This is a genomic window from Silvimonas iriomotensis (assembly GCF_014645535.1).
Lineage (GTDB): Bacteria > Pseudomonadota > Gammaproteobacteria > Burkholderiales > Chitinibacteraceae > Silvimonas > Silvimonas iriomotensis.
Genome location: NZ_BMLX01000002.1, coordinates 633,885 through 691,555, shown reverse-complemented (window position 1 = coordinate 691,555; position 57,671 = coordinate 633,885). Strand labels below are relative to the sequence as shown.

Sequence of the window (57,671 nt, the reverse complement as noted above, 5' to 3'; positions counted from 1 at the left end):
CCGCAGCGCTGCGCCGCGTTTCCCGCAATAGATCGCAGGCCAGCGCCATGCGGGCTTCGGTCAGAAACTGCCACACCGTCATGCCGGAGCGCGCCCGAAAGTGCCGGGCAAAGGTAGCGCGCGACATCATGGCCAGTTCGCCCAGCTTTTCAATCGTCCATGCCTGCCCCGGGTTTTTCAGCAAGGCCTGCGCAGCGGCGCTCAGCCTGGCATCTGCGATCAGCGCCAGTACGCTGGCTTGCTGCGGATGCTGCTCGCCATGATTGCGCAGCGCCATGGCAAACAGGGCCTGGCTCAAGGCAGTAACGACCGCGAGTGCGCCAGCGCGCGCGCCGACGGCTTCCTGGCGCATCAGATCAACCAGGCTTTTAAGCATGCCCGGCATGTCTGCGGCATCGGTGACGTGCTGGCCGGTCAGCGAGACATGCAAGGGGTCGGGCAGGGTGCGAAACAGCAGTTCGTTGGGGCCCCGGGCATAGTCGAAATGGCCGCAGAGCAGATCGACTTCCGGCGCGCCCTCGCCGGTACGGCGCAGCGGCAGCAAATGATCGTATTCCATATAAATCGGCACAGGTGTGGCTACATCTTCTGCCGCCAGGCTGCGCACGCGGTGCGCTTTTCGCAGCAAGATAAAGTCACCCGCACGGGCGATGAGTGATTCACCCGTTGCGGTGTCGATCCGGCAGGCGCCGGACAGCACCACATGAAACGGCGCAATGCCCGCGGTGGCCTCGCTGTGCGGCAGATCGTAGTGGCCGCCGAGCAGGCATCTGACATCCAGACCTGCTTGCGGCCTTGCCAGCTGAATCAGGCGGGTGAGCATATCCATGAGCCGAATCCGCTATATGTTGATACTCAACAGTATTCACAGTCTGAATGCACCAGGCAATACTGCCAACCATGCACAGACCCGTTGCACGCCGCAACGCAGCCCGATGAGGAGGCACCATGTCCAGCCCGATCCAGAACGATCCTGACCTGACCGAAATCACCAGCCGCCATGATTTTGACGCCACCGTAACCCGGCTGACCCAGGCCATTGAGGCGGCCGGCATGACCGTATTTGCCCGGCTGGATCATGCCGCAGGCGCCGAGGCCGTGGGGCTGAGCATGCCACCCACTGTGGTCCTGGTTTACGGCAATCCCAGGGCCGGTACGCCGCTGATGCTGCAGTCGCCCCGCTTTGCGCTGGATTTGCCGCTCAGGGTGCTGATCAGGCAGGCGGGCAACCAGGTTCTGGTGGCTTATCACCCTGTTCAATCATCCGCCCGCGCTGCGGGGATTGCCGATAACGCCCTGAGCGCGCTGCAAAAGGCGCAGGCACTGCTAGAAATAACCGTGACCGGCTAAGGAGACGAGAATGAAAACAGCAGTCCCCCCTGCAACAACGTTGTCTGCTGCGCAGACCGTAGAAACCGCGCGTCTTGCTTATTTGCCGGTGGCCCTGTTTGGCTCGGTCATGGGGCTGACCGGGTTGACGGTGGCCTGGCGCGGTGCGCACGCGCTGTTTGGCGCGCCGTTGTGGCTGTCCAGCGTGCCCGGCTTGCTGGCGCTGCTGGCGTTTGTGGTGATGGCGGGCGCGTACCTGATCAAGGCCGTCACCGGGTTTGAGCATGTGCGGGCTGAATTTCAACACCCCATCGCCGGCAATCTGTTCGGTACGCCCCTGATCAGCCTGATGCTGATTGCCATCTTGCTGGTCGACCTGGACCGTGACCTGGCGCGTGTGGTCTGGTCCGTGGGCGCAGCGGGCATGATGGTGTTTGCCTGGGCCATGGTGTCGCGCTGGATCAGCGTGCGGCAAAAGCCGGCGCATGCCACACCGGCCTGGATTGTGCCGGTGGTGGGGTTGATTGACCTGCCGCTGGCGTTGCCGGCGCTGGGCTGGGCGGATGAATTGCACGGCTTGATGGTGTTCGCCCTGGCCGTGGGGCTGTTTTTTGCGATTCCGCTGTTCACCATGATCATGTCGCGGCTGTTGTTTGAAGAACCGTTGCCGGACGCATTGCAACCGTCGCTGCTGATCCTGGTCGCGCCGTTTTCAGTGGGTTTTTCTGCCTATATCGCCACCACGGGCACGGTGGATGGTTTTGCCACGGCGCTGTATATGCTGGCCTTGTTTGTGCTGGCCGTGTTGCTGGGCCGGCTCAGAAACCTGGCCGCGTGCTGTCCGTTCCGGGTGTCGTGGTGGGCGGTCAGCTTCCCGCTGGCTGCCTCGACTAACGCCGCGCTGAAGTACGCCGCCTTCGTTCATCATCCGGTGGCCAATGCGATTGCGCTGATCTTGCTGGCGCTGTCCACCGTGGTGATTGTGGCGCTGGCCCTCAGAACCGTGTGGGGCATTGCCCGTGGTGAATTGCGCGCCCTGAGCAGCTAAGCCAGCGGCGTGCCGCAGCAGCAAAAAGCCCTGGTAACAGGGCTTTTTTGTGGTCCGCTTCAGACTTTGCGGTAATCAAAGGGCGCGAACACGCCTTGTATCCAGTCGGCAAAGGCCAGCAATTTGGCGCTGCGGTGACGATTGACCGGGTACAGCAAATGCAGCGGATGATGTGGGCGCGTCCAGTCTGGCAACACCTGGCGCAACTGGCCATCCCGCAACCAGGGCGCTGCGGCAAAGCGAAACGTCTGGCCAATGCCGACGCCGGCCAGCAAGGTGCTCAGGTGCGCGGTACTTTCATTAACGGCGACGGCGGGCTCGGCCGACACCAGAATGCGTTCACCATCCTTGTGAAATTCCAGCGGAAAAGCGCGGCCGGAGAGCGATGAAAAATAGCCGGCAATGGCGTGCCCGGGCAGCACGGCCGGGTCTGCGCCGCCGGCTTGGCGCGGTTGCAGATCGTTGGGGTGCGCTGGTTCACCCCGCGCGTTCAGATAAACCGGGCTGGCCACCGTGACCCAGTCCAGATCGGCCAGATGCCGCGCCACCATGGAGGTATCGGCCAGCTCGCCACCCCGGATCACGCAATCCACCCCTTCACCAATCAGGTTGACCGGGCGATCGCTCACGCCCAGGTCCACCTGCAGTTCCGGGTATCGCGCCCGCAAATCCGGCAGGGCAGGGATGACGATGCGGTTGGCCAGGACCGAGCCCACATCCACGCGGATACGCCCGCGCAATTGCGCGCGCGAGTTGGACACCGCCTCGTCCATTTCTTCCAGTTCGGCAATCAGCCGCGCTGCGCGCTCGTAATACGCGGCGCCTTCAGGCGTGACGCTGACCTGGCGCGTAGTCCGGTGCAACAAGCGCACGCGCAGTTGTTTTTCCAGATCCTGGATCAGTTTGGTGGCGGTGGCCCGGGGCAGGTTCATGGCATCTGCGGCTTTGGCAAAACCGCCGGCGTCCACAATCCGCACGAACACACGCAGGGCGAGCAGGTTATCCATGACGGGCTTTTCCAGGCTTGGGGTGATTATTCATGTATGGAAATTATTAAATGATTTTTTGCCAGTTTATCCATGTGAGCGAATTGAATAAAGTGGCTTCACCTCTTCACCACACCTGAAACAAGGAGCACATCATGGCTAATCGTCTTGCAAACAAAGTTGCTGTCATCACTGGCGGTACCACCGGGATTGGTCTTGGCGCGGCCAAGGCATTCGCCGCAGAAGGCGCCACGGTTTACATCACCGGCCGCCGCAAGGCCGAACTGGATGCCGCCGTGGCCGCCATTGGCGCCAACGCCTACGGCGTACTTGCAGACTCTACCCGGCTGGAGGATCTGGACGCACTGTATGCCCAGGTGCAGGCGCGCCATGGCCGGCTGGATGTGCTGTACGCCAATGCCGGTGGTGGCGACATGCTGCCGCTGGGCGAACTGACCGAGAAACATGTGGACGATATCTTTGCCCGCAATGTCAAAGGCGTGATCTTCACCGTACAGAAAGCCCTGCCGTTGCTGGACAAGGCCGCTACCGGGGCATCGGTGATCCTGGCCGGGTCCACGACCTCGGTCCTGGGTACGGCAGCGTTCAGTATCTACAGTGCTTCCAAAGCGGCCGTGCGCAATCTGGCACGCAGCTGGATTCTTGATCTGAAAGGGCGCGCCATCCGCATCAACACGCTTTCTCCCGGCCCGATCCAGACCCCGGGGCTGGTCGAACTGGTGGGCAATGATCCGGCCCAGCAACAAGGCTTGCTGGATTACCTTGCCACGCAAGTGCCGCAAGGACGCGTCGGCCAGCCGGCAGAAATTGGCAGCGCGGCCGTGTTCCTTGCCTCTGATGAATCGTCTTATGTAAATGGCGTCGAGCTGTTTGTCGATGGCGGCATGGCGCAGGTGTAAACCGCATCCAGCCCCTGGCCTGAATGAAAACGCCCCCAATGCAGCACGCAGCGGGGGCGTTTTTCATGCCGGGGGCGAGGCGATCAGCCGCGCCAGCTGCCATCGCCTTGCCGTTTACAGATCACGCGTTCGCGGAATGATCACCGCCTGGCCGTGCAGGTGGCCCTGGGTATCGAACAATTGCCACAAGGTGGCTTCTTCAATCATGAAACGCTGGCCCGAGCGGGTAATGCGCACGCCGTTGTAACCTGCCTCATAGCCCTGGCGTTGTACCCGTTCCAGAAACTGCTGCCGCGCCTCGCGGTTGGGGGCTTCGGCAGACAGCCGGGAAGGCAGCCGGGTCAGTTCGTCCCAGCTATAGCCAAAGCGCCATTGCGCGGCCTTGTTGCCATAAATGAAGACCGGATCTGGCTCGGTGTTGTGCGCCAGCACGGCAAATGGTGCGGTTTCGTACAACCAGCGGGCTGCGTCGGCGGGCGGAACGGTGGGCGGCACCAGGGGCTGGCCCAGCAGCCGGGCGTAGCTGTCGGCCAGCAGCTGGTAAAAGGCCGGATCGCGATAGAGCGGGAGCATCTGGGGCAGGGCGGCGGTCAGTGACTGGAGGCATCGACGATACCGCATTGGCAGCGCAAAAGGAAAACACCGGCCGGCCTGTGCATTGACGGCGATGAGGCGGCGGCGTGATTGCTGCGGGCGGTGTGCGTTTGAGGCCTGACCGCTGAATGAAAAAACCGGCAGCCAGAAGCTGCCGGTTTTTTGTGCTACATCACGCCAGGGCCGGTTTACTTCTTCGACTTGGGCGCTGCGGCTTTTTTGGTCGCGGTCTTGGCCGGGGCCTTGGCCGCTGCGGCAGCGGCCGGTTTCTTGCCACCCTTGGCTGCCATATATTGCTCGTAGTAGTGCGTGCCCAGTTTGTGAACGGCCGCGCCGATACGGGAGTAGTCCACTTCGTTCAGGTTGGCCAGCGAGACACGGCCAGACGGGTGCGTGGTACCAAAACCGCGGCCCGGCAGCAGCACCACGCCGGTTTCTTCGGCCAGGCGCAGCAAGAACTCGTTGGGCTTGAACTGCTTGAGCATGGCGTCGACAAACTCTTTGCCATACAACTGGCCGGCGATGGTTTCCCAGTCCAGCAAGTGGTAGTAGTCGATCGAATCCGGATCATGCGGCACCGGCAGACCCATCTCTTTGTACAGCGCAATCTTGCGACGGCGAACGATGCGCTTCATGGCCTTCTTGTAGGCTTCCGGCTCATCCATCAGCGCAAACAAAGAGAACAGCGCCATTTGCGCCTGCACCGGGGTAGACAGACCCGCGGTGTGGTTCAGCGCCACGGTGCGGCTATCGGCCACAAGGCGGTCAATGAACTTGAGTTTGCGCGGCTCGGTGGTGATGGAGCCGTAGCGCTCGTCCAGTTCCTTGAGTTTGGCAGCCGGCAGTTTGGCAATCAGTTTGTCGAAGACGTTGTCTTCATGCGTGGCCACCACGCCCATACGCCAGCCCGTTGCGCCAAAGTACTTGGAGAACGAGTACACCAGGATGGTGTTCTGCGGGCACATGGCAAACAAAGAGACAAAATCGTCGGCAAAGGTGCCGTAGACGTCATCGGTCAGCAGGATCAGTTCCGGGCGCTTTTTGACGATCTCGGCAATGTATTCCAGCGTTTCATTGCTGATGCGCACGGACGGCGGGTTGCTGGGGTTCACCAGGAAGAACGCCTTGACCTTCGGGTCCAGCAGTTTATCCAGTTCTTTTTTGGTGAACTGCCAGTTGTTTTCCGGCGGCGCATCCACGGTCACGACATGCAGTTTGTAGTCGTTCAGTTCCGGGATTTCGATATACGGCGTGAAGATCGGCATGCCCAGCGCAATGGTGTCGCCCGGGTTCAACAGGCCGTTTTCACGCAGGCTGTTGAAGAGGTACGTCATGGCCGCCGTGCCGCCTTCGACGGCGTACATGTCAAAGCGGCCCAGGAACGGGTAAGTACCGACCATTTCGCGGTGGATGTAGTGCGCCACCACTTCTTCGGTCAGCTTGAGCATGCGGTCCGGCACCGGGTAGTTACAACCCAGAATGGCCTCACACATTTCATAAATGAAATCACCGGCATCCAGGCCCAGCTGGTCGCGCACATAAGAGACGGACGACTTCAAGAAGTCGATGCCTTCAGTGTTAGCGTGGGTCTGGGTGAAAATCTCGAAACGCGCTTCAATGCCGTCGCGGTGCGGAAAGCCGCCCACGCCTTCGGGCATGTAGATGAACGAGCGCTCGGCTTCAGTCATGGCAAACAGGCCGAACTGGAAGAAGCCGTGGCGCGGCACGGTCGCAAGGAAGTTGGGGTTGCCACGACCTGCGTTGAGCATGGACCGTTCACGATTGCTGGACGCCGACTTCATCAGTACGTCTTTGAGTTCAAACGGACTCAAAGTAGCCAGTTCTTCGAAATTGAGGGTACTCATCGAAACTGCTCCTGTTGCATCGTTTACAAAGGAACGGGCCGGCACACCCGGCCCGGTTGATCAGACCAGGGCCACAATCAGCGGACCCAACAACGTCAGAAACACATTGGCCAGCGCATAGGTAATGGCAAAGGGCACCGTCGGGACGGAGTTCTCTGCCTTGGTCAGGATTTCACCAAACGCCGGGTTGGCACTGCGCGAGCCAGACAGCGCACCGGCAAAGACGGCCACGTTGTCATAGCGCAAGACGTAGCGGCCAAACAGCATGGTCAGGATCATGGGCAGCATGGTTACCACCACGCCGATCAGGAAAATGGACAAACCCTGAGCGCGCACGGTTTCAACCGCCTGCAGGCCGGACGACAAACCGACCACCACCACAAAACCGGCCAGCCCAAGGTCTTTAAGCAGTTGTACGGCGCCGCTGGGGATCAGCCCGAAGCTTTGCTTTTTGGCGCGATACCAGCCAAACAACAGACCTGACAACAGCGCACCGCCGCCGCTGCCCAGCGTGAGCGGAATCGAACCGAGCTTGACCACCAGCAGGCCGATCAGCAGACCGACCACCAGGCCGGCGCCCATGTACACAAAGTCGGTCTTGTCGCTGGGGATCACCATATAGCCGATCTGGCCGGCCACGCGGTTCACATCACGTTCTGCGCCGTAGATCTGCACGCTGTCGCCGCGCTCGATGCGGGTGTCCGGCGAGAGTGCCTGCGGCTTGCCCATGCGGGAGATACCAGTCAGATACACGCCATGGCGCACCACGGGCGAGGTCTGCTCGATGATCTCTTTGACGGTTTTGCCAATCATTTGCTGGCTGGTCACCACCAGTTCGCGGGCCTGCACCACCAGATCCATGCCTTCTTCGCCATGGATTTCCGTGCCCAGGCTCGGGGCTTGTTCCAGCACCGCAGTGCGGCGGCCGACCACAAGGACGATATCGCCCTGTTGCAGCAGCGTGTCGCCGCCGATGTCGATCACCTTGCCGTCACGCTTGAGTTTTTCCAGGGTAATGGGCGGTTGCGAGGCTTGTTCGATCTCGCTGACCTGGCGGCCAGCGGCCGCGCCAATGCGGTACAAACGGCCCACCAGTGCCGGTGCCGCAGCCAGTTGGCCCGGGCCCAGAACGTGGACGCCGGCCTGTTGCGAGGCTTCTGCCGCAATGGCGTCTTCGCGGATGCTGCGGCCCATCAGCTTGGGCAGCATGTTCACGCAGACAATGATCGCGCCGAACGAGCCGAACACGTAGGTCACGGCGTAACCGATCGCCACGTTGGCCTGCAGGCGTTTGACTTCATCGGCGCCCAGGCCCAGCTTGGTGATGGCGTCGCCCGCCGTCCCGATAATGGCCGACTGCGTCAGCCCGCCCGCTGCAATCCCGGCCGCAAGCCCCTTGTCGAGCGAGAAGATCTTGGCGCACACCACCACCGTGATCAGGCCGGTAATCGAGAGCACCGCCGCCAGAATGATTTCCCGGATGGACTGTTTGCCCAGCGAAGAGAAAAAACTCGGGCCGCTTTCATAACCCACCGCGTAGATGAACAGCGCAAACAACACGGCCTTGACGCCTGGGTCTACCGACACGCCCACCTGGCTGACGATCACCGCCACCAGCAAGGACCCCGCCACACCGCCTAACTGGAACTTGCCAAAGTGTATCTGGCCGATCCGGTAACCCACTGCCAGGGAGAAGAACAGCGCGATCTCCGGCGAATGCTTGAAAATATCATGCAACCAGTCCACTTCAATCTCCCTTGCTGGAAATAAACAGACAACGCGGAAAAAACTAGTGCGCGATCACCACGCCCGACAGGAACACGATCAGTGGTCCCATCAGTGGCAACAACGCGTTGGAAATGGCATAGGTGATGGTGTAACCCAGCAGCGGGGTGGTGTTGCCGGCGACGTTGACCACGGCGCTCAGCGCCGGCGTGCTGCATTGCTGGCCGGCAATGGCACCCAGCAGCACCGGGGCTTCCAGCTTGAGGACATAACGGCCAACCAGCAGCGAGACCAGCGCCGGCACCAGCGCAATCAGCACCCCGGTCAGCGGCAAGGCCACGCCGTATTTATGGATCAGCGACAGCGCTTGCGGCCCGGACGACAAACCCACGCAAGCAATGAACACGGCCAGCCCCAGGTCTTTCATCAAGGCAATGGCAGAAGCGGGGATATGCCCGAGTTGCGGATTGCGCGCCTGATACCAGCCAAACACGAGGCCAGTCAGCAACGCACCGCCGCCCGTGCCCAGAGAAAACGCCACGCCAGAGATGCGCACGCTCACGATGCCAATCAGAATGCCCAGCACAATCCCCAGGCCGGCAAAGGTGAAATCGGTCCGGTCGGATTGATCCACCGTAGCACCAAGGCGCGGCGCCAGGCGTTGCAGGTTCTCGTGTGAGCCATACAGCCGCAGCACGTCGCCATACTGCAACTGCACTTCAAACAGCGGCGGGATGGGTTGCCCGCCACGGGTGATCGCCATCAGGTGCACGCCTTCGCCCACCCCGGATTTGCGTCCCATCTCGGTCAGTTGCGCCAGGGTATGGCCTTCCAGATCACGCCGGTTGAACACCACTTCGCGGGTCTCGATGGCGAAGTCCAGCGCGGCGACGTCGGCGTGTTCCGGCCCGATCACGCTGGCGGCTTCCAGCACGGCGGCGCGGCGGCCAGTGAGCAGCACCAGATCATCGCGGCTCAGCACCAGCTCTTGCGTCAGCGGCGCCACTTGCCCCGCCCGCAATACGCGCCCGACTTCAATCCCCTGGAAGCGGTTCTCCAGATCATCAACCGTCATGCCCGCCGCGCCGACCACCTGAAACACCCGGCCGACCATGTCCGGCGCCGCCTGGTTGCCCGTCGCATCCTGGACTGAACCGCCCATGCGTTCCCACAGGCGCTTCGCTTCGTCCTCGACATTCATGCGCAGTAGCAGCGGAAAAATCTGGCTGGTCATCACCACAATGGTGATCAGCCCGAAGACATAGGTCACCGAATAAGCGGTGACCACATTGGCTTGCAGTTGTTTGATCTGGGCAGCTGGCAGCGCCAGCTTGCCCACGGCATCAGAGGCCGTGCCGACCACGGCAGATTCCGTCGCAGCACCCGCCATCAGGCCCGATGCGGTGCCTTGATCCAGCTTGAGCAAATGCGTGGCGCCCAGTACCAGTGCCAGCACCACGACGATTTCGATCGCGGAAAACAGCCCCAGCCGCAGGCCTTTGGCGTTGAGGTTGGCAAAAAACTGCGGGCCACCGGCAAAACCCAGCGCAAAGATGAACAGGGCGAAAAACAGGTTCTTGATACCGGCATCCGGCTGTACGCCAATCTGGCCGATCACAAGCGCAGCCAGCAGCGTGCCGCACACGCCGCCCAACTGGATCGACATGAAGCGGACAGAGCCGACAGCGTGCCCGATAGCCAATGCCAGAAACAGCGCAATGGACGGGTTTTCCTGGATGATTTTGACGAAGTAATCAAGCATAGTCGTATTTTTTTGTCAGACACCACCTGATCACGCTAGACCATAAGTTTTACCTTTGCTGAAAAGCTCTCATTTATAAAAACCATGCTGGCAAAACCGTTTTTTAGAAAACTTTCATATTCCGAAATATTGATATTCGCCGCCGTTGCCCAGGCAGAAAATCCTTCCAGGCCGCGCAGAATCAGGGGTGGATGAACGGCGCACCTGCTTTGCATGCTGGCGGCATAAAGGCGGGGTGACGGGGATGATTGGTAAGGAAAACCCGGTTAACAGGTGTGGTGAACCCCGGTGTGGCTACCTGGCTGACAGGTACTGACTGTACAAAATCCTGTAATGCGCTCGTGCCAAATACGCGAAACAGCAGAGAACGGGCAACACTGGCCTGAAAGCGGCGGCGAGGGTGGTCATGGTGTGGGCCGGCTGGCCGCCAGCAAGGCTGGACACCATTGCGGCATGCCAACCTTGCTATGCCTTTCAGGCAAAAACCCGGCGCGCGTCACTGCAACAGGCGAAAGCCGTGGTGACGCAGGGGCGTCAGATCGAACGTGTTGCCGCTTCGCCCAGCGCGGGTTTGCCCGATGCATCCGTGGGCGCGGCGGCGTCCGGCACAGCCACGCCATCAAGTTTGCGGGCAAACACCGTGAGCACCAGTGCCCCTGCCGTGACGGCAGCCGCAACCCAGGGCAAGACATCCAGCGAATGCCCGTGCGACAACGTCAGACCACCCAGCCAGGCGCCCATGGCATTGCCCACGTTGAATGCCCCGATATTCAGCGTCGAGGCCAGGTTCGGGGCATGGCTGGCTAAAAAGTGCGTCGCAGACAGGGATGAGACCCGTGCGGGCGCGTGTCCGGCTGCATCAGGCGCGGCGGGTCGCTGAAGTCCGGCAATTTTGAGCAAAGAACAGCACCTATATTCAAGACCCCATACCCCCGGAACATTTTATGATCGATCCATGTTCATGACTTGCCGGCAACACAAACCAGAGCAAGCCAGAATGCCGGCCGGGGAGGGCCTTGCCGGGTCGGGGAAATCTCACTGAGACGCAATCCATGCAATCTGATCTTGAATATGGCCGCAACTATGTAGAGCAATTCAAGGCAGACTCGGTGTCGCAACTGGTCACCCGGGGGCCGCAAAGCTCGCGCTTGCTGGTGTCGCGCTTGCGCCGGGAAACGGGCGGGCACGGTCTGACGGCCCCTCCACCGGGCGACGCTGTGTTTTCCGTCGTGCTGCAACTGCGCGAACAGAAACAAAGAGAACTGTATCTGGATGGGCGCTGCGTGCATCGCGGCGCTTATGCCGAGCGCACCACCAGCGTGGTCAATCATCTTGAGCTTCCGCGTGCCAACCTGATCAGTCCCTTCGATTGCCTGATCTTCACCGTGCCGCAAAGTGCGCTGGACGAACTGGCCGACGAAGCCCGCGTGGGGCGGATTGACCATCTCTACTGTCCGCCTTGCGGTGTGCTGGATGAAAAAGTGTGGCATCTGGGCAATTCACTCTTGCCCGCGCTGGAACGCCCGCATGAGGTCAGCTCAATGTACGCCGAGTACGTGATGCTGGCGGCCTATAGCTATTTTGCACAAACCTTTGGTGGCCAACGTCTGGACAAAATGTCGCGGGACACGGTCGCGCCCTGGCTCAAACGCGCCATGGAAGCCATGGCCGCGCAGCTGGATACTGATGTCTCGCTCAAGATGCTGGCCGAGGCCAACGGGGTGTCGCTGCGTTATTTTGTCCGGGCGTTCAAGGCCAGTACCGGCGAAGCGCCGCACCGCTGGATGCTGCGTCATCGCGTCGAGCGGGCCAAGGATCTGTTGATCGGCACCCAGGCCACGCTGGCCGAGGTGGCAATCAGCTGCGGCTTTGCCGATCAAAGTCATTTCACGCGCGTATTCAGGACCTTCGTCGGGGTCAGCCCGGCGGTCTGGCGGCGCACGGTGCGCCACTGAATCAGGCCCTGGCGTGGGTCTGGTCGTTATGCGGCAAACCGCTCGCGCAGCCAGGTGACCACGCCGCCAATGATGGGCATCTTGCTCCACAGCTCTTCGGCCGGGTCCCAGTAGTCGCGGTGATCCATGACTTTGCCATGGTCATCAAACAACAAGCGTGACGCGCCCTGCACCACGTAGCGCGTGCCCTTGATCCAGAACTCGAAATCCCAGCTGATGAACGCGCGGTCGTCGTTGTTCAGCACTTCCCGGATCACAAAACGGGGGCGTTCGGTGTGGTCGAACATATGGGTAAAGATGTTCTCGATGGCGGCGATGCCGGCCACATCGTTGAACGGGTCCTTGAAACGGGCGTCCAGCGTGTAGAACTCGCGGCACCGCGGCAGCGAGTCACGGCTGAGGGTGGCGTACCAGTCCAGTACGTCTTGCAGCGCCACCTGGGTAACAGGGTTCATGATCGCTCCATCATCCGGTCAAGTGCCGCAAAGCGCCAACGCCGCGGCAAATGGCTGAACCAGCGCAGCGGCAGGGTAAAGCGGCGCGGAAAGCTGATTTCGAACTGGCCCTGCGCCAGTCCGTGCGTGATTGCGGTAGCGGCTTCGTCGGCGGTCACCATCGCGGGCATGCTGAACTGATTGCGGGCAGTCAAAGGCGTTTTCACAAAGCCCGGGTTGATCAAGGTGACGCCCAGACCACGCGGATGCAGATCGCAGTAAAGGATCTCTGCCAGATTGATCAGCGCCGCCTTGGTCGGGCCGTAGACCGTGGCGTTGGGCAAGCCCATATAGCCGGCCACGCTGGCAACAATGGCCAGATGCCCTTTGCCCTCTCGCAGCATCGGCGGCAGGATGGTCTCCAGCCCAAGATAGACGCTGGCCAGATTGACCTCAATGGTGTGCCGGGCGCGTTCGGCAACCACCTGCCAGGCGCGTTGCGGTTGATAATCTGCCGCGCAGAATATGACCAGATCCAGCCCGCCCCACAGTTTTTCGATCACCCGGTGATTGAGCGTCCAGGCCGGGGCGTTGGTGACATCCATGGGCAGAACCAGCGCTGTTTTGCTGTGCCCGGCCACCCGGGTGAGCCCGTCGGCACGCCGGGCAGAAAGGGCCACCAGGGCGCCCGCCGCCAGCATCTGTCTGGCCAGCGCCGCGCCAATGCCGCTTGAGGCGCCAATGATCCAGACCCGTTTGCCTGATAGCGCATCAAGCCTTGGGTTCAGCGGAGAGAGGCCGATCATGATCGCGCACCCGGCGGCAGCTTGCGAAAGAACAGCGTGACCTGGCCCACCTCAACGCCGAACTTGTGCATGCTGGTGCGATTGATCAGGGTGTCACGGTCCATCTGGTACATCCAGTCATCCATGCGCACGTCCACCACCTGGTTGTCCACCGGCAGGTGCAGCGTGTATTGCCAGTTGAGCGCATTGCCGCTGGCATGGCCGATCGCCTCACCGGCAACGTCGGCCGCCGTGCCGTGCCACACGCCGTCGGCAGTCCGCCAGAGCGTCCATGCGCGCTGTGACTGGCTGCCATCGCTCCAGGCAAATTGCTCGTTCAGGATGAACTTGTCGCCCGTGCGCTGACCGGTGAGGGCGACATGAAAACGCTTGATCACGGTGCCGTCCCGTTGCTGGAACATGCCCCAGGCTTCGCTCTGGCCGGCAAAATACACGGTCGGGTCCAGCACGGGTTGCTCCTGGGCATATTGCGTGACATTCGGGCCGGCGCAGGCGCCAAGCAAGAGCGCGGTAGCCAGCAGCCAGTACGCGGTTTTCATGATGACTCCCACCTTCGGACCAGCCGCTGAAGACAAGCCAGCGCCGCGCATTTGCACACCGCTGGCAGCACGCCATACACCAGCGGCAACGCCCCGGTGTGACTGCTGCGCAGCCCGGGGTGATAGTCCATGGCAGAGAGTAAAGGCAGCGCAAAGCCGGCCAGCGCGGTGGACAGCTTCACCAGGAAACTCCAGTAGCCGTACTGCGCCGGCAGGCTCTCGTCGGGCGCCAGCAGCCGCGCCAGCAATACCGGCGGCAATGTCAGATCTGCCCCCAGCGCCAGCCCGGAACAAGCACAGATCAGCGCAAACGGATACAGCGCGCCTGCCTGCAAGGCGCTGGCCCAGACAAAGCTCAGAATCGCGAGCAGCATGCCCAGCGACCACGCCCGGGCCGGGCCCATGAGATCAGACAAATGAGACCACAGCGGCAAGCCCGCCATGCCGGCAAGGAAGTAAATGGCCAGGAACGCCCCAGCCAGGTCTGGCGCCTGCAGGTGATCGTTCACATAAAAAAGCACCAGCGTGGCCGGTACGGACACCGACAAACCATTGAGCACCACCAGCAAGGCCAGTTGCCTGATGCCGTGCGAGACCCGCGCCGGATGATCTGGCGTTTTGTTCTGCCCGGCCCAGGCCGGTGCCCAGCGCGCCCAGGCAAACACCGCCACCAGCAAGCAGCTGGCAAAAACGCCGCTGAACAGGGCCATGGCATGGCGTGGCGTATAGCCGCGGGCAGAGGTGAGCCAGGTGGGCAAGACACTGGCCAGCATCACCCCGATCAATCCGGCACCTTCACGCCAGGCTGCGGCGCGGTTCTGTACTTGCAGCTGCGGGCTGATGGCAATGCCCCAACTGAGCAAACTGATGTTCAGCACCGCGTGCGCGCTGTAAACGCAAATGAGGGTGATGGCGAACCACACGGCCAGGGGAGTGCTTGCGCTGACTGCCGGAAACCAGAGCGCGCCAAAGCTGGCGATCAAGACAAGGCTGGCCGGCCAGATCAGATGGCCCAAACGCCCTGCATGGGCAAACCGGCCCACCAGTTGCCCCAGAAACGGGTCTTGCGCGGTATCGAACAGGCGCGCGCCCACCAGCAAATACCCCGTGGTAGAGAGCGACAGCCCCAGTTCCGTGCTGTACCAGGACGGCGCCAGTACATAAACGGGCAGGGCGACCATGGCCAGTGGCAGACCGGTGATGCCGCAGGCGGCCAGCCGGCCCGGGCTGAACGGGTTCATGGTGTCTGCCCCAGCAAACGGGCCCGCAAATCAGGATCACGGGTCTGCGGCGCCAGCCAGATATTGAAAAACGCCTCGGCAAAGTACGCATCGGCAAATCGCGCGGTTTCGGTATCGCCGTGGTAAAAGCGGATGCCCTGGCCGGGTAGATAAACCCCCGTCAGCGTGTCTCCGGAATCGACATCCACAAAGGCGCTAAGCATGTATTGCTGCCACACCGCCAGCGTCTCTTCAGACAAGGCCTTGCCGTAGATACGGCGCAGTTCATTGAGCGAGGTTTCGGTAATGCGGGCCCGGGTGATGTGTTTGAAATAAGTCAGCTGCAGCGCAAACGGCCGCAACCGGGAAAAAGGCAGCCGCGTGCTGTACAGCGCTGCCGAATAAATGTGAAAACCCAGATAGTCGAACTCGCCCTGACCGACCAGTTGCGGCGAGCCCAGATCACCCTCCCAGCTGGCAACAGCGGGCCAGGGCGTGGCGCACAGCCCCAGGAAAAGCCATCTACACAGGGCGCTGGAGCATGAACTGGACGACATCGGTGCGTCCCTCGTCAAAGCCGGCTTCGCAGTAGCACAGGTACAGCAGCCAGGTGCGGATGAATGTTTCGTCAAATCCTTGTTGGCGTACTTCATGCAGATGCGCGTTGAAGGCATCACGCCAGCGCCGCAGGGTTTCGGCGTAGTCTGGGCCAAAGTGCAGGACGTTCAGGACCTGAAAGCGGGCCTGACTGGCGGCTGCGCTGAAACGCTCGGGCGAGGGCAGCATGCCGCCCGGAAAAATATACTCGCGGATAAAGTCGCTGCTGCTGCGATAGGCCTCAAAGCGTTGCTCGTCGATGGTGATCGATTGCACCAGCGCTCTGGCGCCAGGTTTGAGCAGGCCGCGGACGGTGTCGAACCACAGCGACCAGAAGGTTTGCCCCACCGCTTCAAACATTTCAATGGATACCAGCGCGTCGTACTGACCGCGGATATCGCGGTAATCCCGCAGCTCAACCCGCGCCAGATGTTGCAGGTTCTGGCGCTGCAGCCGCTGCTGCGCGATCTCGTATTGCGCCGCAGAAATGGTGACGCCATGAACATGAATGCCCAGGCGCGCGGCATGTTCGGCAAAACCGCCCCAGCCACAGCCGATTTCCAGTACCTGCATGCCCGGCTTGAGGCCAAGCTGATCGATCACCCGCTGGTACTTGGCCGCCTGGGCATCGGCCAGCGAACGGCTGAAGTCACCGGCAAACAAGGCGCTGGAGTAACTCCAGCTTTCATCCAGCCAGAGCATGTAGAACGGGTTGCCAATGTCGTAGTGCGCGTGGATGTTGCGCTGGCTGCCGCGCCGCGTGTTGGGTCTGGCCAGATGGCGCAAGGCGTACCAGAAGCGCACGAGGCCGGTGCCGCGCACGGTGCGCGCCATGACAGACTCATTGCGGATGGCCAGCCGGATCAGCGCAGTCAGATCGGGTGACGACACCCAGCCTTTTTGCAGAGCATCCGCAAAGCCGATATCGCCGGCGGCCAGAATCCGCCCGCAGGCGCGCCAGTCATGAATGTGCAGCTCCGCCAGGAGGGCGGTATTGGCGTTGCCAAACATCATCCGGGTATGGCCGGGCAGGGTGACGGTCAGGCAACCCTCGCTGATCCGGCGCAGCAGTTGCATGAACATCCGGGCGAGCAGAGGCGGTGCGGGCGCCTTGATGGCCAGTGTGCCGATCGAACTCATTGTTTTTTCTCCTCCAGCGCGATCGTCAGCGGGTGGTCTGGCGGTGCGGGCTTGCGGTTGAACGGGACGCGCTTGAGCCACAGGCGTAACGCCTGCCAGTGAATGCGTCCAATGACCATGAAGCTGAAAAACGGGTGCCGGATCATGGCCCGCCAGAAGTTCTGGCTGGTAAATGGCCGCAGCCGGCCGCCAATGGCCGTGCGCAGCAATACGCCATCCTCGTCGTGGTAATCCACGGCGGTGAACCGGGTGTCGGCACCTTTTTTCAGGCGGAAGCGGTACTCGCCCGTGGTCAGACAAAACGGTGAAACATGGAACGCTTTACGGCTTTGCAGCGGCGTGTCGGCCTCAATGACCCCGCCATCAGGCGCAGTCAGTACATAGCTGTGGTGTTCCCCGAACGTGTTGTTCACTTCTGCAATCAGCGCCCGTAACTGGCCCTGGGCGTCGTGGCAGTGCCAGAAACTGACCGGATTGAAGACGTAGCCCCACAGCCGCGTAAACGTGTGCAGTTCAATTGGCCCGTCGATCCGGACGCCGGCACTGGCCAGCACCGCGCGCGCCCACTGCGCCAGGTTGCTGCCATCGCGGGGCCCGTAGTCGCGCTGGCGAATCGACAATACCCGCCAGCGATCAACTGCAAACCACCAGGTCGCAGGCATTGCCGCAAGCTGGTCGACGTCCAGTACCACCCCGAAAACCGGGTAGACAAAGCGTCGTTTCACCGGGCGCAAGCGCTCATGCATGACCTGGCCGAACAAGAAGCGCGGCTCGGTCATGTCACACCTCGACCAGCATGGGTTGCGCGGTAAAGTCGGCCGCCACCCGCAAGGCAGACTTCAAACCATCTTCATGAAAGCCGTAGCCCGTCCATGCGCCGGCAAACCAGGTGCGGTGTTGGCCCTGCATGGCCGGCAGCAGAAACTGCGCCCGGACGGCGGCCTGATCCAGCAAAGGGTGTTCATAGTGAAACTGCCCCAGCACGTATTGCGGCCGGGGCTCGGTGAGCGGGTTGAGCGTGACAATCACCGGTTGCTTGAACGGCAGCGGCTGCAGTTTGTTGATCAGGTAACTGACACACACGGCCTGGCGGCCTGCGGCATCGGTTCCTCTGACATAGTTCCACGCCGCCCAGACTTTTTGCCGCTGCGGCAGCAAGCGCGGATCACAGTGCAGCACGGCCCTGTTGGCGTTGTAACGCACGGCCCCCAGAACCTGCCGCTCCAGGTCACTGGCTTCATCGCCCAGAATGCGCAGCGTGGTGGGCGCATGCGTGGCAAACACCACCGCGTCGAACGCCATGGCGCCTTCTGCCGTGCGCACTTGCACGCCATGTTCTGATCGCTTCACCTGCAGTACCGGCGTTTTCAGGCGGATATCCCAGATACCTTGCAGCAGTTTCTGGACATAGGCCCGACCGCCCCCATCCACCGTCCGCCAGCGCGGGCGGTCAGTCAGTTGCAGCAAACCGTGGTTGATACAGAACTGAAGGAAGGTTGCGGCGGGAAACGTCAGCACGTCCGCCATCGGGCAAGACCAGATGGCTGCGGCCATGGGCAGAAGATAATCATCGCGAAAAGCCGTCCCGTAGCCTTCGGCATCCAGTAATTGCCCCAGGCTTATGCCTTGCATGGCGGGGTTGTGCAGCCAGGCCGCGCTGTTGCGATTAAAGCGCAGGATATCTTTGAGCATGCCCAGAAAGCGCGGGTTGAGCAGATTGCTGCGGCGGGCAAACACGGTATCCAGACTGGTGCCGGCCCATTCTTGCTTGCCATGCCCGATCGACACGGAAAAGCTCATCTCGCTCTCATGCCATGACACGCCAAGGATCGAAAACAGCGCAATCAGGTTGGGGTAGGTGCGCTCGTTGAACACCAGAAAACCGGTATCCACCGGATGCGTGACACCATCCAGCGTCAGATCCACCGTGTTGGTGTGACCACCGGCGTAGGCGGCTGCCTCGAACAGCGTGACATCGTGATCACGCCCGATCAGCCAGGCGCTGACCAGCCCGGAAATGCCACCACCGATCACCGCGACCCGTTGACGTCCCTGGAACATGCTCTCGTTTATAGCGCCCACTGGATGCACCTTTTTCAACCGCAATCAGTCGATGGTGGCGGGGTGGCAAACGGTGCTTTACCGCTTTGCTTCCCGTGCTAACATGCAGTATGTGACTCCCTTGTAAAAAATGCTACTACACAGTAAACAAAATTACCAATGAGTATTTTATCCAAACTCAGCTTCAAGGATCAGCAGTTCAAACTTCGGGAAGTGGCCATTCTGGACGCGACGACGAAGCTCCTTGCAAGCAAGGGCTTTGACCTGATGACGCTGGACGACGTGGCCGAAGAAGTCGGGATCTCCAAGCCCAGTCTGTACAAGCATTTCAAGTCCAAAGACGAGCTGGTCGGCGCAGCAATGATCCGTCTAGTTGACGACGCGCTGGACTGGCTGGACGGCGTGCCGCCTGGTACCAGCCCGCTCGATACCCTGCGTGATTTGCTGACCTGGGCGCTGGAAATCCGGCTGAAAGGCGGCCTGCCGCTCATGCCCTCGACCAGCCCTCAGGTGCGCGACATGCTCACGCGCAACCTGCGCTACGTAACGCGGGTACTCAAGCTGAACGGCAAACTGGAAAAACTGATCAAAAAAGCCCGGGAGCAGGGCCAACTGCGTTCAGACCTGCCAGAACAGGTGATCCTGTTCAGCTATTACTCCCGCACCTGCGACCCCGCCGTAGAGTACCTGCGCGTATACGCCCGCATGGCAGACGCGGACATCATCCAGCACATGCTGGACGCTTTTTTTGAAGGGGTACGCGGGGCGTAGAAGCGCGCGGGGCCTTGAACAGTCTGGCCGGAGATGTGGCTCTTGGATGTTTTGGGCCGCGCACCAAGCATGCCTTCTGGGGCAAGTTCGGGGTGTGGCCGAGGGAAACAAGACGGCCAGTTGATCGGCCTGAGTCTTTGATCTTCAAGATGGTGCCCGGGATCGGACTTGAACCGACAAGCCTAACGGCGGCGGATTTTAAGTCCGCTGTGTTTACCAATTTCACCACCCGGGCGGGCGGAGCAGAGCGGCGCATTGTAGCAAACTTGGCGGGTTCGGGGGTAATCTCGGCGCGGGTTTTGCCGCGCTGAGCGGGCGTGGGGGCTGCGCGGGTTTTGTGGCTATACTGCGGCGGCGTGTCTGCGAGTTTTGTGCTGGTTTGCGGGTCTTTTCTTCCTCTTGTTATTTCTTTCTTCTGGCCGGGTTGGTTTGTGATGGCGTCCATCAAGCTTCTGGGTGTGTCGGGTAGTTTGCGGCAGCAGTCGTTCAACAGTGCTTTGCTGCGCGCCGCTGCGTTGTTGCTGCCGGATGAGGCCAGGCTTGAGGTGTACGACGGGCTTTCGGCGTTGCCCTTGTTCAGCCCGGATGTCGAGGCGCAGGGTACGCCTGCGGCCGTGGCACGCTGGCAGGCGGCGCTCAAGGCAGCGGATGGCGTGGTGTTTTCAACGCCGGAGTACGCGCATGGCGTGCCCGGGGCGTTCAAGAATGCGCTCGACTGGGTGGTGGGCAGTGGTGAGCTGGTGCACAAGCCTATGGTGCTGCTGGGTGCGTCGTCTTCTGAAACCGGGGCGGATAAAGCGGCGGCGCAGGTGTTTGGTACGCTCAGGGTGATGACGGGCGATCTGGTCGGGGACGGGCCGCTGTGCGTGGGCAGTATCGGGCGCAAGCTGGCGGACGGGCAGGTGAGCGATGAGCTCACGCGGGAGGCTTTGCGTGTGCGCTTGCATATGCTGCTGGCGCGGATCAAGGTGGTGCGGGCAGCCGGGTCTGTTTGATAGGGGTGAGCAGATTGCCCAATAAAAAACCGCCACAGTGTGGCGGTTTTTTTGTGTCGCTCAGGCGGCGGGTGTCAGTGGCGCAAAGCGGTCGCGCCCGTCTTCCAGCTTGCCGTTGAACATGTCGGTGGGGCGTACCCACAGGCCTGGTACGTGCGGCCACAGGTGCTCGTACACCGTCATGGATTCCAGCGTTTCAGAGTGGCGCGCCAGCCCGACCACGCGGTACAGACCGCCTTTGTAGTGGCGGTGCGTGGCCAGTTGCAGGGCTTCTTGTTCGGTCATGGTGTGCTTGCCTGGTTCAGATCAAAGCTGGAATTGTTCCACCAGACCATGCAAAGCGCGAGCCCGGTCGTTCAACTGGCGCACCGTGCCGGATGCATGCTGGACTGCGGCGTCGGTCTCGTTGGAAAGGCGGTTGAGCTGTTCAGCAGCCTTGGCCATTTCGTTGGTCGCCACCGATTGCTCACGCGTGGCGTCGGCAATTTCGCGGATGCTGGAAACCACGTGTTCCATGCGGCTGTGGATGCCACCAATGCGATCAGCCACGGCGTGGGATTTATCCACGCCCGCGCTAACCGACTGGCGCGTGCTGGACATATCGCCCAGCGCAGCCTGGATCTGGTTGTCGGTTTCGCCAATCAGGCCGCCGATTTCCACTGTGGCCTTGGCGGTGCGTTCTGCCAGTTTGCGCACTTCATCGGCCACCACGCTAAAGCCACGGCCGGCTTCACCGGCGCGGGCTGCTTCAATGGCGGCGTTCAGGGCCAGCAGGTTGGTCTGGTCGGCAATTTCCTTGATCACATCGACAATGTGCGTGATCTGGCCCGAGCGCACGCCCAGGGCTTCCAGCGTGTCGGCCAGTGCATCCACTGATTTGGAAATCTCGTCGATCTCGTTGGACAATTGTTGCACTTCATCGGCCGATTGCAGCGAGACCGAACCGGTTTCGCTGGCGGTGCCTTCGCTTTGGCGGGCGCCGTCGGCAATGTGGTTGATGCTGACGGTGATCTCCTCAATGGTCGCGGCGGTGGCGCTGGAGATATCGGCCTGGCGTTGCGATTCATTGGAAAGGCGCTGCGTCACATCATGCAGGTCGCGCACGCCGCTGGTCAGGTGCACGGCGTTGTCGCGCACGTCCACAAACAGCGTCCGCAGACGCGAGACAAAGCGGTTGAAGGCTTCGGCAGTCAGGCCGATTTCATCACGCCGACCCACCGGAATGGTCCGGGTCAGGTCAGCGTGGCCGGTGGCGATTTCGGCCAGCGCGTCGCGCAGGCGGATCAGGCCGGCCAGCATGCTGGTCAGCGCGGCGGCAGCCAGGATAATGGCCAGCACGCCGACCACGGCGCCAGAGATCAGCAATGTGATCAACAGGCCGTTGAGCGGCGCCAGCATGGCCGATTTATCGCTTACCGTGGCCAGCACCCAGTCGGTGCCCGGCACGGCAGAGGCGGTGACGTATTTGTCGGCGCCACCAATGGAAATCTCGACCAGATCATTTTGCTTCTCGGCGTTATCAAGTGCATCCGGCGTCAGGCCCGGCATGACGTCAGCAACTGCCTTGAGCGTGGTGTCCGGGCTGGGGTGCGCCACGATCTTGCCGTCGTGCGTTGCCAGGAACGCATAGCCATCGCCGCGCAGTTCAATGCCGGTAACCACCTTGATGACGTCTTCCAGCGCCACGTCGCCACCGATCACGCCATTGAGCGCGCCGCTGACGGTGACCGGGGCGGCAAAGGTCACGCCCAGTTTGCCGGTAGAGGCAAACACATACGGATCAGACACGATCGGGCCATTGGCCTCGGCCGCTTTTTTGTACCAGGTGCGGCTGGTCGGGTCATAGCCGGCCGGCGGGTGTTTGTCGGCCAGGTTGTAGATCATGCGCTTGTCGGCATAGCCGGCAAACAGTTGATCAAATTCGCCGGCCTGCTTGCCCACCAGCAGGAAGGGCACCGGGTCTGCCACGCCGGGTACCTGCGCGGCCACGGCGGTGACTGCATTGCGGTGCTGGGTGACCCAGCGCGCCAGCGCGGCGCTGTTGCCATGCACGGCAGTGTGAATTTCGTTGCGGGTGCCGGTGATGATTTCTGACTTCATGCGCAAATAAGCCACGCACGACAACACGGCAATGACGACGGCCACGAGCAGGGCCACGAATACGAGCAATCTGGATTTGAGTGACATAAGAACCAATGCTTTAAGGACAACGGGCAACCGGACATTAAACCGCATCCGGCGCCCATATGTTATTGGGATATTCCGTAAGGTTTGATGACAAATTAGTTCTGATTTGCCCTTAAATCGCACAATTTTCTGTCATGCCGACAAACGGACAGCCCGCTTGCCCCAGGCAAACCGGCCCACGCAAAGCCGACTTGCCGGATGGCAGATCACTTCTAGAATGAATCGTCGCGCTTAAAACCAATAGACAGGGGAAAACAATGGAAAGCGACCTCGTTCGTCTGACCGAATCGGTCTCTGCAGCCCGCAGTCTGGAAGATCTGGCAAGGCCCTTGCTGGAAATGCTGCATCACCTCACGGATTACGACTCTACCTATGTGACCCGGATCGACACCGAAGCGGCCACGCAACTGGTGGAGTTCGCCCGCAACGCCGGGGCACTGAATATTGCCGAACACATGACCGTGCCGTGGTCAGACACCCTGTGCAAGCGCTCCTTTGAAGAAGGCCGCCAGTACACCGACGACGTGCCCGGACACTGGCCCGATTCCGCCGCTGCCAAGGCGCTGGGCATCAAAACCTATGTCAGTTCGCCCATCCGGGGTATCAATGGCGAACTGCTGGGCACCTTGTGCGCTGCCAGCAAGCGCCAGATGCCGCTGTCGGATCGCGCGCGCAGCGCCATCAATCTGTTCTCCAAACTGATCTCCCAACACATGGAGCGCGAAACCGTGCTGGAACAACTCAAAAGCGCCAATCAACGCCTGGCGCTGTTTGCGCTGACTGACCCGCTGACCGGCATCCCCAACCGGCGCGCGATCAGTGATGAATTGTCGCGCTTGCTGGCCGCCGCCCGGCGCGAACAAACCACGGTGCTGGTCGGGCTGGTTGATCTGGACAGTTTCAAGGGCGTGAACGATCTGCACGGTCATGAGGGCGGCGATCACCTGCTGCGTGAAATCGCCATCCGCCTCTCTGGCGCTGCGCGCGGCACCGATATGGTCGGCCGGCTGGGAGGTGACGAGTTTGCGGTGGTCGGCCCCGGCCCGGCCAACCGTGGCGACGCGCACATTGCCACCATTGCCATGACCGAGCGTTTCTCCAGCGCGGCCAGCGGCGTGTTTGGCATTGGCGGCACCACGGTCAATTACCCGGGCGCCAGCGTCGGTTTTGTGGCGGTGGATGGCTCGGTCTCGGTCGATCAGGCATTGCGGCTGGCCGATAACGAGATGTACGCCATCAAGCATCGCCGCAAGAATATGGAAAACGCCAGATAAGCTGACTCAGGCCCGCTGTCTGACCGGCAGGCCGCCGCTGGCACGCAGACCGGTCAGCAGCAGCAAGGCGCCCGACAAAACAAGGCACTGCAGCGCCAGTGTCCAGAACACGTTGGGCGCGGCCAGGTGGCTGACCAGCGCCGCGCCCAGGAACGGCGCCAGAAACTGGATGGCTTGCTGGACTGACTGCAATGTGGCGGTCGCGACGCCGACTTGATCGCCAAACTGCGCCACCAGAAAGACATTGCGTTTGACGGCAATGGCCGCGCCATTGAGCCCGGTCGCAAAAAAACACACGCCCAGTCCGAAAATCCCCAGCTGGGGAGGCAGTAGCAAAGCGCCGCCCAGCGCCAGAAAGACCAGCGCAGCGACCATGCCCAGCCCGATCAATCCGCGCAAACTCGCCCCGGCGGGGCTGCGGCGCGCCAGCACAAGGCCGCCCAGAATGCCGCCCGCAGCTGCGCACGACATCAATATGCCCACCGCGCTGGAACCGTAACCGCAGTTCTTCAGGACCAGCGCAAACTGGCTGTTCACTGCCAGCGTCAACGCGCCATACACCACCACGCTGGCAAAGAACGGCCACGCAGCCCAGGCCGGCGTTCGCTCACCCGGAGGCCGCTGGCTTGCCGCGGTCCGCGGCTGTTGCGCTGCATCCGGTACGAACACAAATGCGACCGTCGCCACGGCCAGCAACAACACGGACAGCATCATGGTGTGCTGATCGCCCGCCATGGCAGCGACCAGCGCGCCGATGGCCGGGGCCAGAATCTTGGCGATATTGCGGGACAAACTCAGTTGCGAGAACGCGCGCCCCAGGGCCGCGGTCGGGATGCTGGCGCTGGCCTGAACGTTGATGGCCGGATCAGCGAAACTGACCGCAATGTATTTCACGCATACCACGGCGATAAACACCGCAAAAGAAGGCGCCCACAGCAAACCCAGCGTGGCCAGCACCACCACGAGGGTAGAGACGCACAACACGGTTTTGGGTTTGTACGTGGCGCTGATCCGGCCCACAAGCCCGGTCAGCAACACAGAGGGCAACAGCGATGCGGCGTTCAGGATCAAGAGGTCTGTCGCCGTGCCATGAAAGCGGTAGACGGCAATATTGAGAATGGCCAGAAAATTGACCCAACCGCCAAACTGCGAAAAAAAGTGACCACACAACAACGGCAAAAAGCGTGAATTGGGCATGGTGCGGGGCAGCGGTAAAGAAGGGCGGGGCAGTGATTCTGGCACGAAATCCAGAACCCCCGGCGGGCGGCAATCCCAAGTGTGGCATTGCCGCCAGGCACCATAAAAAAGCCACCCGCAGGTGGCTTTTTTGTTGATGTATCAGCTGGCTGTCCGGCAGGTACTTTCCATGCGCCAGTCCCGTGCCAGCGTGCGGGTCTGGCCGGTGACGGTGACCATGGTTGTGAGGCGGATATCGTTGCTGGAGGCGCCAATCTGGATATCAAACTCGCCGGGCTCCACAATGCGCTGACCGCTGCTGCCGGTGAAATTGAGCATGTCGACCGGCACGCGCACTTCTACCGTCTTGCGTTCACCCGCTGCCAGTTCAATGCGCCCGAACGCCTTGAGTTCTTTCACCGGGCGCACGGCAGAGGCCAGTTTGTCGCGCACGTAAATCTGCGGGATCTCCACCCCGGCGCGGTTGCCGGTGTTGGTAATGTCAAACGTGAAGGCGATCTCGCCCGTGTGGATATCGACCGTATCGGCCGCCACGCGCAACTGGTCGAACGCAAACGTGGTGTAGCTCTGGCCGTAACCAAACGGGTAGGCGCTGCCAAAGTGAAAGGCGATCGGCGTGCCGGCGCTTTTGAGTTTGTGGTTGTAGAAATACGGCACCGCGCCGACGTTTTTCGGTACGGAAATCGTCATGCGGCCGCTGGGTTCGACGATGCCGGCCAGCACTTCTGCCAGGGCAATGCCGGCTTGCTCGCCGCCGGTAAAGCTCATGACCAAGGCGGCGACGCGTTGCTCCAGCCCTTGCAGGTTGTACGGCCGGCCGCCGGTCAGCACCACAATGACGGGCTTGCCGGTTTCGACCACGGCTTGCAACAGTTGCTGCTGCACCCCTGGCAGGTTGAGCGTATCGGCATCCGAGCCTTCGCCCACGGTGCCGGTCTGGAACAAACCCGCCAGATCACCCACGCAGACAATGGCGATATCCGCGTTCTGCGCCGCTGCAACTGCCGCGCCAATGTGATCAGCGTTCTGGCTGACCGGGGATGCATGCGCCAGCTCGGTACTGTTGGCTACATCGCCGGGGAACACGGGCGAGCCGTATTTGCGTTCTTCCAGAATGGCGCAGCCCTGGGCATAACTGACTTGATCGGTGCCGAAGATCTGGCGCAGGCCGGCCAGCGGCGTCACCACGTTGGGCTCGGCCTGGGTCTGCTGGTCTTTGCTCAGGATCAGGTGGACCGGAAAGCTGTACCCGCCCAGCATGGCCAGGCTGTCATCCGCAGTCGGGCCGATCACGGCAATGCGCTGTCTGGCCGCCGGGTTCAGCGGCAGCGTGCCGTTGTTTTCCAGAATAACCACAGACTGCCGCGCGACTTCGCGCGCCAGCGCCAGCGCGTGCGGCGTGCGCAGCGCAATGGCGTGTTCATCCACATACGGGTTTTCAAACAGCCCCAGGCGGAATTTCTCGGTCAGCACGCGGCCCACGATCTCATCAATGCGGGCCGGGCTGATCAGGCCACGTGCCAGTGCATCAGAGAGCCGCGTGGCGCAGTCGTCGCCCGGCAGTTCGATATCCAGCCCGGCGTTGAATGATTGCGCGGCGGCTTCGGCCGGGTCGGCGGCGACACCGTGATGCTGGTACAGCAAGCTCACGCCGACGTAATCGGCCACCACCAGGCCATCAAAGCCCCATTGGTCACGCAGAACGTCGGTGAGCAAATGGCGCGAGGCATGGCAGGGTTCGTTGTCGATATCGTGATACGCCGGCATCACCGAACCGGCGTTGGCCTGTTTGACCGCCATTTCAAACGGCAGCATGAAGATGTCGTTGAGTTCACGCCAGCCCAGGTGCACCGGCGCATGGTTGCGTGCGCCTTCGCTGAACGAGTGGCCGACGTAATGCTTGAGCGTGGCCAGCAGGTCACGTTGCTCGCCCTGCAAGCCGCGCACATAACGTGTGGCCATTACGCCGACCAGATACGGGTCTTCGCCAAAGGTTTCTTCGGTACGGCCCCAGCGCACATCGCGTGAGACATCCAGCACCGGCGCCAGCCCCTGGTGGCAGCCAATGCTGCGCGCTTCGGCACCAATGGCGGCGGCCATTTGCTCGATCAACGCCGGGTTCCACGTCGCGCCAAAGGCCAGTGCGGAAGGGAACAGCGTGGCGCCGCTGGCCATCAGGCCGACCAGACATTCTTCATGCGACATCACCGGAATACCCAGCCGGGTTTGCTCGACCATGGTTTTTTGCAAGGCATTGAAAGCGCGCACGCCAGCGGCGGCATCCACCTTGTGACTGCCCAGCGGCCGCGTGATCTGCCCCAGCCCGAGCTGCAGGCGCTTTTGCAGCGAATCCTGGTCGCTGGCGCCGGTAAAACTGTCAGCGCGCACGCTGTGCTGGCCGTCTTCCGACAAGATCAGCCAGAAGGCATGCATCTGCGCGATTTTTTCGTCCAGCGTCATGCGGGCCAGTAAATCGGCCACGCGGGCGGCGACGGGTTGGGACGGGTCTTTATAAATGGCAGTCATTGCTGTTTCCTGTGGCCACCTGGGGCCTGGTTTTTAGTGTTGCAATTGCGCTGGTGTTCCGGTTCGGCTTTTTGGCCAAAGCCGTGATCCGGACCACTTTGCAGAAATTTCGACAGACTCGTCATTCCCGCGGAGGCGGGAACCCGGCTGCGATGTTGAAAAGAAAACCGGTCAATAACCAGCGCCTGTGGCGCACGTGTTCAGCACTGGATTCCTGCCTGCGCAGGAATGACGAAGTGGTGGGCGGATGAAGGTTGGGGCGGCATGAAATAGCCCTTGCCACCGGCAAACCCCGCCTCACACCTCACACCTCACCGCTAGCCCTTCAGCGCGCCAGCCATCATCCCCTTCACAATCTTCTCCTGCCCAAAGGCATACGCCGCAATCAGGGGCAGGGCGGTCAGGGTGACAACGGCCATCATGCCGGGGATGTTGGAGGCAAACTGGCTCTGGAAATCCCACACTGCCAGCGGCAAGGTGCGGTGCGTGGGAGTGGAGGTCAGTACATAGGCAAAGATGAATTCATTCCACAAATTGATGCCGTTATAGATGGCCACGGTAGACAACCCCGGCCCGCACAGCGGCAGGAAAATGCGGGCGAAAATGGCAATCGGGCCGCAGCCATCCAGCTGCGCGGCTTCTTCCAGTTCACGCGGAATCTGCTTCATGAAGCCGGTGAGGATGAAGATCGATACCGGCAGGCTCATGGCCACATAGGGGCCGATCAGCGCGAACATGGTGTCGTACAGACCGGCCTGGCGGGTCATCAGGTAGACCGGCACCAGCGTGACATGCAGCGGCACGATCATGCCTGCCACAATCAGCCCGAACAGCGGCTGGTTGAACCGGAAACGCAAGCGCGCCAGGGCGAAGGCGGCCATTGCGCCGAACAGCAGGATCAGTGTGATCGACACGCCAATCACAAACACGCTGTTGCGCAGGTAGATCAGAAAATCGCCCTGCAGCACCGCCTTGTAGTTGATCAGGTCCAGGTGCGACGGCAAGGCCCAGATGGGCGTGGCAAAGCTGTCTTCCTGGGTTTTGAAACTGGTCATCACCATGAACAGGAAAGGCAGCAGGGTGACGGCCAGCCAGAACAGGCCCAGCGTGGGCACCACCACGCGTGATGGCGCAAAACCGCGGCGCGGCAGAACGGGGGTTGTCAGCATGTCAGACCTCTGGCTCGAAACGGCGGGTCAGGCGCAGCGCCAGGCTGGCGACCAGCGTCACCACAATGAACATGGCCGAGGCAATGGTGCTGCCATAGCCCAGCTGGAACGAGTCAAACACCGTGTGGTACATGTAGGTGGCCATCAACTCGGAAGAGTGCTCCGGCCCGCCGCCCGACATCACGAAAATCAGATCGAAATACCGCAGCGAGCCAATGATTGCCAGCAGCGCGCCGGTGCGCAGCGTGCCGTACAGGTGTGGCAGCTTGATATGCCAGAAGATGGTCCATTCGCTGGCGCCATCCAGCAGCGCCGCTTCTTGCTGTTCATCCGGAAACGACGCCAGCCCGGCCATGAACAGCACCATGTAGAACGGGATGTTCTGCCAGCACACCACGGCAATGATCGAACCCAGCGCGTAGTGCGTATCGCCCAGCCAGTCATGCGCCAGCGCGTCCATGTGCAGCGCTTGCAAGATCAGGTTGATCGGCCCGAAGTTGGGGTCGTACAGATTCTTGGCCAGCACGCCCAGCGCCACGCTGGACATGAGTAGCGGAAGAAAATAGACGATCTTGAGCACGCGCGAATAACCGCCGGCTTGATCAAGCAAGACCGCCAGAGCCAGGGCGATGGGTAACTGGATTACGACGGAAAACACCGCCAGCAGGATGTTGTTGCGCAGCGATAACCAGAAAATGTGATCGCGCAGCAGATACAGCCAGTTATCCAGCCCGACAAACTTGCCCTGCGTCCCGAGGCCGTTCCAGTTCAGCAGCGATAGCTGGAAGCTGGAGAGCAGCGGGTACAGGAGGAAAATGACCAGCATGATGACGGCTGGGGCGAGGAAAAAAGTGGGGACCAGCCAGGCTGGCCATGCCCGGGTGGGGCGGGCTAGCGGTAAGACCTGGGTGTCGGTGTAGCTTGTCATTGGCGGTTCTCGGGTGGTGCGAAGGTCATGCTGGTTTTGTTGCTTTACTCACGGTTTCGTTGGTCTCGTCGGTTTCCTCGGTCCGGCGCAGGTTGGAATCCGGCTGGGATGTGTGCGTGTTGGTCCGTGCCTGGCTGTTCAACCGGTTCGTCATTCCGGACCTCGGCGGCCCCCTTGGCCGGAATCCAGCTGCGATGTTTGCCGGTGCCGCAATGCTTGAAGCTTTGTTAGCGCCTGCGGCGCGGTGTTTTGATACCGGGGGTGCCCGGAGCACGGTACTTTTCTTTGGGTCGCCAAAGAAAAGTACCCAAAAGAAAGGCGACCCCTGCGACAGCGCCCACTACGTGGGTTCCCTGTGCTTCTCGCGAAGTCCGGCTGGCTACGGGAACTCGCTTCGCTCAAACACCCCTCCGCCGCAACCCCGGACTTCGCTGCGATGCTCGGCGCAGTCAAGGGGAGGCAAGCCAAAGGCAAAGGCAACGGCAACGGCAACGGCAACGGCAACGGCAACGGCAACGGCAACGGCAACGGCAACGGCAACGGCAACGGCAACGGCAACGGCAACGGCAACGGCAACGGCAACGGCAACGGCAACGGCAACGGCAACGGCAACGGCAACGGCAACGGCAACGGCAACGGCAACGGCAACGGCAACGGCAACGGCAACGGCAACGGCAACGGCAACGGCAACGGCAACGGCAACGGCAACGGCAACGGCAACGGCAACGGCAACGGCAACGGCAACGGCAACGGCAACGGCAACGGCAACGGCAACGGCAACGGCAACGGCAACGGCAACGGCAACGGCAACGGCAACGGCAACGGCAACGGCAACGGCAACGGCAACGGCAACGGCAACGGCAACGGCAACGGCAACGGCAACGGCAACGGCAACGGCAACGGCAACGGCAACGGCAACGGCAACGGCAACGGCAACGGCAACGGCAACGGCAACGGCAACGGCAACGGCAACGGCAACGGCAACGGCAACGGCAACGGCAACGGCAACGGCAACGGCAACGGCAACGGCAACGGCAACGGCAACGGCAACGGCAACGGCAACGGCAACGGCAACGGCAACGGCAACGGCAACGGCAACGGCAACGGCAACGGCAACGGCAACGGCAACGGCAACGGCAACGGCAACGGCAACGGCAACGGCAACGGCAACGGCAACGGCAACGGCAACGGCAACGGCAACGGCAACGGCAACGGCAACGGCAACGGCAACGGCAACGGCAACGGCAAAAGCAACTGCAACCCCGAATGCCCGGTTCGTCGGGCGCGCAGTCTGGTCTGCACTGCGCGCCTCAACCTCAACTCACTTCAGCTCGGTCCTGGCTGCGTTTTCCATTTGTTGCGCGGCTTCCTGCGGGGTCATGGACAGGCCAAACAGGGCTTGCAGGGTGTCTTTGTGCAGTTCACCCATCTTGGGCGGCAGTTCCTGGTCGTACCAAAGCTGGATGCTTGGCGCTTGTGCCACCAGCGACTGGATTTGCTTCAGGTAGGGGTCGGTTACGGTCAAGCCCTTGAGCGGGATCAGGCGTTTGTCGGCCAGGCGGGCCTGGGCGGCGGTGTCGTCGGTCATGGCCTTGATCAGCTTGAACGCGGCGTCGGGGTTTTTGCAGGCGGTGGAGATGCTCATGAAGTTGTCGCCCACGGTGCCGATGACGTCTTTCGGATCACCTTTGCCACCGGTGACGGCGGGGAAGGCGAAGAAGCCGACCTTGCTGACAAAACCGGGGTTTTCGTTCTGGATGGTGGATAGCTCCCAGCTGCCCATCAGTTCCATGGCGGCTTTGCCGGAGTACATCAGGCGGCGCGATGCGCCAATGTCGTAATCAAGACCGTTGTAGCCAGGGGCAAAGGCGCCGGATTTGACCAGTTCCTGGATTCGTTCGCCGGCTTGTATAAACGCCGGTGCGGTAAAGCTGCCGCCCGGTTTGCGCTCGACCGCGTTGCGGAAAGTGTCCGCGCCGCCAATGCGGTCAACCAGGTACATGTAATACATGGAGCCCGGCCATTTGTTTTTGTTGGCCAGGGCAAACGGGGCGATGCCGTTGGCTTTGAAGACCTTGACCACATTCATCAGCTCATCCCAGTTCTGCGGCGGCTGCAGTTTGTACCTGGCAAAGAGTTCCTTGTTGTAGAACACCACGGCGGCAGTGGTGTTCTCTGAGGGCACGCCGTAGACCTTGTGGTCGATGGTGGCCGACATGAAACCGGTGGGGATGAAACGGTCGCGGAAGGCGGCGTCTTTGGTCAGATATGGCGTCAGATCAACCACCTGGCCGGATTTGACGTACTCGCGCAGCGGCCCGCCGCCCCAGGTGGCAAACACGCACGGCGGCTGGCCGGCGCCGAAGGCGATCTTCAGTTTGGTTTTGTAGGCGTCGTTCAGGATATGGGACTGCTCGGCCTTGAAACCGGGGTTGGCGGCTTCAAAGCGCGCGCCGGCGTCGTTGATCAGTTTTGCGGCGGCGGTGTTGGTTTGCAGGTCCCATTCGGTAATGACCTGATCGGCTGCCATGGCGCTGGTAGAGGCTGCCAGGGCGGCAACACAAAGCAGCGTGGACAGCGTACCGGTTCTGGCTTTTTGCATTTGTTCCTCCGGTAAAGCGTGGGTTGGGCAGAGTCGATTGAGCGGAGGAAACGTTAAGATTTACGTTATAGAGCGTCAATTATCGGGCTGGTTGATAACGTGCCAGTACGGATGAACGGCGGATTATGAAAATCGTTTTATTGCGTTCAGTTTTTGTTGATGTCATTGAAAAACAATGGTTTTTTATGGGTTAATCAAACGGCTGTGTTGTACTGCAGCATGCATTCTGCGAATTTGCGATTTGATGTTTCTAACGTAGTTCGTAACGTATAATTGGCCGTAAACCAGCCAGACAGGAAAAACCGCCCATGAGCAAAAGCGATGTCACGCTGTTGGCCATTGCCAACGCGGCCGGTGTGTCGCAAATGACAGTCTCCCGGGCGTTATCCAACAAGCCCGGCGTGTCGCGGGCCAAGCGTGAGGAAATCCTGCGGATCGCGGCGGAGCAGGGGTATGTGGTCAACCGCACGCAGCAAAAATCATCCAGCCGCCGCAGCCATGTGATCGGTCTTGTGACGGCAGAACTGCATAACCCGTTTGTAAGCGAACTGGTGGCCGGGGTGGGGCGGGCGGCGCGCACGGCGGGGTACGAGTTGCTGGTGTATTCGCTGGTCGAGCCAGATCAACCGCCGCTGCCGCGCGTGATCAAGCTGATGCAGCAAGTCATCGACGGCATCATTGCGCTGCTGCCGTACGAGCACAGTTATCTGGAAGTACTGGCCGATGCGCGTGTGCCGATCATTACAGTCGATCAATACGGCCGGTTTGTGCGGTTTCCATCCATTGCGGCAGACAGCTACGCCGGCGCGTGCATGGCGGTGCGTCATTTGCTGGGGCTGGGCCATAAACGCATTGCGTTCCTGACCGGGGATGAGCGCCTGGCGTCCGCGCAAGACCGGCACCGGGCGTACCTGGATACGTTGACCCAGGCCGGCATTGCCATTGATCCTGAGCTTGTCCTGGCCGGTAACTATTCGCTCTCACGCGGGCAGAGCGTGGTGAAAAGCCTTTTGGCGCTCAAAGATCGGCCAACTGCCGTGTTTGCGGCCAACGACATGAGCGCCATTGGCGTGCTGGCGGGGCTCAAGGAAGCGGGGCTGCGCGTGCCTGAAGAAATGTCGGTGATCGGTTTTGATGACATCCCCGGCGCGGCGCAATGTCACCCGGCGCTGACCACCATCCGCCAGCCGATCCAGCAAATGGGCCGTTCTGCGGTGAACACCTTGCTGGCGCTGATTGCCGGGCTGGAGGCCGCCTCGCCGCAGATTGTCTTGCCCACAGAACTGGTGGTGCGGGCCTCGACCGGGGTGCCGCGCGGCGGCTAAGAAGCGTGGGTGTTTGCAGGATGGATTGCTGTGCGAATCCACCCTGCGTGGGGCATCAAACCTCGATCGACACCGGCAAGAGCGATGCCGGGATCTCCAGCAAGGTGCCGACTGCGCTCTCTGCCGCCAGCACGCCCTTGGGCAGCGCGCCTGGCTTGAGATTGCGCAGGACCAGTCGCACCACTTCCAGCTTGCCCGACTGGGCCACGCGCAATTGCGAGCCCAGACGGGTGACCGCCACGGTGCTGACGTCCTTGCCGGCCAGGTCACGCAGCGTTGCGCTGGCGCTGGTGTTGTCGTCCAGCGCAAACAGGTGCAGTTCGTGCTCGGCGGCGTAGTCGTAATCCGGGCGTTGGTCATTGCGGCCCAGTGCCAGCAAGGTGTTGGGGCGCACGTAGAGTGGCAGGCTCAAAAAGCCATGTTGCTCGCGCAGCCAGCGGCCACCGGTTACTTCCTGGTTGTTCAAGAGATGCGTCCAGCGGCCTTGCGGCAGGTAGAAGTCCACGTTGCCAACGGCGTTGAATACCGGTGCCACCAGCAGTGATCCACCCAGCATGTACTGGCGGTCCAGGTAGTCGCACGCCGGGTCCTGCGGGAACTCCAGCATCATGGCGCGCAACGTCGGTACGCCCTGCCTGGCTTCGACCGAGGCATCGTACAGATACGGCATCAGACGGGATTTCAGTTCAGTGAACTGGCGCACCACATCGACGGCTTCGTCATCAAACAGCCAGGGCACCCGGTAGGATTTGCTGCCGTGCAGACGGCTGTGGCTGGACAGCAAACCGAACACGGACCAGCGTTTGTAGACATCGGCCGGGGCGGTGTTTTCAAAGCCGCTGATGTCGTGGCTCCAGAAACCGAAGCCGGACAAGCCCAGCGACAAACCACCGCGCAGCGTTTCTGCCATGGATTCATATGTGGCGCTGCAATCGCCGCCCCAATGCACGGGCAGGGTCTGGCTACCGGCGGTGCCGGAACGCGCAAACAGCACCGCATCGCCCTCGCCGCGTTTTTCTACCAGCACGTCAAACACCACCTTGTTGTACAGGTAGCTGTAGTAGTTGTGCATCTTTTGCGGGTCAGAGCCGTCGTGGTAGACCACATCGGTCGGAATACGCTCGCCAAAGTCGGTCTTGAAGCAATCCACGCCCATATCCAGCAAACGGCGCAGGTGGCCGGCGTACCATTCGCACGCATCCGGGTTGGTGAAGTCGACGATGCCCTGGCCGGGTTGCCAGCGGTTCCATTGCCAGACATCGCCATTGGGTCTGGTCAGCAGATAGCCCTTGGCCATGCCTTCGGCAAACAGCGGCGAAGGCTGGGCGATATACGGGTTGATCCACACACAAATCTTCAGCCCGCGCGCTTTCAGGCGCTTGAGCATGCCTTCCGGGTCCGGGAAGGTCTCTTTGTTCCAGGTGAAGTCGCACCAGTGAAATGCCTTCATCCAGAAACAGTCAAAGTGGAACACGTGCAGCGGGATATTGCGCTCGGCCATGCCATCAATGAAATGATTGACCGTGCCTTCGTCGTAATCAGTGGTGAACGAGGTGGTCAGCCACAGGCCGAACGACCAGGCCGGTGGCAGGGCGGGGCGGCCGGTCAGGCGGGTATAGCGGTCCAGTACCTGCTTGGGCGCGGGGCCATCAATCACGTAGTACTCCAGCGCTTCGCCCGGCACGCTGAACTGCACTTTGGCCACTTTCTCGCTGGCCACTTCAAAGCTGACGTTTTCCGGATGATTCACAAACACGCCGTAACCGCGGTTGGTGAGGTAGAACGGCACGTTCTTGTACGCTTGCTCGGTGCTGGTGCCGCCATCGCGGTTCCAGGTATCGACCACCTGGCCGTTCTTCACAAACGCGGTGAAGCGCTCGCCCAGGCCATAGACGTTCTCGCCCACCCCCAGATCCAGCCGCTCGAACATGAACGGTGCGCCGTCCTGGTTGTTGTCGATGACCTGGCCGGCCGCCCGGAAACCGCTGCCGGTAAGGCGCTCGCCATCGCGCAGGAAATCCACCGCCCAGTCACCGGTTTTGGCAATGCGGAAAGTGAGCGAGCCGGTGGTCAGCGTGGCTTCTTCTGCCGTATTGGTGATCGAGACCGGATGATCTTCGCGCGCCAGTGCAAAGTGCGGGCCTTTGTTGACCGTGCCTTCAAAGTGGCTGAGCTTGACGCCGATGATGCCCGGCTGCGGCGAGTGCACGCGCAGGGTGATCAGACCGGTATCGAGCTGATACGCGCGGGAGGTGACGTCACGCGGGGCGGCGTAGATGAGGAGTTCATCGCCGATGATGTCTACGCTGTGGACTTGCACGGCGTAGGTCAGGTTGAGGCCGTCACGGATGAGCCAGTTGCCGTCGCTGATTTTCATGGTGTGGTTCCGATGTTTTGCTGGTGTAACCGGAAACGTTTCCGGTTGCGCTTGTATTGCGTTTCTTGTTCGAATGCTTTGGGGTTGTTAGCGCCTTGCGGCGCGGGTGTTTTGGTACCGGCGGTGGCCGGAGCACCCTACTTTCTTTGCTTCGCCAAAGAAAGTAGGCAAAGAAAGGCGACCCCAGCCCGGCGGCCCTCCGGGCTGCCCTCAGTCGGTCGGGAGCCTAAGGTCTCCCTCCACTCCTTCGGCGCTTGGCTTTAATGGGGGAGGAAAGTCAAAAGCAACAGCAACTGCAACAGCAACAGCAACAGCAACTGCAACTGCAACTGCAACTGCAACTGCAACTGCAACTGCAACTGCAACTGCAACTGCAACTGCAACTGGTCTGGGTGCAAGGGTGAGCGGTTTGCTCTCCCACTTCGTCATTCCTGCGCAGGCAGGAATCCAGTGGGCCGCCGCGGGCGGCCCTGGCCACGGTAAATACCGCTACCACGCTGAGCCAAGGCCTCTGCGCGCACCTCAAATCGCCTGTTCCGTCTCCCGGTCAAACAAATGCAGGTTCGCGGTATCAATAAACAGATTCACGTGTTCGCCTACCACCACCGGCGATTTGCCGGCGTGGGTGATCAGCATCGGGGTGTCGTTGCTGTCTTCGGGCTGGACTTCCACAAATGTGACCGAGCCGGTGCTTTCCACGTTATCCACGCGGCAGCGCAGGATCTGGCCGTTGCCTTCCAGCTGCAGGTGTTCGGGCCGCATGCCCAGCCAGACGGGTTTGCCCACTGGCAATTCGCGGCCGATGTCGATGGCGTGGCTGGCGCCAAACTGCACACTGCGGCCATTGGCGCCAATGCGGCCTTCGATGAAGTTCATGGCAGGGGAGCCAATGAAACCGCCGACAAACTTGTTGGCAGGGCGGTCGTACAGGTCCAGCGGTTTGCCTTGTTGCTCCACCTTGCCGGCGCGCAGCACGACGACGTGGTCGGCCATGGTCATGGCTTCGACCTGATCGTGCGTCACGTACACCGACGTGGCGTTCAGGCGGTTGTGCAGCTTGCGGATTTCCGAACGCATATGCACGCGCAGCGCGGCATCCAGGTTAGAGAGCGGTTCGTCGAACAAAAATACCTTCGGGTTGCGCACAATGGCGCGGCCCATGGCCACGCGCTGGCGCTGGCCGCCAGACAGTTGCCGCGGCATGCGTTCCAGCAGGTGGGTCAGCCCCAGTGTTTGGGCCACGTTGCTGATGCTGTCCTTGATGACTTGCGGCGCGCTGCGCTTCAGGCGCAATGAATACGACATGTTCTTTTCGATATTCATGTGCGGGTAGAGCGCGTAGCTCTGGAACACCATGGCCACGTCACGCTTGCGCGGCGGGGTTTTGTTGACCACGTTGCCGTCAATTTTCAGCGTGCCGCCGGTGATCTGTTCCAGCCCCGCAATCGTGCGCAAGAGCGTGGATTTACCGCAGCCGGACGGGCCGATCAGCGCCACAAACTGGCCTTGCGGCACGGCAATGTTGATGTCCTTGAGGATTTCTACCGGCCCGTAGGCTTTGTACAAATGTTCGATTTCAATTCTGTTCATGATCAGTAGTTCCGTGCACGATGCGGGCAGAGAAAATATTCGGCTGTCATTTGAGCGCCCCTGCAGTCAGGCCAGCCACAATGCGCCGTTGCAGCAACATGAAGGCAATCAGGATCGGCGTTACGAACACGGCGGAGTAGGTCATGATCCCGATCCAGTCGATCTTGGTGGCACCGATAAAGGCAGACAGGCCGACGGTGGCGGTCTGGTACTGGTCGTCCAGAATCAGGGAGCGGGCGTAGACGTATTCGCCAAACGATTGCAGGAACACCAGAATCGCCGTCACCAGAATGCCGTTGACCGCCAGCGGCAGGATCACGCCAAAGAAAGCGCGGGCCGGCGAGGCGCCATCGACCAGCGCAGCGTCGCGCAATTCACGCGGAATCTGCACAAAGCTGGCGCGGCACAGCACGATGTAGAACGGCAGCGTCTTGGTGATCTGCGCAATCACCACCGCAAGACGCGGGGTATCAAGCAGCCCCAGGCCTTTGAAGGCGGTAAAGATCGGCGTGACCATCAGGCTGGAGGGCAGGGCCTGCAGTACCAGCACGGCAAAGATGGCAAAGCCGGTCCAGCGGTTTTGCACGCTGGCCAGCGCATACGCCGCGCCCGTGCCGACAAACACCGTCACCGCTGTGGTGCCGCAGGCAATGATGAACGAGTTCCACAAGAACTTGCCCATGCCGCGCTCGGTAAACACCTGCCAGATATGCGACTCGCCATGCTGTGGCCAGAAGGTGGGCGGGTACTGGAACATCTCTGCCGCGCTTTTGAACACAGTGATGTACATCCAGTACAGCGGGAAGAGGTAGATCGCGGTGACGATGAGCGCGATGACAAACAGGACATAGCGCTTCATTACACCAACCTCTCGCTGCGGGTAGAACGCACATAAAACACGGCAATGATCAGCACCAGCACCAGCATCAGCGTGGCCACGGCAGAACCGGCCGACACTTCAAAGGTCTGGAACGACAACTGCCACGACCAGTACTGCGCCACTTGCGACGAGTTGGCCGGGCCGCCCTGGGTGAGCGCGGCAATCAGGTCAAACTGCTGCATGGTCATGATGGCGCCCAGCGAGATCACCGCGCCCAGCGTGGCTTTCATCATGGGCAGGGTAATGCCATAGAAGCGCTGGAAAGCATTGGCGCCATCCAGTTCTGCCGCCTCATACAAATCACCCGGAATGGCCGCAAGACCCACCGACAGCAACAGCATGTTGAACGGTACGCCCAGCCAGACGTTGGCAATGATCACGGCATACAGCGAGTAACTGGGGTCAGACAGCCAGAAGATGCGTTCATGCATCAGGCCCGATGACAAGAGCAGGTGATTGAGCACGCCAAAGTCGCCGGCAAACAGCAGCTTCCAGATCACGCCCACCACAAGCCCCGGCATGATCCAGCCCGCCAGAAACAGCCCGCGCATGAAGCTGGCCAGCGGGAAATCCTGGGCAAACAGCACGGCCAGCAAAAAGCCGATGACCACCTGAAAGAACAGCGAGAGGCCGACAAACAGCAAGGTGTTGATCAGCACCTGATGCATTTCAGGGCGGCTGAAAATATCGCGGTAATTGGCCAGGCCGGCAAAAGGCCGCAACAGGGTGGCCGGTTCCATCAGATCAACCTGCTGGAACGACAACATGATGTTGTACAGCAGCGGCAAGCCGGCAAAGACCAGCAGATACGCCAGCGCGAACACCGCCAGCGCGATTTCGAAACCACTTCTTTGCTCGAAGTGGCTCAAGAATTTTTTCATGGGTTGCCCCGTAAAACATGGCCACCAGTACGGTAGCAAGACAGACTCCAGACTCAAAAAAGCGGCCGGGCGCGGACAACGACCGGCCGCAAGAGGAGTCGTGAAACGTTACTTCTTGATCGACTGCACCGTCTGGTAAGCCGTATTCATGGCTTGTTCCGGCTTGGCCTGGTGGGTCAGCACAGACTGGACCGCGGTGGAGATCGCCTTGGAAACCTTGGGCCATTCCGGATTCGGGCCACGCGGACGGGCGTACTGCATTTGCTCGTTGAAGGTCTTGTAGGCATCAGGCCATTTCGGGTTGGCGGTCACCGTGTCTTTGGACGGCGGCAGCATGCCGAATTCGTTCCAGTTACGGTTACGCTGCGAGTACATGTACTCCAGGAACTCGAACGCGGTCTGCGGGTTCTTGGCCGTGCGCAGAATCGCATGGCTTTGTTCGCCCAGCGCAGAAGCGCGGACACCGCCGGCCTTTTCAGTCGGCAGCAGGGCAACACGCCACTTGAACTTGGCGCCCTTTTCTACGGCCGGCAGTTCCCACGGGCCATTGATATCCATGGCGGCGTTGCCGTTGATAAAGGTAGCAGCCGCTTCAGACTGGCGATGGCTCAGGGTGTCTGGCGAGGCCAGTTTGTCGTCCAGCAGTTTTTGCCAGAACGCCGCAGCCCGCGCCGCGCCCGGGTTGTTCAGCTTGTCCCAGTCTGCGCCCGTTGCCTGAATGAACGGCAGGAACTGGAACACGCCTTCTTCATCGCCCACCGCAGAGAACGCCAGACCGTACACATTCTTGCCCGGATTGGTCAGTTTTTTTGCGTAAGCGTAAAGCTCATCCCAGGTTTGCGGCGGCTTGTTCGGGTCCAGACCCGCGGCCTTGAACTGGTCTTCGTTGTAATACAGCGCCAGGGTATTGGCCCCGCGCGGGATGGCGTACACCTTGCCGTTCCACGAGGCGTTCTTCAGCGGGCCGGGGAAAATCTGTTTGACGTCGATCACCTTGGACTTGGCCAGATACGGCGTCAGATCCAGCAATGCATTGCGCGCAGCAAACATGGCGGTGTTCGGGTTATCCACCGGGATCACGTCCGGGCCATTGCCCGACATGACCGCGCGCATGGCTTCATCGTTCAGCGCAGAAAAACCCACCTTGCGGACCGTCAGCTGGACGTCCGGGTGCAGTTTGACAAACTCGCGTGCCATTTTTTCGGTGTAGTTGTCCGGCTCGTCTACGGCCCAGACCGACAAACTGGCGGCCAGGCTAGCAAAAGACGTCAGGGAGAATGTCAGGCCCAGCGCCAGGCAAGTGGCGCGGATGTTCTTCTTCATAACTCCTCCAGAGTGTGCAAAGTCGTTGCCGGTAATATATTAGCCGGCCTTGGTGACGCTGCGGGCGTCACTCTTGCGGGGCCGCTTGCGTTACGGAGGGCGTCCGGGTGGCAGCCCGGCGCCTTGTTGTGTCCAGTCCGAATGCGCTTGCGAGATAAATGTAGCGTTTGCTGGAATGTTACGGAAACGTTTCCGGAAAACGTGGGAGGGATTCTTGATCTGTGGGGGGAGGGGTGTCAAGCGGGGTGGTGAAAAAAGGAATCCGGGTTGTGAAAAAATGATAAGGGGGAGTACTGATGGGGTTGGTTTTTTTGTGTGTTGGTTGAGGCTGGTGGTGCTTTGAGGGGCCTGGTCTGTTGCCCGGAATGGTTTCGTTTTCTGGGGTGTTGTTGCAGGGTGAATCTGTGGTGACACCGTTTGGGTGGGTGGGCTGCACAGGGCTGTGGAAGCTTAACCCCTTGTTAGCGCCTGACGGCGCGGGTGTTTTGGGTGTCGGGGGTTGCCCGACAGCAAGTGCCTTTCTTTTGGGTCGCCAAAAGAAAGGCACCAAAGAAAAGGCGACCCCTGCGACGGCGCCCGCTACGCGGGTTCCCTGTGCTTCTCGCGAAGTCCGGCTGGCTACGGGAACTCGCTTCGCTCAAACACCCCTCCGCCGCAACCCCGGACTTCACTGCGATGCTCGGCGCAGTCAAGGGGAGATACGTCAAAAGCAACCCCAACCCCAACTCCGAAAATCAACGGCAACTAAAACCAGGTTATCGGGACGCAGGTTTTGTAGGGTGGATTCGGAGCGGAGCGACAATCCACCATCGCAAAGGTGGATTGCTTCGTGAATCCACCCTACGCCACAGTCCGCAGTGATGATTGACTCGCCTCTCCACTTCGTCATTCCGGACCTCGGCGGCCCCCTTAGCCGGAATCCAGCTGCGATGCATGCAGGCTCTGCGGAGTAAGCGCGAGGTCACCGAAAGCAGCCCGTCGGGCTGCGGACTGGATTCCGGCCTTCGCCGGAATGACGAGTCAGTGGGGCGCGTGCTGGATTTGTCATTGCCACTGCCACTGCCAATGTCATGGGTATTGCTGTGGTTTTGGTTTTGGGTTGCAGTTGGTTTGGATTTCGCCGTTGCCGTTGCCGTTGCCGTTGCCGTTGCCGTTGCCGTTGCCGTTGCCGTTGCCGTTGCCGTTGCCGTTGCCTTTGACTTGCCTCCCCCATTAAAGCCAAGCGCCGAAGGAGCGGAGGGAGACCCCAGGCTCCCGACCGACTGAGGGCAGCCCGGAGGGCCGCCGGGCTGGGGTCGCCTTTCTTTGCCTACTTTCTTTGGCGAAGCAAAGAAAGTAGGGTGCTCCGGCCACCGCCGGTATCAAATGCTTTTAAAACCCGCGCCAAAGGCGCTAACAAGCGGTTAATGGTGTTGTAACAGCGCCCCGGCACCCATCGCAGCTGGATTCCGGCTCAAGGCCAGAATCACGAGCCTGTACGACTGATGCACATCAGTAGCACGGATTATCGATGCAGCAGAACTCCGCCGCGGATCAACCGATCCGCCCCCCATCACTATCCCGCACCCTCAACTGCAACGGCCACACCTGCTGCCGTGGCTCGGCTTTGTGTTGCGCGGCAAATTCCGGCCATTGCCCCAGCAGGGCGCTCGCCATATGCCGCCCCAGCGCATACGCATCCACCGTGTAGCCAGACAAGCGCGGCGAGAGGTATTCGGGCACGTCGCCGGCCAGCACGCCGCCGCAGATGGCCAGGTCTTTGCCGGGAACCAGCCCCAGTTCGTGCAGTTTGCGGTATGCGCCAATCGCCATGCTGTCGCTCTGGAACATGATCGCCGTGGGCGGTTCGGCCAGTGACAACAGCGCTTCGGTGATCTGGTAACCGCCGCGTTCAGAGAGTTCGTTTTCCTGCACACAGGGTTCATTGACCGCCAGGCCCTGGGCGGCCATGGCTTCGCGCCAGGCTTTGAGGTAAACGTGAGCCTGCATGGCGTCTTTGCCGGGGATGCCAATGGCAATGCGCTGGTGGCCCAGGGCAGAGAGGCGCTGCACGGTGGCGTGGGCGGCGGCTTCGAAATCCAGATCGATCCAGACGTGATCACCGCCGGATTCGCTGCGGCCAAACGCCACAAACGGAAAACGGCGATCCGCAACGTAATCCAGACGTTCATCCGCGCGGCGGGTGCCGGCCAGGATCACGCCGTCCACATGGCGGCGTTCTACCACGCGGCGCAGGCGGGCGAATTCTTCTTCGTACGATTTGCTGCCATACATCACCAGATCCATGCCGTGTTCAGCCAGCACCGACTGCAAGCCATCCGCCAGACGCATAAAAAGGGCGAGGGTGTAGTTTTCTTCTTCCAGCCGCGCCGGCAGCATCAGGCCGACCGTGTTCATGCGGCCTTTGCGCAGGCTTTCTGCGGCGCGGTTGGGGGCGTAGCCATGCCGTGCTGCGGCTTCCCGCACGCGCTGGCGGGTTTCATCGCTGACTTCGTCGCTGTCGTTCAATGCCCGGGAAATGGTGGAAACCGACAACTTCAGTTCGCTGGCGAGCTTGCGGATGCCCATGCGGTAAACCTTGCTGCAAAGAGGGGACGGATTGGAGAGAAAACGCTCGCAGCGTAGCGCGTCATGGCAAATGGATACAAGCCGGGCAGGCAAAGGCGCAGCACGTGTGCAACGCGCTGGCCCGGCGACAACGGCACAAAGAGGGCGTGGATTAGCGCGCCGGCCCGGTTGAATCGCGCGCAACCAGTTGCGGGCGAGAGGTCACCAGCATGGGCCGGGCGCCGTCGGCGGGCTGGCCCTTGATCAGGCTTAACAGCAGGTTCACGGCCATCTCTGCCGCTTCGGCGGTCGGCACGGCCACGGTAGAAAGGCTGGGGCGGATCTGATGGGCCAGGTTGATGTCGGTAATGCCGATGACCGAGAGGTCTGCCGGCACGCGCAGGCCCAGATCGGCAGCGCTTTGCAGCACGCCAATGGCAGGCAAATCGTTAGAGACAAAAATCGCCGTGACTTGCGGGTTGGCGGTGAGCAACTGGTGCGCCGCTTCGTGCCCGGCTTCGATCGTATCGTGGCCAAACACGGTGTGCTCAGCCAGGTCATCAATGCCGGCCCGCGCCATGGCGTCGGCAAAGCCGCGATAGCGCCAGATATGGTTGCCGTTGCGTTCACTGCCCACCACGGCGGCCACGCGGCGATGGCCCAGTGCTAACAGATGTTCTGCGGCGATTTCGCCCGCGCGATAGAAATCGACCGCAATCGAGGGCAGGGCGGGCGGCTGTTCCGGGCGCTCCCACATGCACAGCACCACTGGCGTGCCACGGCGTTCGGCAGCCAGCAAGACGTCTTGCTCGACAAAGTCTGCGTTCATGACCAGCACGCCATGCGCCAAAGAGCCGCCAACCTGGTCCAGATAGGCTTTTTCCAGTTCCGGATCATCGTTGGTATTGCAGACGATCAGAAAATACCCCTGCTTGCGCGCGGCTTGTTCTGCGGCAAGGGTGAACTCTGGATAGAACGGGTTGGCAATGGATGACACCACCAGTGCCAAGGTCAGCGGGCGGCCTTCAACCAGTGCGCGCGCGTGCAGATTGGGGCGATAGCCCAGTTCTTCGGCCAGCGCCAGTACGCGTTTTTTGGTGTCTTCCCCCACCTTGCCACGGCCGCGCAGGACGTTGGATACGGTGGCCGGTGTAACCCCGGCTAACTGGGCGATCTGGGCAAGTGTGGCCATGCAATGTGTCCTGCACGCAAAAAGCGTGAGCAGAAGGATTAAACGATTAATTTCATCTGATCAGATTACAGATCATGCGTCAATCAAGCCCGCTTAACCTGACAATGCTGGCAAAGATGCGCAGTTTGCGACAAATCTGATTGCTCTTTTGTAACAAATTGGGGTGCTAAACCGCATTCAACCGTCGAGGTAGGGGTAAACCCTTATTGTCGATAAGCCGCCGACAAGAGAAATTCGTAGCAGGTAAAACGTTTAACTACAAATTAATCCCCCGGGAATGACGCTCAAAGGCGCGTTTTCTGGCCCACAAGGCGACAAGCGGACCCATCGGTATGCATTTTTCTGAAACAGAAGTCAAGCAACTACACGTGCAGGATGCCGTGGCCAACGCTGGCGCGCAGGTGCACATTCAGGTGCCGCTGACCTCGCCCGTGCCGGAAACCGGTTTTTTGCAGCAAGACTGGCAAACCGGCCCGCACGGCCATATTGGCATCAACAGCCGCTATCTGACGCGTGATGGTTTGCCATGGATGCCGATCATGGGCGAGTTCCATTACTCGCGTTTTCCGCAGGCGGAATGGGCCGCGTCGCTGGCCAAAATGAAGGCCGGCGGTATCCAGATTGTCGCCAGCTATGTGTTCTGGAATCACCACGAAGACGTGGCGGGCGAGTTTGACTGGCAAGGCAACAAGAACCTGCGCGCGTTTGTGCAGGCGGTGGCCGATGCCGGCCTGTTGTTCTGTTTGCGCGTGGGCCCCTGGGTGCATGGCGAAGCGCGTTATGGCGGTTTTCCGGACTGGCTGATGCACAGCGTGCCGGCCAGCGCCCGCCGCAGCAACGCCCCGGCCTATATGAAACACGTCAGCCGCCTGTATGCCGAGATCGGTGATCAGGTGCGCGGCCTGATGTGGAACGACGGCGGCCCGATTGTCGCCGTGCAGCTGGAAAACGAATACGACCGCGTTGGCCCGGAATGCGGCGCAGAGCACATTATTGAACTCAAGCGCCTGGCTATTGCGTCCGGGCTGATGGTGCCGCTGTATACCGTCACCGGCTGGCCGACGCTGGATATCCCGGCACAAGAAGTGGTGCCGGTGTCGGGCGCGTATGCCGATGGTTTCTGGCAAGGCTCGACCGACCCGCTGCCCCCCTCTGGCGTGTTTGTGTTTGATACCGAACGCACCATTGGCGAGATGGGCAACGTCGGCGGTACACCGGCTGAAGGGCTGATTGATCCGCAGCATTACCCGTTCTTTCTGGCCGAAGCCGGCGGCGGCATGCACCAGTCTTATCATCGTCGCCCGGTGATCAGCACGGCCGATGTGTACGCCACCGCGCTGACGCAGATCGGCTCTGGCGCCAACTTGTACGGTTACTACATGTACCACGGTGGCACCAATCCGGTCGGCAGCCGTGGTTATCTGAACGAGACCGTCGATACCGGCTACCCCAACGACGTGCCGCAGCTGGGTTATGACTTTCACGCGCCGCTGGGCCAGTACGGGCAGATCCGTCCGTCCTGGGGCAAGCTGGCGCTGCTGCATCACTTTGTGGCGGCCTACGGCGCGCAACTGGCGACGCTGCCGGCGGTGCTGCCGCAAGGCGCATCGCGCGATGCCAATGATCGCAAGCTGCGCGTGTGTGCCCGGGCGGATGCCGAGGGTGGTTTTGTCTTTATCAATAACCACGTGCGCCATCACCCGCGTCCGACGTTTGAAAACACCTGCATTCAGGTGCAGATCGGTGAAGACACGGTGGTGTTTCCGCCTGTGACCTTTGCCGATGGCGTGGCGACGATCTGGCCGGTGCAGCAACGCCTGGGCGCCGCGCGCCTGCGTTATGCCACCGTGCAACCGCTCACCCGTTTGCCGCAAGAAGCGGTGCCGTGTCATGTCTATGTGGCCATGGACGGCATCCCGGCAGAACTGGCATTTGAAGCAGCCAGCGTGCAACGCATTGATGCGCTGGCCGATTGGCAGCAGCACGATGGCACGCTGCTGCGCGTGCTGCCGCAGGTGGGCGATGCGCCGGTCGACCTGCTGGTGACCGACGCCCAGGGCCGGCCGCATCGCATCATCATCCTGAATGAAACCCGCGCCCGGGGCTGCACGCCGACGCAACTGCGTGGCCGCACGCGCCTGGTGCTGAGCGAGGCGGGGAGCTGGGCGGATGGCGACACCATTCACGTTGCCGCTGCAGCCGGGGAAATGACGTCGATTGACGTGTTCCCGGTCGATGGCATCTACGTGGCCGACCGTGGCTTTGGCCGCTTCAGCTGCCTGCAGCCGGGCACCGCCCGCTTTGCCGTCACGCCGCGTCTGCTGCAACCTGCCACGCCGCAACCGCTGCGCTTTGGCCCGCACATCAGCTGGCGCCCCGGCCCGATGCCGCAAGCGCCGGATGACGCCATTTTTGCGCATCACGCCGCGCACTGGACGCTCTCTGTGCCAGAGGCCGCCGCTGCCACCGCCCGCTGCCGCTGGTTGCTGCGTATCAGCTACGCCGGCGACGCCGCGCGCTTGTACGCCAATGATGTCCTGATTGATGACCAGTTCTTTGATGGCGCTGTCTGGGAAATCGCGCTGGATCGCCATGTCGCGGACGGCCAGTGGCCGCGCCTGCGCCTGGAAATCCTGCCTGCCCACAAAGACGCGCCGATGTTCCTGGAAGACGCCGCCCGCAAGGTACTGGCGGATGCCGGTGCCCCGGCGGCACTGGTTTCGGTGGAACTGGCACCGGTGTATGACCTGACATTTGATCTGGGCGGCAACACCGCCGTCTGACCTGGAGTGACTGATACAACCCGGCTGACGGCGTGTCGTGCGCCTTGTCAGCACCGCACCACCGGGTTATGTCAGCCGCGTGCTCTTGATTGAAGAAGGAGGCCATGTGGCCAGCGTTTCACTGCAGAACGTCTGCAAGATTTTTGATAACAACCCGCCGACCATCAACGACGTGTCGCTGGAGATTGCCGACGGCGAGTTTTGCGTGTTCGTCGGCCCGTCCGGCTGCGGCAAATCCACGCTGTTACGCATGATTGCCGGTCTGGAAACCGTCACCTCTGGCGAGTTGTTCATTGGCGGCAAACGCGTGAACGAGCTGGCACCGTCCGAGCGCGATGTCGCCATGGTGTTCCAGAACTACGCGCTGTACCCGCACCTGACCGTGGCGCAGAACATGGGCTTTGGCCTGCGTCTGGCCGGTGTCAGCCGCGAAGAAATCGACCAGCGTGTCGGCGGCATCGCCAGCATGTTGCAGATTGAACGCTTCCTGGATTCCCGCCCGCGCGTGTTGTCTGGCGGTCAGCGGCAGCGGGTGGCCATTGGCCGGGCGCTGGTGCGTGAACCCGAGGTCTTCCTGTTTGATGAACCGTTGTCCAACCTGGATGCCAGCCTGCGCACGCAAATGCGCGTGGAAATCGCCCGCCTGCATCGGCAGTACGCCAAGGCCAGCGCCATTTATGTCACACACGATCAGGTCGAGGCGATGACGCTGGCGGACAAGATTGTGCTGCTGCACAGCGGCGCAGAAGTCGCTAAATACGGCAGCGTGGCGCAGATCGGCTCGCCGCTGGATCTGTACGAGCATCCGCGTAACCGGTTTGTTGCCGGGTTTATCGGCTCGCCCAAGATGAACTTCATCCCGGGCCGGGTCACGGCCATCAGCAATGCCGGGGTCGAAGTCACGACGGCAGATGGTTTTGTGCTGCGTGCGGCGGTGAACCCGGGCGCGCTGACGGTGGGCGCTGAAGTGACCTTCGGCATCCGCCCGGAACACGTCGAACCGGGTCAGACCGGCGGCGCCAATGTGTTTGTACGTGAAGTGCAATGGGTAGAACGTCTGGGCGAAAGCACATATGCCTACCTGCGCGGCGATACCGCCACCCCGTTGATTGCGCGTCTGCCTGCCAGCAGCAGCGTAAAGACGGGCGAGCAACTGGCGGTCTACGCGCCGGCGCACTGTGCGCATCTGTTTGATGCGGATGGCATTGCGTTGCAAAGGCTGGCCAGTTAACGACCGGGAAAAGGTCGGGGCCAGGTTTTTGAAGACACGGGCGGGTTCAACCCCCCGCAGCGAATCCGGTGTTTGCCGGTTTCATTCCTGATGTGATTGATGGTGAGAGGGCGAATATAAAATGGTATACAAGACTCTGACGAACCGGCTTGCACGCCTTGGCATGATCGTGGCCGCAAGCGCACTGGCCCTGCAGGCGCACGCCGCCGAACCGGGCAAACTCCTGATCTGGATCAACGGCGACAAAGGCTATGACGGCATCGCCAAGATCGCACAGAAATTCACCAAAGACACCGGCATTCAAGTGACGGTGGAACACCCGGAAGACGCCATTGCCAAGTTCGAGCAATCGTCCGCCGCCGGCAAAGGCCCGGATATCTGGATGTGGCCGCACGACCCGGCCGGTAACTGGATTGCCGGTGGTCTGATCTCTCCGATCCAGCCGACCAAAAAGACCATCGACAGCATCGACCCGCTGGCCTGGAAAGCTTGGACCATTGGCGGCAAGACCTGGGGCTACCCGATCTCGATCGAAGCCGTGGCCCTGCTGTACAACAAGGACCTCGTCCCGACCCCGCCCAAGAGCTTTGACGAAGTGCTGACCCTGGACAAGAAACTGCAAGGCCAGAACAAGCACGCCATCATGTGGAACTTCACCGAGATCTACTACTCGTGGGCGCTGCTGGGCGCGGACGGCGGTTACGCCTTCAAGCGCAATCCGGATGGTTCGTACAACTCCAAGGATGTCGGCGTGAACAACAAGGGCGCCGTCGCCGGCGTTGAGATGATCCAGAAGCTGATCGCCGCTGGCGCCATGCCCAAGACCACCTCTTACGCTGAAGCGGAAGCCGCCATGAACGAAGGCCGCACCGCCATGATGATCAACGGCCCGTGGGCATGGAACAACCTGAAGAAGAGCAAGATCAACTTTGGCGTTGCACCGATCCCGGGTATCAACGGCAAGCCGGGCGCACCGTTTGTTGGCGTGCTGGGTGCCATGATCGCCACCGCCAGCCCGAACAAGGAAATCGCAACCGAGTTCCTGGAAAACTACCTCTTGTCGCAAGAGGGCCTGAAGGACATGAACGCCGCAGTGCCGCTGGGCGTACCGGCCAACAAGCAGTTCTACAACGAACTGAAGGGTGACCCGCTGATCGCCGGCACCATGGCCGCCGCCCGCGCCGGCACCCCGATGCCCAGCGCACCGGAAATGCCCCGCTTCTGGACCGCCATGAAGGCCGCCCTGGAAAACGTCACCCAAGGTCGCCAGACCGCTTCGGTCGCGCTGGACCAGGCTGCCAAGCGCTTGAAGGGTGATGCGCAGTAATTGATGGTCGCCGGCTATCAAGGCCCCATTGGCCGCGTTACGCTCACTTGCCGTACCCGTATGTACTGTCTGCGTTCGCGTGCCTTGCCACTGGGGCCTTGCTGGCCGGCTTTGGATGATGTTGTTTGCCTGGGTTGAAAAAAGCCTTCTTGCAAACCGGTGGTTTGTGGAGTTGCAGTTGCAGTTGCAGTTGCAGTTGTTGGGGTTGGGGTTGGGGTTGTTTTTGACTTTCTCCCCCCATTAAAGCCCAGCGCCGAAGGAGGGAGGGAGACCTTAGGCTCCCGAGTGACTGAGGGAAGCCCGGAGGGCCGCAAGGCTGGGGTCGCCTTTCTTTGGTTACTTTCTTTGGCGAAGCAAAGAAAGTGACGTGGTCCGGGCACCCCCGGTATGAAATGCATTTACTCGCGCCGAAGGCGCTAACAAGGATTGGGGATAAAGGTTCTGCCGTTGTTTTCGGGCCAATAAAAGCCACCAATGGCCGCCAACCGGACTCCCGCCTCCGCAGGAATGACAAGACATCAGAACGGCATGTGATCGCAGCAACGATCACCTTGGCAGCTGGATTCCGGCTCAAGGCCGGAATGACGAAGCAAAAAGAACAGATTTTGAAGAACGGTGCCGCAAGGCACTGAAAACCGGTTGCCGCACCGCGCACACCCTCCCTTTACTCGGGGTATTGGGAGAGTGTGCGTCGGGACGGCACCCACAGGCCGGACGAATATCCGGCCATGCATGATAAAAACGGATCGGCCGCGACAAGCGGATCTATCCGCTCAAGACTTTTCCGGGGTATTTCATGAGACGTTCGCCTCTGCATTACGGGCTGGCGGCACTGGGTGTGATCAGCCTGCTGGCTGGCCTCGCGCTGGTCCCGCTGTTTTACCGCGCGCACCAACCGCTGTTCGCGCTGGGCATGGTTGCCGTGCTGGGGGTGGCCGTATTCATTTACACCTCGCCGCGTTTTTACCCCTACCGCTATGTGGTGCCGGGCATCCTGGCCGTGGCGGTGTTCATTGTGTTCCCGATGGCTTATACGCTGGGGATCAGCTTTACCAATTACAGCTCGCAGCACTTGCTCTCCAAAGAGCGCGCCACCGACGTGCTGCTGCAAAAACAGATTGCCGGCGACCAGAGCTTTGACATGAAGCTCTACACCGCGGGCGATCGCTACCAGTTGTTCTTCCAGAGCGATGATGACGAGAGCAAGAAGTTCGTCTCTGCGCCGTTTGAACTCAAGGCGGGCAAGGACGAAAACCACGTCGCACTGACCCCCACCACCGCTGAGCCCAATGGCCAGCCCGTGCTGCTCAAGGACCTCTTCAAACTGCAAGCCGGTCTGAAGAACACCGTCGCGGTTCTGCCGACCGGTGAAGAATTGCGCCAGAGCAGCCTGCGCCGCTTTGCCCAGAGCAAGCCTGCCTACAAGCTGGCGGCCGATGGCACATTGGTGGGTACCGACGGCAAGTCCGTGCTCAAGGCCAATATGAAAACGGGCTTTTATGAAGACGCCCAGGGCCAGCAATTCGAACCCGGTTTCCGTAGCAACGTCGGCTGGAACAACTACTGGCGCGTGTTCAACGACCCCGCTTTCCACCAGCCATTCCTGCGCATCTTTACCTGGACGATCGCCTTTGCCAGCTTCAACACCCTGTTCACCTTTGCCATCGGCATCATCCTGGCCGTGCTGCTGAACTGGGAAGCCCTCAAGTTCCGCGGCGCTTACCGCATGATGTTGTTCCTGCCGTATGCCGTGCCGGCGTTTATCTCGATCCCGGTATTCAAAGGCTTGTTCAACGAAAACCTGGGCGAAATCAACCTCGCACTGGGCCTGTTCGGCCTGCACCCCGGCTGGTTCTCTGAGCCCAACCTCGCCCGGGCCATGGTGCTGATCGTGAATACCTGGCTGGGTTACCCGTACATGATGATCCTGTGCATGGGCCTGATCAAAGCCATCCCGGAAGAACTGTACGAAGCCTCTGCCCTGGCTGGCGCCGGCCCGTTGATGAATTTCTTCCGCATCACCTTGCCCTTGATCCTGCGCCCGATTGCCCCGCTGTTGATCGCCTCTTTCGCCTTCAACTTCAACAACCTGACGCTGATCGCCCTGTTGACCAGCGGCGGCCCCGATTTCCTCGACACCCAGGTACCCGCTGGCGCCACCGACTTGCTGGTCTCGTACACCTACCGGATCGCCTTCCAGGACTCCGGCCAGAACTACGCCCTGGCCTCTGCCATTTCCTCCATCGTGTTCCTGCTGGTGGCAACGCTGGCTGTGGTCAACCTCAAGCTGTTCAAGGTGAACAAGAACTAAGGAAGTTGTTTTTGCAGTTGAAGTTGAAGTTGAAGTTGCCGTTGCAGTTGCCGTTGCAGTTGCCGTTGCAGTTGCCGTTGCTTTTGACGTGCCCCCATTTAAAGCCAAGCGCCGAAGGAGAGAGGGAGACCTTAGGCTCCCGACCGACTGAGGGCAGCCCGGAGGGCCGCAGGGCTGGGGTCGCTTTTCTTTGGTTCCTTTCTTTGGCGAGGCAAAGAAAGGAACGTGCTCCGGGCACCCCCGGTATGTAAAACGCCGCGCCGCAGGGCGCTACCACGGGGTTAAAGGTTTTCTGGCCCTGGCACGCATTGCAGATGGATTCCCGCCTGAGCGGGAATGACGATGAGTCATTCTCCGGCATCGCCGGAACAAACGAACACCGCGCCGCAAGGCGCTAACCAGATACACAAAAGAGGCACACCACCATGCCTGTCGTACTCAAAAAATCCACCCGCTGGCGGGTGCTCGCAGCACACATCGGCCTGATCGCCTTCATTGTGCTCACCGTATTCCCGTTCCTGATGATCATCTCGATCTCCTTGCGGCCGGGCAACTTTGCCGGCGGCTCGCTGATCCCGCATGCCATCAGCTTTGAACACTGGAAACTGGCCCTGGGCATGTCTTACCTGGATGGCGACGGCAACCTGGTCAAACCGCCATTTCCGGTGCTGTTGTGGATCTGGAACTCGGTGAAGGTGGCGTTTATCAGCGCCACGGTGTCCCTGGTGTTGTCGATCACCAGCGCGTACGCCTTCGCCCGCATGCGCTTCAAGGGCAAGGGCACGCTGCTCAACAGTTTGTTGCTGTTGCAGATGTTCCCGTCCGTGCTGGCGCTGGTGGCCATTTATGCCTTGTTCGATCGCATTGGTTACTACGTGCCCTGGCTGGGGATTGATAGCCACTGGAGCCTGGCGCTGGCCTATACCGGCGGCGTGGCGCAGCACATCTGGCTGATCAAGGGTTACTTTGATTCCGTGCCGTACGAGCTGGAAGAAGCCGCGCGCGTGGATGGCGCCACGCCGTTCCAGGCCTTTGTCTACGTGCTGTTGCCCATGGCGGTACCGATCCTGGTGGTGGTGTTTGTGCTGGCCTTCCTTGGCGGCATGATCGAATACCCGGTGGCCTCGGTCTTGTTGCATGACGAGCAAAAACTGACGCTGGCTATTGGGTCACGGCTGTTCCTTTTCAACCAGCGCTATTTGTGGGGTGACTTTGCGGCGACCGCCATCCTGGCCGGTATTCCGCTGACCGCGATCTTCATGATCACCCAACGCTGGCTGGTTTCCGGTCTGACCGCAGGTTCCGTCAAGGGCTAACCATGGCACATACCGTTTTTGGCATGCCGGCGCTGCTGGCAGGGGTTGTGCTGTCCGCCAACCTGTTTGCGGCGGGCAGCGTTGCGGTGCAAACCGTCCCCAATCTGCCCCCGGATTTCATCATGGGCGCGGATGTCTCGACGCTGGATCAGGTAGAGGCCGCCGGCGGCAAGTTCTACAACCTGGCGGGCCAGCAACAAGACGCGCTGGCCATCCTGAAAGCCAATGGCGTCAACTGGCTGCGCTTGCGGCTGTGGCATACGCCGGTCAACGCCGCGGATGTGATCGAAGACGGCAAGGTGATCGCACACAAGGGTGATCCGGTGGGCGGCGGCAATAACGATCTGGCCACCACGCTGCGCCTGGCTAAACGCGCCAAAGCGCTCAAGCTGAAATACCTGCTGGACATTCACTACAGCGATTGCTGGGCAGACCCGCTGACGCAAACCAAGCCTGCGGCCTGGCAAGACCTGCACGGCGCGGCGCTGGAAAAAGCCGTTTACGACTACACCGCCACCGTCATGCGCACGCTGGACGACGCAGGCGTCGCGCCTGACATGGTGCAAGTCGGCAATGAACTCAACGGCGGCTTCATGTGGCCGGATGGCAAAACCTGGAAAGCGAAGCCCGATGAAGTCATTGGCGGCGACGCCGGGTTTGTCGCGCTGATGCGCCAGGGTATTGCCGCCATCCGCGCTGACGACGCCCGTTTTGCCGGCCGCCACACGCGCATTGCGGTGCACCTGGCCAACGGCACCAGCAACGATCTGTACCGCCGCGTGTTCGACCTGCTGACGCGCGAGAAGGTCGATTTCGACATCATCGGCCTGTCTTACTACCCGTATCTGCACGGCGGTGTGGCCGACCTGCGCGCCAATATGGATGACATGGCGTTCCGTTACGCCAAACCCGTGGCCGTGCTGGAAACCAGCTACGCCGCCACGCTGCAGAATGGCGACAGCACGCCCAACATCTTCAATGCCGATTCGCAAAAGGTCATCGGCTACAAAGCCACGCCGCAAGGGCAGGCCAGCCTGGTGCGGGATGTGATCGACGCCGTCGCCCAGGTGCCGGCACAACGCGGCCTGGGGCTGTTCTACTGGGAGCCGGCCTGGCTGCCCAACGTCGGCTGGCGCACGGGCGATGGCAACGGCTGGGATAACCAGATCATGTTCGACTTTGGCGGCCACGCGCTGCCATCGCTGGCCGTGTTCAAGCGCGTGCGAGAGAAGTCCGCCTACCAGCCCAAACTGCTGCAACCGGGTCCGATTGAGTTGAGCGCCTTTGTGGGCGAACCCTTTGTGCCGCCGGAAACCCTGCGCCTGCCGTTCAGTGACGACGCCGAGCGCCCGGTGCTGATCGACTGGGCCAGCGTGCCCGCCGGCAAAACCAGCACGCCAGGCGAGTTCACGCTCAAGGGCGAGATCACGGGCCAGCCGGATGTCACGGCGCACGTCACGGTCTCGCCACGCCGCAACCTGTTTACCGATGCCAGCTTTGAAAACGGCAAGCTCGATGACTGGGCCCTCATTGGCGACAAGAGCGCCGCCAGCAACGAGCGCAATCCGGGTAACGCGCATAGCGGCCAGCAATCGCTGCATTACTGGGCTTCTGGTGCCTTCAAGTTTGAAGCCAGCCACACCTTCACGGGCCTGAAGCCAGGCGTGTACCACTTCAAGGCCTGGGCGGCCGGTGGCGGCGGAGAGAAATCCCTGACGCTGTTTGCCAAGGATTGCGGCAGCGAGGCGCAAAGCGTGGCCATGCACAACAACGGCTGGCAGCAATGGCACAGCTATCAGATCAGCAACATCAAAGTCAGCGGCGAGCAATGCACTGTGGGCGTGGCCGTGGATGCCAACGCCGGCAACTGGGGCAACGTCGACGACGTGGAATTCGCGGCGGACTGACCCGCTCAGGGCGGCCAATCCAGTTTTCAAATCAGATTTGCAGAGAACCAACATGATGCAACTTGGCGTTTGTTACTACCCCGAACACTGGCCGCAAAGCCAGTGGGAATCCGATGCCCGCCGCATGGCCGAACTGGGCATCACCCATGTGCGCATTGCCGAATTTGCCTGGTCACGCATGGAACCGCGCCAGGGCGAATACGACTGGTCCTGGCTGGATCGCGCCATTGAAGTACTGACCAATGCCGGGCTGAAGATCGTGCTGGGTACGCCCACGGCCGCGCCGCCGTACTGGCTGTGCAAAGCCATGCCGCAGATCATGGCCGTGCGCGCGGACGGCAAGCCATGGCGTTTTGGCTCGCGCCGCCATTACGATCTCTTTAGCGCCGATTACCGCCGCGAATGCGCGCGCATCACCACCGCCATGGTCGAACGCTACGGCCAGCACCTGGCCGTGGTGGCCTGGCAGACCGACAACGAACTGGCCTGCCACGACACAGTGCCAAGTTATTCTGACGAAGCCAGAACCGCTTTCCAGCGCTGGCTGGCCGGCAAGTATGGCGACATCAACAAGCTCAACACGGCCTGGGGCAATGTGTTCTGGAGCATGGAATACCCCGGCTTTGACGCCATTGATTTCCCGGTCCAGACGCCGACCGATGCCAACCCCTCGCACCTGCTCGATTTCCGTCGCTTCCTGTCTGATGAAGTGATTGCCTTTCACCAGTTGCAGGCCGACATCCTGCGGGCGCACGCCCCCGGCCGCGACGTGCTGCACAACTTCATGGGCCTGTTTGGCGCGTTTGATCATTACAAGTTTGCCAAAAACGGCATCGACGTCGCTGCGTGGGACAGTTACCCGCTGGCCCGCACCGAAACCCAGGCCCTGCCTGAGGAAGAAAAAGCGCGCTGGGCGCGCACCGGCCACCCGGATATCTCTGCCTTCAGCCACGACCTGTACCGGGGCGTGGGCCGTGGCCGGTTCTGGATCATGGAACAGCAAGCCGGCCCGGTGAACTGGGCGCCGCACAACCCCGTCCCCGCGCCTGGCATGGTGCGTTTGTGGGCGTGGGAAGGCTTTGCCCATGGTGCGGAACTGGTGTCCTGGTTCCGCTGGCGCCAGGCCCCGTATGCCCAGGAGCAACTGCATTCCGGCCTGAACCTGCCCTCGGACGGGTTCTCGCCCAGCGGCGAAGAAGGTCTGACCGTGGGCAAAGAATTGCGCCAGTTCCCGGTGGATGCCGTCAAGACCCGCGCCCAGGTGGCCATGGTGTTTGATTACGAATCGCTGTGGTTCTGCGACATCCAGCGTCATGGCGCCAGCTTTGATTACCAGCTGCACTTGCTGGCCTGGTACAGCGCCCTGCGCCAGTTGGGGCTGGATATCGACATCCTGCCGCGTGACGCTGATTTCAGCGGCTACGCCATGGTCGTCGCCCCGACTCTGACGGTGGCCGATCTGCCGCTGGTAGAAAAGGTGAGCAAGTCTGACGCGCTGTGGCTGTTCGGCCCGCGCACGGGTTCACGCACGGCTGATTTCCATATCCCCGCCACCTTGCCGCCAGGCCCGTTGCAAGCGGTGATGCCGATCCAGGTGCTGGAAGTCGAATCCCTGCGCCCGACGCTACGCCCGCAAACCACCATTGCCGGCCAGGCTGGTGCGGCTGAGCGCTGGCGTGAGAACGTGCGCCCGATGGGCGACGTAGAAGTGCTCGCGCGCTTTGAAGACAACTGGCCAGCGCTGCTGCGCAAGGGCAACGTTCAATATGCAACCGGCTGGTTTGAGCCGGCTTTGCTCAAGCACTGGCTGGCCGAGTGTGCGCTGGAAGCAGGGCTGGAAGTAACGCATCTTGGTCTCGGGCAGCGTCTGGTGCGGCGTGGGGATGTGACGTTTGCATTCAACTACGACGCCGAGGTCTGGCAGGTGCCAGTGCCGATGGATGCGGTGGTTTTGTTTGGCACGCCGGAGTTGGGGCAGGGTGAGGTTTGTGCCTGGCGGGAGTGATTTGCGAGTGATGTGGCGCGGGTAGTCGCAATCTGGGGCGTCATTC

Annotated in this window: 46 protein-coding genes and 1 tRNA gene (1 of these 47 only partly in view); 17 read left to right on the top strand and 30 right to left on the bottom strand. The window is 61.2% G+C overall.

The genetic code is table 11. The features are described 5' to 3' along the window. Window positions 1-829: the 5' portion of a cupin domain-containing protein gene (locus tag IEX57_RS09640; RefSeq protein WP_188704130.1), read on the bottom strand. The gene continues 140 nt to the left of window position 1, outside the view; 829 of the gene's 969 nt are visible here — the first part of the coding sequence; its start codon is at window positions 827-829; its stop codon lies beyond the left edge, outside the window. A 119-nt stretch (window positions 830-948) separates the two neighbouring features. On the opposite strand from IEX57_RS09640, the gene IEX57_RS09635 reads away from it, so the two are divergent. Both IEX57_RS09635 and IEX57_RS09630 read left to right on the top strand, forming a co-directional pair. Beyond that, window positions 949-1,350 (top strand): DUF302 domain-containing protein, encoded by a 402-nt coding sequence (locus IEX57_RS09635; RefSeq protein WP_188704129.1) that lies wholly within the window; start codon window positions 949-951, stop codon window positions 1,348-1,350. Window positions 1,351-1,360: 10 nt separating this feature from the next. Continuing rightward, on the top strand, window positions 1,361-2,377 hold the full coding sequence (locus tag IEX57_RS09630) for an SLAC1 anion channel family protein (RefSeq protein WP_188704128.1): 1,017 nt from the start codon (window positions 1,361-1,363) through the stop codon (window positions 2,375-2,377). A gap of 59 nt (window positions 2,378-2,436) precedes the next feature. On the opposite strand, the gene IEX57_RS09625 is transcribed toward IEX57_RS09630, so the two are convergent. Beyond that, window positions 2,437-3,384, bottom strand: coding sequence for a LysR family transcriptional regulator (locus IEX57_RS09625; RefSeq protein WP_188704127.1), 948 nt, complete (start codon window positions 3,382-3,384; stop codon window positions 2,437-2,439). Window positions 3,385-3,518: 134 nt separating this feature from the next. Here IEX57_RS09625 and IEX57_RS09620 point away from each other — a divergent pair, with 134 nt between their 5' ends. After that, window positions 3,519-4,283: an SDR family NAD(P)-dependent oxidoreductase gene (locus IEX57_RS09620; RefSeq protein ID WP_188704126.1), complete on the top strand. Its 765-nt coding sequence runs from the start codon at window positions 3,519-3,521 to the stop codon at window positions 4,281-4,283. 114 nt (window positions 4,284-4,397) lie between these two features. Here IEX57_RS09620 and IEX57_RS09615 read toward each other — a convergent pair whose 3' ends face one another. The 5 genes from IEX57_RS09615 to IEX57_RS21135 form a co-directional block, all read right to left on the bottom strand. Beyond that, window positions 4,398-4,856: an MEKHLA domain-containing protein gene (locus tag IEX57_RS09615; RefSeq protein WP_188704125.1), complete on the bottom strand. Its 459-nt coding sequence runs from the start codon at window positions 4,854-4,856 to the stop codon at window positions 4,398-4,400. Between the two features lie 209 nt (window positions 4,857-5,065). Further along, complete coding sequence (locus IEX57_RS09610) at window positions 5,066-6,742, bottom strand: bifunctional aspartate transaminase/aspartate 4-decarboxylase (protein ID WP_188704124.1); 1,677 nt, start codon at window positions 6,740-6,742, stop codon at window positions 5,066-5,068. Window positions 6,743-6,802: 60 nt separating this feature from the next. Next, window positions 6,803-8,488: an aspartate-alanine antiporter gene (gene aspT / locus IEX57_RS09605; RefSeq protein ID WP_188704123.1), complete on the bottom strand. Its 1,686-nt coding sequence runs from the start codon at window positions 8,486-8,488 to the stop codon at window positions 6,803-6,805. Between the two features lie 43 nt (window positions 8,489-8,531). Further along, the gene (aspT, locus tag IEX57_RS09600; protein ID WP_188704122.1) at window positions 8,532-10,229 is read right to left on the bottom strand and encodes an aspartate-alanine antiporter; all 1,698 of its coding nucleotides are present in this window, start codon (window positions 10,227-10,229) and stop codon (window positions 8,532-8,534) included. Window positions 10,230-10,763: 534 nt separating this feature from the next. Then, a complete protein-coding gene (locus IEX57_RS21135; protein ID WP_229708941.1) occupies window positions 10,764-11,129 on the bottom strand; it encodes a hypothetical protein in 366 nt (121 codons plus the stop codon). A gap of 152 nt (window positions 11,130-11,281) precedes the next feature. Here IEX57_RS21135 and IEX57_RS09590 point away from each other — a divergent pair, with 152 nt between their 5' ends. Next, entirely contained in the window at window positions 11,282-12,184 is a 903-nt protein-coding gene (locus IEX57_RS09590; protein WP_188704121.1) for an AraC family transcriptional regulator, read from the top strand. A 26-nt stretch (window positions 12,185-12,210) separates the two neighbouring features. Here IEX57_RS09590 and IEX57_RS09585 read toward each other — a convergent pair whose 3' ends face one another. The 8 genes from IEX57_RS09585 to IEX57_RS09550 are packed head-to-tail and all read right to left on the bottom strand — an operon-like array spanning window position 12,211 to window position 18,981. Then, window positions 12,211-12,639 carry a nuclear transport factor 2 family protein gene (locus tag IEX57_RS09585; protein ID WP_188704120.1) on the bottom strand — a complete coding sequence of 143 codons (429 nt, stop codon included), beginning with the start codon at window positions 12,637-12,639 and terminating at the stop codon, window positions 12,211-12,213. Continuing rightward, complete coding sequence (locus IEX57_RS09580; RefSeq protein ID WP_188704119.1) at window positions 12,636-13,424, bottom strand: SDR family NAD(P)-dependent oxidoreductase; 789 nt, start codon at window positions 13,422-13,424, stop codon at window positions 12,636-12,638. Before IEX57_RS09580 ends, IEX57_RS09585 begins: the two co-directional genes overlap by 4 nt. After that, window positions 13,421-13,963 (bottom strand): DUF3833 domain-containing protein, encoded by a 543-nt coding sequence (locus IEX57_RS09575; protein ID WP_188704118.1) that lies wholly within the window; start codon window positions 13,961-13,963, stop codon window positions 13,421-13,423. The genes IEX57_RS09580 and IEX57_RS09575 overlap by 4 nt, the downstream gene beginning before the upstream one ends. Next, on the bottom strand, window positions 13,960-15,204 hold the full coding sequence (locus tag IEX57_RS09570; protein WP_188704117.1) for an MFS transporter: 1,245 nt from the start codon (window positions 15,202-15,204) through the stop codon (window positions 13,960-13,962). Before IEX57_RS09570 ends, IEX57_RS09575 begins: the two co-directional genes overlap by 4 nt. Further along, entirely contained in the window at window positions 15,201-15,740 is a 540-nt protein-coding gene (locus IEX57_RS09565) for a chalcone isomerase family protein (protein ID WP_188704116.1), read from the bottom strand. Before IEX57_RS09565 ends, IEX57_RS09570 begins: the two co-directional genes overlap by 4 nt. Further along, window positions 15,706-16,920: an SAM-dependent methyltransferase gene (locus tag IEX57_RS09560; RefSeq protein ID WP_188704115.1), complete on the bottom strand. Its 1,215-nt coding sequence runs from the start codon at window positions 16,918-16,920 to the stop codon at window positions 15,706-15,708. Before IEX57_RS09560 ends, IEX57_RS09565 begins: the two co-directional genes overlap by 35 nt. Then, on the bottom strand, window positions 16,917-17,699 hold the full coding sequence (locus tag IEX57_RS09555; RefSeq protein WP_188704114.1) for a DUF1365 domain-containing protein: 783 nt from the start codon (window positions 17,697-17,699) through the stop codon (window positions 16,917-16,919). The genes IEX57_RS09560 and IEX57_RS09555 overlap by 4 nt, the downstream gene beginning before the upstream one ends. 1 nt (window position 17,700) lies before the next feature. Next, entirely contained in the window at window positions 17,701-18,981 is a 1,281-nt protein-coding gene (locus IEX57_RS09550; protein WP_188704113.1) for an NAD(P)/FAD-dependent oxidoreductase, read from the bottom strand. A gap of 159 nt (window positions 18,982-19,140) precedes the next feature. On the opposite strand from IEX57_RS09550, the gene IEX57_RS09545 reads away from it, so the two are divergent. Next, window positions 19,141-19,752: a TetR/AcrR family transcriptional regulator gene (locus tag IEX57_RS09545; protein ID WP_188704111.1), complete on the top strand. Its 612-nt coding sequence runs from the start codon at window positions 19,141-19,143 to the stop codon at window positions 19,750-19,752. Window positions 19,753-19,902: 150 nt separating this feature from the next. Here the strand turns inward: IEX57_RS09545 and IEX57_RS09540 are convergent. Then, window positions 19,903-19,987 (bottom strand) — tRNA-Leu (locus IEX57_RS09540). A 199-nt stretch (window positions 19,988-20,186) separates the two neighbouring features. On the opposite strand from IEX57_RS09540, the gene IEX57_RS09535 reads away from it, so the two are divergent. Continuing rightward, window positions 20,187-20,747 (top strand): NADPH-dependent FMN reductase, encoded by a 561-nt coding sequence (locus tag IEX57_RS09535; RefSeq protein ID WP_188704109.1) that lies wholly within the window; start codon window positions 20,187-20,189, stop codon window positions 20,745-20,747. A 60-nt stretch (window positions 20,748-20,807) separates the two neighbouring features. Here IEX57_RS09535 and IEX57_RS09530 read toward each other — a convergent pair whose 3' ends face one another. Together IEX57_RS09530 and IEX57_RS09525 are read right to left on the bottom strand one after the other, a co-directional pair. Further along, entirely contained in the window at window positions 20,808-21,032 is a 225-nt protein-coding gene (locus IEX57_RS09530; protein WP_188704107.1) for a DUF1653 domain-containing protein, read from the bottom strand. Window positions 21,033-21,053: 21 nt separating this feature from the next. Further along, entirely contained in the window at window positions 21,054-22,934 is a 1,881-nt protein-coding gene (locus IEX57_RS09525) for a methyl-accepting chemotaxis protein (protein WP_188704106.1), read from the bottom strand. A 257-nt stretch (window positions 22,935-23,191) separates the two neighbouring features. Between IEX57_RS09525 and IEX57_RS09520 the strand changes: the two genes are divergently transcribed. After that, window positions 23,192-24,208: a sensor domain-containing diguanylate cyclase gene (locus IEX57_RS09520; RefSeq protein WP_188704104.1), complete on the top strand. Its 1,017-nt coding sequence runs from the start codon at window positions 23,192-23,194 to the stop codon at window positions 24,206-24,208. A 6-nt stretch (window positions 24,209-24,214) separates the two neighbouring features. On the opposite strand, the gene IEX57_RS09515 is transcribed toward IEX57_RS09520, so the two are convergent. From IEX57_RS09515 to IEX57_RS09495, 5 genes are all read right to left on the bottom strand, one after another. Then, window positions 24,215-25,405, bottom strand: a complete 1,191-nt coding sequence (locus tag IEX57_RS09515; protein WP_188704102.1) for an MFS transporter — start codon at window positions 25,403-25,405, stop codon at window positions 24,215-24,217. Between the two features lie 141 nt (window positions 25,406-25,546). Next, entirely contained in the window at window positions 25,547-27,931 is a 2,385-nt protein-coding gene (locus IEX57_RS09510; protein ID WP_188704101.1) for a glycoside hydrolase family 3 protein, read from the bottom strand. Between the two features lie 317 nt (window positions 27,932-28,248). Then, window positions 28,249-29,100, bottom strand: coding sequence for a carbohydrate ABC transporter permease (locus tag IEX57_RS09505; RefSeq protein WP_188704099.1), 852 nt, complete (start codon window positions 29,098-29,100; stop codon window positions 28,249-28,251). A 1-nt stretch (window position 29,101) separates the two neighbouring features. Then, entirely contained in the window at window positions 29,102-30,028 is a 927-nt protein-coding gene (locus tag IEX57_RS09500; RefSeq protein WP_188704097.1) for a carbohydrate ABC transporter permease, read from the bottom strand. A 1,321-nt stretch (window positions 30,029-31,349) separates the two neighbouring features. Further along, window positions 31,350-32,630 (bottom strand): extracellular solute-binding protein, encoded by a 1,281-nt coding sequence (locus IEX57_RS09495; RefSeq protein ID WP_188704095.1) that lies wholly within the window; start codon window positions 32,628-32,630, stop codon window positions 31,350-31,352. A gap of 308 nt (window positions 32,631-32,938) precedes the next feature. On the opposite strand from IEX57_RS09495, the gene IEX57_RS09490 reads away from it, so the two are divergent. Further along, window positions 32,939-33,955 (top strand): LacI family DNA-binding transcriptional regulator, encoded by a 1,017-nt coding sequence (locus tag IEX57_RS09490; protein WP_188704094.1) that lies wholly within the window; start codon window positions 32,939-32,941, stop codon window positions 33,953-33,955. Between the two features lie 55 nt (window positions 33,956-34,010). Here the strand turns inward: IEX57_RS09490 and yicI are convergent, their stop codons facing one another. Next, a complete protein-coding gene (gene yicI, locus IEX57_RS09485; protein ID WP_188704092.1) occupies window positions 34,011-36,332 on the bottom strand; it encodes an alpha-xylosidase in 2,322 nt (773 codons plus the stop codon). Window positions 36,333-36,595: 263 nt separating this feature from the next. Between yicI and IEX57_RS09480 the strand changes: the two genes are divergently transcribed. Further along, window positions 36,596-36,736, top strand: a complete 141-nt coding sequence (locus IEX57_RS09480) for a hypothetical protein (protein WP_188704089.1) — start codon at window positions 36,596-36,598, stop codon at window positions 36,734-36,736. Window positions 36,737-36,854: 118 nt separating this feature from the next. Here IEX57_RS09480 and IEX57_RS09475 read toward each other — a convergent pair whose 3' ends face one another. From IEX57_RS09475 to IEX57_RS09450, 6 genes are all read right to left on the bottom strand, one after another. Further along, window positions 36,855-37,922: an ABC transporter ATP-binding protein gene (locus tag IEX57_RS09475; protein WP_229708940.1), complete on the bottom strand. Its 1,068-nt coding sequence runs from the start codon at window positions 37,920-37,922 to the stop codon at window positions 36,855-36,857. Window positions 37,923-37,968: 46 nt separating this feature from the next. Further along, the gene (locus IEX57_RS09470; RefSeq protein ID WP_188704088.1) at window positions 37,969-38,781 is read right to left on the bottom strand and encodes a carbohydrate ABC transporter permease; all 813 of its coding nucleotides are present in this window, start codon (window positions 38,779-38,781) and stop codon (window positions 37,969-37,971) included. After that, the gene (locus IEX57_RS09465; RefSeq protein WP_188704086.1) at window positions 38,781-39,683 is read right to left on the bottom strand and encodes a carbohydrate ABC transporter permease; all 903 of its coding nucleotides are present in this window, start codon (window positions 39,681-39,683) and stop codon (window positions 38,781-38,783) included. Before IEX57_RS09465 ends, IEX57_RS09470 begins: the two co-directional genes overlap by 1 nt. Before the next feature lie 108 nt (window positions 39,684-39,791). Next, window positions 39,792-41,006: an ABC transporter substrate-binding protein gene (locus IEX57_RS09460; RefSeq protein ID WP_188704084.1), complete on the bottom strand. Its 1,215-nt coding sequence runs from the start codon at window positions 41,004-41,006 to the stop codon at window positions 39,792-39,794. Window positions 41,007-42,539: 1,533 nt separating this feature from the next. Continuing rightward, window positions 42,540-43,574 (bottom strand): LacI family DNA-binding transcriptional regulator, encoded by a 1,035-nt coding sequence (locus tag IEX57_RS09455; protein ID WP_188704082.1) that lies wholly within the window; start codon window positions 43,572-43,574, stop codon window positions 42,540-42,542. Window positions 43,575-43,725: 151 nt separating this feature from the next. Beyond that, window positions 43,726-44,745, bottom strand: a complete 1,020-nt coding sequence (locus IEX57_RS09450) for a LacI family DNA-binding transcriptional regulator (RefSeq protein WP_188704080.1) — start codon at window positions 44,743-44,745, stop codon at window positions 43,726-43,728. Between the two features lie 332 nt (window positions 44,746-45,077). Here IEX57_RS09450 and IEX57_RS09445 point away from each other — a divergent pair, with 332 nt between their 5' ends. From IEX57_RS09445 to IEX57_RS09410, 8 genes are all read left to right on the top strand, one after another. Further along, on the top strand, window positions 45,078-47,528 hold the full coding sequence (locus tag IEX57_RS09445) for a beta-galactosidase (RefSeq protein WP_188704078.1): 2,451 nt from the start codon (window positions 45,078-45,080) through the stop codon (window positions 47,526-47,528). A 37-nt stretch (window positions 47,529-47,565) separates the two neighbouring features. After that, entirely contained in the window at window positions 47,566-48,759 is a 1,194-nt protein-coding gene (locus IEX57_RS09440; protein ID WP_308433862.1) for an ABC transporter ATP-binding protein, read from the top strand. A gap of 121 nt (window positions 48,760-48,880) precedes the next feature. Then, window positions 48,881-50,086: a maltose/maltodextrin ABC transporter substrate-binding protein MalE gene (gene malE, locus IEX57_RS09435; RefSeq protein ID WP_188704076.1), complete on the top strand. Its 1,206-nt coding sequence runs from the start codon at window positions 48,881-48,883 to the stop codon at window positions 50,084-50,086. A gap of 392 nt (window positions 50,087-50,478) precedes the next feature. After that, window positions 50,479-50,718, top strand: a complete 240-nt coding sequence (locus tag IEX57_RS09430) for a hypothetical protein (RefSeq protein WP_188704074.1) — start codon at window positions 50,479-50,481, stop codon at window positions 50,716-50,718. Between the two features lie 164 nt (window positions 50,719-50,882). Further along, window positions 50,883-52,397: a maltose ABC transporter permease MalF gene (gene malF / locus IEX57_RS09425; RefSeq protein ID WP_188704072.1), complete on the top strand. Its 1,515-nt coding sequence runs from the start codon at window positions 50,883-50,885 to the stop codon at window positions 52,395-52,397. Between the two features lie 425 nt (window positions 52,398-52,822). Beyond that, a complete protein-coding gene (gene malG / locus IEX57_RS09420; RefSeq protein WP_188704070.1) occupies window positions 52,823-53,713 on the top strand; it encodes a maltose ABC transporter permease MalG in 891 nt (296 codons plus the stop codon). Between the two features lie 2 nt (window positions 53,714-53,715). Continuing rightward, window positions 53,716-55,620, top strand: coding sequence for a glycosyl hydrolase 53 family protein (locus IEX57_RS09415; protein WP_188704068.1), 1,905 nt, complete (start codon window positions 53,716-53,718; stop codon window positions 55,618-55,620). A gap of 52 nt (window positions 55,621-55,672) precedes the next feature. Then, window positions 55,673-57,625 carry a beta-galactosidase gene (locus IEX57_RS09410; protein WP_229708939.1) on the top strand — a complete coding sequence of 651 codons (1,953 nt, stop codon included), beginning with the start codon at window positions 55,673-55,675 and terminating at the stop codon, window positions 57,623-57,625. Window positions 57,626-57,671 lie beyond the last annotated feature (46 nt).

What these genes read in the sequence shown, in the direction of transcription:
- IEX57_RS09530 (WP_188704107.1), bottom strand. Translation starts at nt 21,032, where the DNA reads ATGACCGAACAAGAAGCCCTGCAACTGGCCACGCACCGCCACTACAAA.
- IEX57_RS09415 (WP_188704068.1), top strand. Translation starts at nt 53,716, where the DNA reads ATGGCACATACCGTTTTTGGCATGCCGGCGCTGCTGGCAGGGGTTGTG.
- IEX57_RS09460 (WP_188704084.1), bottom strand. Translation starts at nt 41,006, where the DNA reads ATGAAGAAGAACATCCGCGCCACTTGCCTGGCGCTGGGCCTGACATTC.
- IEX57_RS09570 (WP_188704117.1), bottom strand. Translation starts at nt 15,204, where the DNA reads ATGAACCCGTTCAGCCCGGGCCGGCTGGCCGCCTGCGGCATCACCGGT.
- IEX57_RS09470 (WP_188704088.1), bottom strand. Translation starts at nt 38,781, where the DNA reads ATGAAGCGCTATGTCCTGTTTGTCATCGCGCTCATCGTCACCGCGATC.
- IEX57_RS09445 (WP_188704078.1), top strand. Translation starts at nt 45,078, where the DNA reads ATGCATTTTTCTGAAACAGAAGTCAAGCAACTACACGTGCAGGATGCC.
- IEX57_RS09450 (WP_188704080.1), bottom strand. Translation starts at nt 44,745, where the DNA reads ATGGCCACACTTGCCCAGATCGCCCAGTTAGCCGGGGTTACACCGGCC.
- aspT (WP_188704122.1), bottom strand. Translation starts at nt 10,229, where the DNA reads ATGCTTGATTACTTCGTCAAAATCATCCAGGAAAACCCGTCCATTGCG.
- IEX57_RS09510 (WP_188704101.1), bottom strand. Translation starts at nt 27,931, where the DNA reads ATGACTGCCATTTATAAAGACCCGTCCCAACCCGTCGCCGCCCGCGTG.
- IEX57_RS09580 (WP_188704119.1), bottom strand. Translation starts at nt 13,424, where the DNA reads ATGATCGGCCTCTCTCCGCTGAACCCAAGGCTTGATGCGCTATCAGGC.
- malG (WP_188704070.1), top strand. Translation starts at nt 52,823, where the DNA reads ATGCCTGTCGTACTCAAAAAATCCACCCGCTGGCGGGTGCTCGCAGCA.
- IEX57_RS09620 (WP_188704126.1), top strand. Translation starts at nt 3,519, where the DNA reads ATGGCTAATCGTCTTGCAAACAAAGTTGCTGTCATCACTGGCGGTACC.
- IEX57_RS09550 (WP_188704113.1), bottom strand. Translation starts at nt 18,981, where the DNA reads ATGTTCCAGGGACGTCAACGGGTCGCGGTGATCGGTGGTGGCATTTCC.
- yicI (WP_188704092.1), bottom strand. Translation starts at nt 36,332, where the DNA reads ATGAAAATCAGCGACGGCAACTGGCTCATCCGTGACGGCCTCAACCTG.
- IEX57_RS09560 (WP_188704115.1), bottom strand. Translation starts at nt 16,920, where the DNA reads ATGAGTTCGATCGGCACACTGGCCATCAAGGCGCCCGCACCGCCTCTG.
- IEX57_RS09565 (WP_188704116.1), bottom strand. Translation starts at nt 15,740, where the DNA reads ATGTCGTCCAGTTCATGCTCCAGCGCCCTGTGTAGATGGCTTTTCCTG.
- IEX57_RS09500 (WP_188704097.1), bottom strand. Translation starts at nt 30,028, where the DNA reads ATGACAAGCTACACCGACACCCAGGTCTTACCGCTAGCCCGCCCCACC.
- IEX57_RS09575 (WP_188704118.1), bottom strand. Translation starts at nt 13,963, where the DNA reads ATGAAAACCGCGTACTGGCTGCTGGCTACCGCGCTCTTGCTTGGCGCC.
- IEX57_RS09590 (WP_188704121.1), top strand. Translation starts at nt 11,282, where the DNA reads ATGCAATCTGATCTTGAATATGGCCGCAACTATGTAGAGCAATTCAAG.
- IEX57_RS09520 (WP_188704104.1), top strand. Translation starts at nt 23,192, where the DNA reads ATGGAAAGCGACCTCGTTCGTCTGACCGAATCGGTCTCTGCAGCCCGC.
- IEX57_RS09515 (WP_188704102.1), bottom strand. Translation starts at nt 25,405, where the DNA reads ATGCCCAATTCACGCTTTTTGCCGTTGTTGTGTGGTCACTTTTTTTCG.
- IEX57_RS09630 (WP_188704128.1), top strand. Translation starts at nt 1,361, where the DNA reads ATGAAAACAGCAGTCCCCCCTGCAACAACGTTGTCTGCTGCGCAGACC.
- IEX57_RS09585 (WP_188704120.1), bottom strand. Translation starts at nt 12,639, where the DNA reads ATGAACCCTGTTACCCAGGTGGCGCTGCAAGACGTACTGGACTGGTAC.
- IEX57_RS09635 (WP_188704129.1), top strand. Translation starts at nt 949, where the DNA reads ATGTCCAGCCCGATCCAGAACGATCCTGACCTGACCGAAATCACCAGC.
- IEX57_RS09475 (WP_229708940.1), bottom strand. Translation starts at nt 37,922, where the DNA reads ATGAACAGAATTGAAATCGAACATTTGTACAAAGCCTACGGGCCGGTA.
- malF (WP_188704072.1), top strand. Translation starts at nt 50,883, where the DNA reads ATGAGACGTTCGCCTCTGCATTACGGGCTGGCGGCACTGGGTGTGATC.
- IEX57_RS09525 (WP_188704106.1), bottom strand. Translation starts at nt 22,934, where the DNA reads ATGTCACTCAAATCCAGATTGCTCGTATTCGTGGCCCTGCTCGTGGCC.
- IEX57_RS09555 (WP_188704114.1), bottom strand. Translation starts at nt 17,699, where the DNA reads ATGACCGAGCCGCGCTTCTTGTTCGGCCAGGTCATGCATGAGCGCTTG.
- IEX57_RS09625 (WP_188704127.1), bottom strand. Translation starts at nt 3,384, where the DNA reads ATGGATAACCTGCTCGCCCTGCGTGTGTTCGTGCGGATTGTGGACGCC.
- IEX57_RS09545 (WP_188704111.1), top strand. Translation starts at nt 19,141, where the DNA reads ATGAGTATTTTATCCAAACTCAGCTTCAAGGATCAGCAGTTCAAACTT.
- IEX57_RS09610 (WP_188704124.1), bottom strand. Translation starts at nt 6,742, where the DNA reads ATGAGTACCCTCAATTTCGAAGAACTGGCTACTTTGAGTCCGTTTGAA.
- IEX57_RS09455 (WP_188704082.1), bottom strand. Translation starts at nt 43,574, where the DNA reads ATGGGCATCCGCAAGCTCGCCAGCGAACTGAAGTTGTCGGTTTCCACC.
- IEX57_RS09490 (WP_188704094.1), top strand. Translation starts at nt 32,939, where the DNA reads ATGAGCAAAAGCGATGTCACGCTGTTGGCCATTGCCAACGCGGCCGGT.
- IEX57_RS09495 (WP_188704095.1), bottom strand. Translation starts at nt 32,630, where the DNA reads ATGCAAAAAGCCAGAACCGGTACGCTGTCCACGCTGCTTTGTGTTGCC.
- IEX57_RS09480 (WP_188704089.1), top strand. Translation starts at nt 36,596, where the DNA reads ATGGGGGAGGAAAGTCAAAAGCAACAGCAACTGCAACAGCAACAGCAA.
- IEX57_RS09505 (WP_188704099.1), bottom strand. Translation starts at nt 29,100, where the DNA reads ATGCTGACAACCCCCGTTCTGCCGCGCCGCGGTTTTGCGCCATCACGC.
- IEX57_RS09430 (WP_188704074.1), top strand. Translation starts at nt 50,479, where the DNA reads ATGCATTTACTCGCGCCGAAGGCGCTAACAAGGATTGGGGATAAAGGT.
- malE (WP_188704076.1), top strand. Translation starts at nt 48,881, where the DNA reads ATGGTATACAAGACTCTGACGAACCGGCTTGCACGCCTTGGCATGATC.
- IEX57_RS09615 (WP_188704125.1), bottom strand. Translation starts at nt 4,856, where the DNA reads ATGCTCCCGCTCTATCGCGATCCGGCCTTTTACCAGCTGCTGGCCGAC.
- IEX57_RS09410 (WP_229708939.1), top strand. Translation starts at nt 55,673, where the DNA reads ATGATGCAACTTGGCGTTTGTTACTACCCCGAACACTGGCCGCAAAGC.
- IEX57_RS09535 (WP_188704109.1), top strand. Translation starts at nt 20,187, where the DNA reads ATGGCGTCCATCAAGCTTCTGGGTGTGTCGGGTAGTTTGCGGCAGCAG.
- IEX57_RS09465 (WP_188704086.1), bottom strand. Translation starts at nt 39,683, where the DNA reads ATGAAAAAATTCTTGAGCCACTTCGAGCAAAGAAGTGGTTTCGAAATC.